The sequence below is a fragment of the Comamonas sp. 17RB genome, from assembly GCF_030056555.1.
GTDB classification, from domain to species: domain Bacteria; phylum Pseudomonadota; class Gammaproteobacteria; order Burkholderiales; family Burkholderiaceae_C; genus Comamonas; species Comamonas terrigena.
This window is the reverse complement of the sequence record NZ_JASHHY010000014.1, coordinates 1-56,786: the sequence shown is the minus strand read 5'-3', so window position 1 is coordinate 56,786 and position 56,786 is coordinate 1. Positions and strand designations below refer to the sequence as shown.

Annotated in this window: 48 protein-coding genes and 1 pseudogene (1 of these 49 running past the window's edge); 28 read left to right on the top strand and 21 right to left on the bottom strand. The window is 65.7% G+C overall.

Annotated elements, in window-relative coordinates:
- From ubiM to QM470_RS20880, 9 genes are all read left to right on the top strand, one after another.
- Positions 1–1,019 carry the 3' portion of a 5-demethoxyubiquinol-8 5-hydroxylase UbiM gene (ubiM, locus tag QM470_RS20920; RefSeq protein WP_218333305.1) on the top strand. The gene continues 262 nt to the left of window position 1, outside the view, so the window shows 1,019 of its 1,281 coding nt (coding positions 263–1,281); its start codon lies off the left edge, out of view; it ends in the stop codon at positions 1,017–1,019.
- Positions 1,020–1,330: 311 nt separating this feature from the next.
- Positions 1,331–2,623 (top strand): solute carrier family 23 protein, encoded by a 1,293-nt coding sequence (locus tag QM470_RS20915; RefSeq protein ID WP_280013937.1) that lies wholly within the window; start codon positions 1,331–1,333, stop codon positions 2,621–2,623.
- A gap of 324 nt (positions 2,624–2,947) precedes the next feature.
- A complete protein-coding gene (gene scpC, locus QM470_RS20910) occupies positions 2,948–4,462 on the top strand; it encodes a succinyl-CoA:acetate CoA-transferase ScpC (protein WP_280024270.1) in 1,515 nt (504 codons plus the stop codon).
- A gap of 228 nt (positions 4,463–4,690) precedes the next feature.
- Positions 4,691–5,812 (top strand): efflux RND transporter periplasmic adaptor subunit, encoded by a 1,122-nt coding sequence (locus QM470_RS20905; RefSeq protein WP_280013033.1) that lies wholly within the window; start codon positions 4,691–4,693, stop codon positions 5,810–5,812.
- A gap of 18 nt (positions 5,813–5,830) precedes the next feature.
- Positions 5,831–8,935 (top strand): efflux RND transporter permease subunit, encoded by a 3,105-nt coding sequence (locus QM470_RS20900; RefSeq protein ID WP_283340604.1) that lies wholly within the window; start codon positions 5,831–5,833, stop codon positions 8,933–8,935.
- Entirely contained in the window at positions 8,922–10,223 is a 1,302-nt protein-coding gene (locus QM470_RS20895; RefSeq protein WP_283340603.1) for a TolC family protein, read from the top strand. The genes QM470_RS20900 and QM470_RS20895 overlap by 14 nt, the downstream gene beginning before the upstream one ends.
- A gap of 86 nt (positions 10,224–10,309) precedes the next feature.
- Positions 10,310–11,002 (top strand): response regulator transcription factor, encoded by a 693-nt coding sequence (locus QM470_RS20890; protein WP_280013028.1) that lies wholly within the window; start codon positions 10,310–10,312, stop codon positions 11,000–11,002.
- Entirely contained in the window at positions 10,999–12,378 is a 1,380-nt protein-coding gene (locus tag QM470_RS20885; RefSeq protein WP_283340602.1) for a sensor histidine kinase, read from the top strand. Before QM470_RS20890 ends, QM470_RS20885 begins: the two co-directional genes overlap by 4 nt.
- Positions 12,379–12,475: 97 nt before the next feature.
- The gene (locus QM470_RS20880; RefSeq protein WP_283340601.1) at positions 12,476–12,901 is read left to right on the top strand and encodes a hotdog fold thioesterase; all 426 of its coding nucleotides are present in this window, start codon (positions 12,476–12,478) and stop codon (positions 12,899–12,901) included.
- Between the two features lie 80 nt (positions 12,902–12,981).
- Here the strand turns inward: QM470_RS20880 and QM470_RS20875 are convergent, their stop codons facing one another.
- Together QM470_RS20875 and QM470_RS20870 are read right to left on the bottom strand one after the other, a co-directional pair.
- Positions 12,982–13,722 carry an aspartate/glutamate racemase family protein gene (locus QM470_RS20875; RefSeq protein WP_279998825.1) on the bottom strand — a complete coding sequence of 247 codons (741 nt, stop codon included), beginning with the start codon at positions 13,720–13,722 and terminating at the stop codon, positions 12,982–12,984.
- Between the two features lie 17 nt (positions 13,723–13,739).
- Entirely contained in the window at positions 13,740–14,621 is an 882-nt protein-coding gene (locus tag QM470_RS20870) for an amino acid ABC transporter substrate-binding protein (protein WP_218333297.1), read from the bottom strand.
- A gap of 289 nt (positions 14,622–14,910) precedes the next feature.
- Between QM470_RS20870 and QM470_RS20865 the strand changes: the two genes are divergently transcribed.
- A complete protein-coding gene (locus QM470_RS20865; RefSeq protein WP_283340647.1) occupies positions 14,911–16,131 on the top strand; it encodes a D-amino acid dehydrogenase in 1,221 nt (406 codons plus the stop codon).
- A 38-nt stretch (positions 16,132–16,169) separates the two neighbouring features.
- Here the strand turns inward: QM470_RS20865 and QM470_RS20860 are convergent, their stop codons facing one another.
- Positions 16,170–17,075, bottom strand: coding sequence for a LysR substrate-binding domain-containing protein (locus QM470_RS20860; RefSeq protein WP_283340600.1), 906 nt, complete (start codon positions 17,073–17,075; stop codon positions 16,170–16,172).
- Positions 17,076–17,214: 139 nt separating this feature from the next.
- On the bottom strand, positions 17,215–17,784 hold the full coding sequence (locus tag QM470_RS20855; RefSeq protein ID WP_280013017.1) for a cob(I)yrinic acid a,c-diamide adenosyltransferase: 570 nt from the start codon (positions 17,782–17,784) through the stop codon (positions 17,215–17,217).
- A 165-nt stretch (positions 17,785–17,949) separates the two neighbouring features.
- On the opposite strand from QM470_RS20855, the gene QM470_RS20850 reads away from it, so the two are divergent.
- Both QM470_RS20850 and QM470_RS20845 read left to right on the top strand, forming a co-directional pair.
- Entirely contained in the window at positions 17,950–18,321 is a 372-nt protein-coding gene (locus QM470_RS20850; RefSeq protein ID WP_280013014.1) for an EF-hand domain-containing protein, read from the top strand.
- A 160-nt stretch (positions 18,322–18,481) separates the two neighbouring features.
- Positions 18,482–19,894: an FAD-binding oxidoreductase gene (locus QM470_RS20845; RefSeq protein ID WP_283340599.1), complete on the top strand. Its 1,413-nt coding sequence runs from the start codon at positions 18,482–18,484 to the stop codon at positions 19,892–19,894.
- A 119-nt stretch (positions 19,895–20,013) separates the two neighbouring features.
- Here the strand turns inward: QM470_RS20845 and QM470_RS20840 are convergent, their stop codons facing one another.
- Together QM470_RS20840 and QM470_RS20835 are read right to left on the bottom strand one after the other, a co-directional pair.
- Positions 20,014–20,796 (bottom strand): class II aldolase/adducin family protein, encoded by a 783-nt coding sequence (locus QM470_RS20840; RefSeq protein WP_280024263.1) that lies wholly within the window; start codon positions 20,794–20,796, stop codon positions 20,014–20,016.
- A 120-nt stretch (positions 20,797–20,916) separates the two neighbouring features.
- The gene (locus tag QM470_RS20835) at positions 20,917–21,816 is read right to left on the bottom strand and encodes a LysR family transcriptional regulator (protein ID WP_283340598.1); all 900 of its coding nucleotides are present in this window, start codon (positions 21,814–21,816) and stop codon (positions 20,917–20,919) included.
- A gap of 122 nt (positions 21,817–21,938) precedes the next feature.
- On the opposite strand from QM470_RS20835, the gene QM470_RS20830 reads away from it, so the two are divergent.
- On the top strand, positions 21,939–23,147 hold the full coding sequence (locus QM470_RS20830) for a CaiB/BaiF CoA transferase family protein (protein ID WP_283340597.1): 1,209 nt from the start codon (positions 21,939–21,941) through the stop codon (positions 23,145–23,147).
- Positions 23,148–23,213: 66 nt separating this feature from the next.
- Complete coding sequence (locus QM470_RS20825; RefSeq protein ID WP_283340596.1) at positions 23,214–24,230, top strand: Bug family tripartite tricarboxylate transporter substrate binding protein; 1,017 nt, start codon at positions 23,214–23,216, stop codon at positions 24,228–24,230.
- A 97-nt stretch (positions 24,231–24,327) separates the two neighbouring features.
- Here the strand turns inward: QM470_RS20825 and QM470_RS20820 are convergent, their stop codons facing one another.
- Positions 24,328–25,617, bottom strand: coding sequence for an MFS transporter (locus tag QM470_RS20820; RefSeq protein ID WP_283340595.1), 1,290 nt, complete (start codon positions 25,615–25,617; stop codon positions 24,328–24,330).
- Between the two features lie 65 nt (positions 25,618–25,682).
- Between QM470_RS20820 and QM470_RS20815 the strand changes: the two genes are divergently transcribed.
- Positions 25,683–26,576, top strand: coding sequence for an AraC family transcriptional regulator (locus QM470_RS20815; RefSeq protein WP_218333291.1), 894 nt, complete (start codon positions 25,683–25,685; stop codon positions 26,574–26,576).
- A gap of 187 nt (positions 26,577–26,763) precedes the next feature.
- Here QM470_RS20815 and QM470_RS20810 read toward each other — a convergent pair.
- Positions 26,764–27,513 (bottom strand): annotated as a pseudogene (locus tag QM470_RS20810) (class I SAM-dependent methyltransferase); the annotation flags it as partial.
- Positions 27,514–27,799: 286 nt separating this feature from the next.
- Between QM470_RS20810 and QM470_RS20805 the strand changes: the two are divergent.
- Positions 27,800–28,399: a tetratricopeptide repeat protein gene (locus QM470_RS20805; protein WP_283340594.1), complete on the top strand. Its 600-nt coding sequence runs from the start codon at positions 27,800–27,802 to the stop codon at positions 28,397–28,399.
- Between the two features lie 63 nt (positions 28,400–28,462).
- Positions 28,463–29,293, top strand: coding sequence for a hypothetical protein (locus QM470_RS20800; RefSeq protein ID WP_283340593.1), 831 nt, complete (start codon positions 28,463–28,465; stop codon positions 29,291–29,293).
- 81 nt (positions 29,294–29,374) lie between these two features.
- On the opposite strand, the gene QM470_RS20795 is transcribed toward QM470_RS20800, so the two are convergent.
- The 6 genes from QM470_RS20795 to mnmG all read right to left on the bottom strand — a co-directional run bounded on the left by QM470_RS20795 (position 29,375) and on the right by mnmG (position 35,043).
- Positions 29,375–30,298: a ParB/RepB/Spo0J family partition protein gene (locus tag QM470_RS20795; protein WP_280012999.1), complete on the bottom strand. Its 924-nt coding sequence runs from the start codon at positions 30,296–30,298 to the stop codon at positions 29,375–29,377.
- A 3-nt stretch (positions 30,299–30,301) separates the two neighbouring features.
- On the bottom strand, positions 30,302–30,856 hold the full coding sequence (locus tag QM470_RS20790; protein ID WP_502846872.1) for an RBBP9/YdeN family alpha/beta hydrolase: 555 nt from the start codon (positions 30,854–30,856) through the stop codon (positions 30,302–30,304).
- A gap of 64 nt (positions 30,857–30,920) precedes the next feature.
- Complete coding sequence (locus QM470_RS20785) at positions 30,921–31,697, bottom strand: ParA family protein (protein WP_066538506.1); 777 nt, start codon at positions 31,695–31,697, stop codon at positions 30,921–30,923.
- 11 nt (positions 31,698–31,708) lie between these two features.
- Positions 31,709–32,323 (bottom strand): LysE family transporter, encoded by a 615-nt coding sequence (locus QM470_RS20780; protein ID WP_283340591.1) that lies wholly within the window; start codon positions 32,321–32,323, stop codon positions 31,709–31,711.
- An 87-nt stretch (positions 32,324–32,410) separates the two neighbouring features.
- On the bottom strand, positions 32,411–33,073 hold the full coding sequence (gene rsmG, locus QM470_RS20775) for a 16S rRNA (guanine(527)-N(7))-methyltransferase RsmG (RefSeq protein ID WP_283340590.1): 663 nt from the start codon (positions 33,071–33,073) through the stop codon (positions 32,411–32,413).
- On the bottom strand, positions 33,070–35,043 hold the full coding sequence (gene mnmG, locus QM470_RS20770; RefSeq protein WP_283340589.1) for a tRNA uridine-5-carboxymethylaminomethyl(34) synthesis enzyme MnmG: 1,974 nt from the start codon (positions 35,041–35,043) through the stop codon (positions 33,070–33,072). Before mnmG ends, rsmG begins: the two co-directional genes overlap by 4 nt.
- Before the next feature lie 387 nt (positions 35,044–35,430).
- On the opposite strand from mnmG, the gene gstA reads away from it, so the two are divergent.
- The gene (gene gstA, locus QM470_RS20765; RefSeq protein WP_066538889.1) at positions 35,431–36,039 is read left to right on the top strand and encodes a glutathione transferase GstA; all 609 of its coding nucleotides are present in this window, start codon (positions 35,431–35,433) and stop codon (positions 36,037–36,039) included.
- Positions 36,040–36,141: 102 nt separating this feature from the next.
- Here gstA and QM470_RS20760 read toward each other — a convergent pair whose 3' ends face one another.
- Positions 36,142–37,848 carry a methyl-accepting chemotaxis protein gene (locus tag QM470_RS20760; RefSeq protein WP_272970389.1) on the bottom strand — a complete coding sequence of 569 codons (1,707 nt, stop codon included), beginning with the start codon at positions 37,846–37,848 and terminating at the stop codon, positions 36,142–36,144.
- A gap of 386 nt (positions 37,849–38,234) precedes the next feature.
- Here QM470_RS20760 and QM470_RS20755 point away from each other — a divergent pair, with 386 nt between their 5' ends.
- The 5 genes from QM470_RS20755 (at position 38,235) to QM470_RS20735 (ending at position 42,775) form a co-directional block, all read left to right on the top strand.
- Positions 38,235–38,432, top strand: a complete 198-nt coding sequence (locus QM470_RS20755; RefSeq protein WP_066538495.1) for a heavy-metal-associated domain-containing protein — start codon at positions 38,235–38,237, stop codon at positions 38,430–38,432.
- Positions 38,395–38,865 (top strand): Cu(I)-responsive transcriptional regulator, encoded by a 471-nt coding sequence (cueR, locus tag QM470_RS20750; protein ID WP_280012987.1) that lies wholly within the window; start codon positions 38,395–38,397, stop codon positions 38,863–38,865. Before QM470_RS20755 ends, cueR begins: the two co-directional genes overlap by 38 nt.
- Positions 38,866–39,022: 157 nt before the next feature.
- Positions 39,023–40,213 (top strand): acetyl-CoA C-acyltransferase family protein, encoded by a 1,191-nt coding sequence (locus QM470_RS20745; RefSeq protein ID WP_283340588.1) that lies wholly within the window; start codon positions 39,023–39,025, stop codon positions 40,211–40,213.
- Between the two features lie 196 nt (positions 40,214–40,409).
- The gene (locus tag QM470_RS20740; RefSeq protein ID WP_349307072.1) at positions 40,410–41,444 is read left to right on the top strand and encodes a sensor domain-containing diguanylate cyclase; all 1,035 of its coding nucleotides are present in this window, start codon (positions 40,410–40,412) and stop codon (positions 41,442–41,444) included.
- A gap of 98 nt (positions 41,445–41,542) precedes the next feature.
- Positions 41,543–42,775 (top strand): GGDEF domain-containing protein, encoded by a 1,233-nt coding sequence (locus QM470_RS20735; RefSeq protein WP_283340587.1) that lies wholly within the window; start codon positions 41,543–41,545, stop codon positions 42,773–42,775.
- A gap of 28 nt (positions 42,776–42,803) precedes the next feature.
- On the opposite strand, the gene QM470_RS20730 is transcribed toward QM470_RS20735, so the two are convergent.
- A complete protein-coding gene (locus QM470_RS20730) occupies positions 42,804–43,850 on the bottom strand; it encodes a recombination-associated protein RdgC (RefSeq protein WP_283340646.1) in 1,047 nt (348 codons plus the stop codon).
- Positions 43,851–44,139: 289 nt separating this feature from the next.
- On the opposite strand from QM470_RS20730, the gene QM470_RS20725 reads away from it, so the two are divergent.
- Positions 44,140–44,730: a Spy/CpxP family protein refolding chaperone gene (locus QM470_RS20725; RefSeq protein WP_283340586.1), complete on the top strand. Its 591-nt coding sequence runs from the start codon at positions 44,140–44,142 to the stop codon at positions 44,728–44,730.
- Positions 44,731–46,490: 1,760 nt separating this feature from the next.
- Here the strand turns inward: QM470_RS20725 and dinG are convergent.
- From dinG to QM470_RS20710, 3 genes are all read right to left on the bottom strand, one after another.
- A complete protein-coding gene (gene dinG / locus QM470_RS20720; RefSeq protein ID WP_283340585.1) occupies positions 46,491–48,668 on the bottom strand; it encodes an ATP-dependent DNA helicase DinG in 2,178 nt (725 codons plus the stop codon).
- Between the two features lie 424 nt (positions 48,669–49,092).
- Positions 49,093–49,377: a hypothetical protein gene (locus QM470_RS20715; RefSeq protein WP_283340584.1), complete on the bottom strand. Its 285-nt coding sequence runs from the start codon at positions 49,375–49,377 to the stop codon at positions 49,093–49,095.
- A gap of 187 nt (positions 49,378–49,564) precedes the next feature.
- Positions 49,565–50,146, bottom strand: a complete 582-nt coding sequence (locus QM470_RS20710; RefSeq protein WP_283340583.1) for a carboxymuconolactone decarboxylase family protein — start codon at positions 50,144–50,146, stop codon at positions 49,565–49,567.
- Between the two features lie 338 nt (positions 50,147–50,484).
- Between QM470_RS20710 and QM470_RS20705 the strand changes: the two genes are divergently transcribed.
- The 3 genes from QM470_RS20705 to QM470_RS20695 all read left to right on the top strand — a co-directional run bounded on the left by QM470_RS20705 (position 50,485) and on the right by QM470_RS20695 (position 54,075).
- Positions 50,485–51,753: a GGDEF domain-containing protein gene (locus QM470_RS20705; protein ID WP_283340582.1), complete on the top strand. Its 1,269-nt coding sequence runs from the start codon at positions 50,485–50,487 to the stop codon at positions 51,751–51,753.
- Between the two features lie 99 nt (positions 51,754–51,852).
- Complete coding sequence (locus tag QM470_RS20700) at positions 51,853–52,701, top strand: undecaprenyl-diphosphate phosphatase (RefSeq protein WP_283340581.1); 849 nt, start codon at positions 51,853–51,855, stop codon at positions 52,699–52,701.
- Between the two features lie 57 nt (positions 52,702–52,758).
- Complete coding sequence (locus QM470_RS20695; RefSeq protein WP_280012976.1) at positions 52,759–54,075, top strand: hemolysin family protein; 1,317 nt, start codon at positions 52,759–52,761, stop codon at positions 54,073–54,075.
- Positions 54,076–54,170: 95 nt separating this feature from the next.
- Here QM470_RS20695 and QM470_RS20690 read toward each other — a convergent pair whose 3' ends face one another.
- Complete coding sequence (locus tag QM470_RS20690; RefSeq protein ID WP_283340580.1) at positions 54,171–54,584, bottom strand: NUDIX hydrolase; 414 nt, start codon at positions 54,582–54,584, stop codon at positions 54,171–54,173.
- A gap of 49 nt (positions 54,585–54,633) precedes the next feature.
- Positions 54,634–55,038, bottom strand: a complete 405-nt coding sequence (locus tag QM470_RS20685) for a YkgJ family cysteine cluster protein (protein WP_066538451.1) — start codon at positions 55,036–55,038, stop codon at positions 54,634–54,636.
- A gap of 596 nt (positions 55,039–55,634) precedes the next feature.
- On the opposite strand from QM470_RS20685, the gene QM470_RS20680 reads away from it, so the two are divergent.
- The coding region (locus QM470_RS20680) for a retention module-containing protein (protein WP_283340579.1) at positions 55,635–56,786 on the top strand (1,152 nt) is incomplete at its 3' end.

Below are 56,786 nucleotides of genomic sequence, written 5' to 3'. Positions count from 1 at the left end.
TCGGCCAGCGCCCGATGCTGGCCATCAGCGCCGATGGCAGCGGGGTGGACCAGCTGGGCCGCATCGTGCCCAACCACGCCCTGCGCCGCACGGCCTGGGAAGTGGCCAGCACCACACCGGGCGTGGAAATCATCACCGAGGCGCAGGTGACCGCCGTGTCCGTGCACCCCGACCATGCCGAAGTGCGCTACACCCGCACCGACCAGGGCGTGCGCTGCGAGGCCCCGGCCCTGACCGCCCCGCTGGTGGTGGCCGCCGACAGCCGCTTCTCCGGCATGCGCCGCCTGCTGGGCGTGGGCGCGCAGATGACGGACTTCGGCCGCAGCGTCATCGTCTGCCGCATGCGCCATACGCTGCCGCACGAGGACATCGCCCACGAATGCTTTGGCTACGAGCGCACGCTGGCCATCCTGCCGCTGCAGCCCGATCCCGACACCGGCGAGCTGCTGTGCTCCGCCGTGATCACCACCGATTCGGCCGATGCCCAGCGCCTGCTGCAGCTCTCGCCCGAAGACTTCGCCGCCCATGTGCAGCACGACTTCCAGGACCGCCTGGGCCCGATGGAGCTGGTGGGCGAACGCCACAGCTACCCGCTGGTGGCCACCTATGCCCACCGCTTCAGCGGCGCACGCTGGGCGCTGCTGGGCGATGCCGCCGTGGGCATGCACCCGGTGACGGCCCATGGCTTCAACCTGGGGCTGGCTGGCGTGGAACGCCTGACCGCCGCCGTGGCGGCTGCACGCCAGGCTGGCCAGGACTGGGGTGATGCCGCCGTGCTGGACGCCTATGCCCAGGGCCAGCACCGCCATGCCTTCCCGATCTTTGCGGGCACCAACAGCATCGTGAAGCTCTATACCGACGCCCGTCCCCTGCCACGCGTGCTGCGCCAGGTGGTGCTGACCGGCGCCCGCCATCTGCCGCCGCTCAAGGCCGCCATCGCGGCCCAGCTCACCGGCCGCAGCCCCTGGCAGCTGATCCGCGCCACCCTGCCGCAGCCGCCCTGGGCAGGCCGCCACTAGAGTCGCCACCAGCAATACCGCACCCGGCGGCCGCGGCGCCACCGTGGCCGGCATGCGACAGCGCCCCCTGAAAATGGCGGGGCTGCGTCCAGCCCTCCCCCCAAGGCTTCACCGATTTCCGGATCTGTGAAGCCTTTTTGCTGGAGCCTGTGCAGCTATCACTATTGCAGCAGTGCGGTCCAGCACGGATGGCGCTGCCCTGTGCAGCGGCCGGCCATGCCCATGAGGCCCGGTCATGCGCCAGCAATCCGTCATCCGTGGCACGGCGATTGCCTCTAACATCGCGCCAGTTTTTTACGGAGTACACCACCATGGGAATGTTTTCCTGGACTGAAAAGTCCCCCGCCGTCCTGCAGGGCGGCGGCGTTATCGGGCCTGATGAGCGCCTGCCCTGGGCCCAGACCGGCCTGATGGGCATCCAGCACGTGATCGCCATGTTCGGCTCCACCGTGCTGGCCCCCATCCTGATGGGCTTTGACCCCAACCTCGCCGTGCTGATGAGCGGTATCGGCACCCTGATCTTCTTCCTGATCACCGGCGGCAAAGTGCCCAGCTACCTGGGTTCGTCCTTTGCGTTCATCGGCGTGGTGATCGCCGCCACGGCCTACGCCGGCAAAGGTGCCAACGCCAACATCGGCGTCGCCCTGGGCGGCATCATTGCCTGCGGCGCGGTCTACACCCTGGTGGGCCTGCTGGTGCAGGCCATCGGCACCCGCTGGATCGAGCGCTTCATGCCCCCGGTGGTGACCGGCGCGGTGGTGGCCATCATCGGCCTGAACCTGGCGGCCATCCCCGTCAAGAACATGGCCGCCAACAACTTCGAGGCCTGGATGCAGGCCCTGACCTTTGTGTCCGTGGCCCTGGTGGCCGTGTTCACCAAGGGCATGCTGCAGCGCCTGCTGATCCTGATCGGCCTGATCGTGGCCAGCATCCTGTACGGCGTGTTCACCAATGTGCTGGGCTGGGGCAAGCCCATCGACCTGAGCGGCGTGGTCAACGCCGCCTGGTTCGGCCTGCCCACCTTCCATGCCCCGGTGTTCAATGCCAATGCCATGCTGCTGATCGTGCCCGTGGTCATCATCCTGGTGGCCGAGAACCTGGGCCACATCAAGGCCGTCACGGCCATGACCGGCAAGAACCTGGACCAGTACATGGGCCGGGCCTTCATCGGCGACGGCGTGGCCACCATGGTCTCCGGCGCCGCCGGCGGCACGGGCGTGACCACCTACGCGGAAAACATCGGCGTGATGGCGGCCACCCGCATCTACTCCACGGCGGTGTTCTTCGTCGCGGCCCTGCTGGCCGTGCTGCTGGGCTTCAGCCCCAAGTTCGGCGCGCTGATCCAGGCCATTCCACTGCCGGTGATGGGCGGCGTGTCCATCGTCGTGTTCGGCCTGATTGCCGTGGCCGGCGCCAAGATCTGGGTGGACAACAAGGTGGACTTCTCGGACACCAAGAACCTGATCGTGGCCGCCATCACCCTGATCCTGGGCACCGGTGAATTCACGCTGAAGTTCGGCGAATTCGCCCTGGGCGGCATCGGTACCGCCACCTTCGGCGCCATCATCCTGTACGCGCTGCTGAACACCAAACGCAGCAGCTGACCGCGCGGCGCAGTCTGCACTGCACTGCCCCTCAAGCGTCCCCAAGCCCCGCAGGCCCCGCCTGCGGGGCTTTTTTCATGCCCTTGGCGGACTGCACCCGGGCCGACCGACGTGGCACCGATTTATTGCAGTGCAGCATCAAATCTCACTACGATGCAAGCAATCACTCCCCAAATATCCTTTTGCAGTCAAGGACCTACCTTGGTCGGCAGGTTATTCAGCGTAAACCCTTAAACAAGGGATAACGCTGATACCATTTCTCACGGAGATCTATAAGAGCCGCCCATGAAGGCGGCTTGTTTTTGCAAAGTTGGAGAAACCCCGATGACCCTGGCAGACCGCGTCCGCTACCCAGAATTCCAAACGCGCTTCATGTCGGCAGAGGCCGCAGCGGCCCTGATCCCCCACGGCGTGAACGTCGGCATGAGCGGCTTCACCGGTGCAGGCTACCCCAAGGCCCTGCCGCAGGCGATTGCCGCCCGTGCCAAGGCCGAACATGCCGCCGGCAAGCCTTACAAGATCAATGTGTGGACCGGTGCCTCCACCGCCGCGGAATGCGACGGCGTGATGGCGGAAGCCGAAGCCCTGGGCCAACGCCTGCCCTTCAACACCGATCCGACGGCCCGCAAGGCCATCAATGCCGGTGACATCGACTTCATCGACATGCACCTGTCCCATGTGGCGCAGCACGCATGGTTCGGCTTTCTGGGCCCCATGCACGTCGCCGTGGTGGAAGTGCTGGGCGTCACCCCCGACGGCCTGCTGATCCCCTCCACCGCCGTGGGCAACAACAAGACCTGGCTGGAGATCGCCGACAAGGTGATCCTGGAGGTCAACACCAAGCCGCCCGCCAAGATGGAAGGCATGCACGACATCTACTACGGCACGGCCATTCCACCGCGCCGCGTGCCGATCAACATGACGCATGCGGACGACCGCATCGGCCAGCCCTATCTGCGGGTGGATCCGAGCAAGGTGATTGCCGTGGTGGAGACCCACAAGGGCGACCGCGACAACGTGTTTGCCGTGCCGGACGAAAACTCCAACAAGATCGCCAGCTACATCATCGACTTCCTCTCGCACGAGATGAAGATGGGCCGCCTTCCCAAGGAAATGCTGCCCATCCAGTCCGGCGTGGGCAATGTGGCGAACGCGGTGCTGGCCGGCCTGCTGCACGGCCCGTTCGAGAACCTGCTGGGCTTCACCGAAGTGCTGCAGGACGGCATGCTGGACCTGCTGCGCGCCGGCAAGATGAGCAAGGCCTCGGCCACCTCCATCTCGCTGGGCGCCGCCGCCTGCAAGGACTTCGAGGACAACATCGACTTCTACCGCGAGCGCATCATCCTGCGCCCGCAGGAGATCTCGAACCACCCCGAACTGGTGCGCCGCCTGGGCATCATTGCCATGAACTCGATGATCGAGGCCGACATCTACGGCAACATCAACTCCACCCACGTGATGGGCACGGGCATGATGAATGGCATCGGCGGCTCCGGTGACTTTGCGCGCAACGGCTATCTGTCGTTCTTTGTCACGCCCTCGATCGCCAAGGACGGCAAGATCAGCTGCATCGTGCCCATGTGCTCGCACGTCGACCACACCGAGCACGACACCCAGATCATCGTCACCGAACAGGGTCTGGCCGACCTGCGCGGCCTGTCGCCCAAGCAGCGCGCCAAGGTCATCATCGACCAGTGCGCCCACCCCGACTACCGCCCCATGCTGCACGACTACTTCGACCGCGCCCGCCAGCAAGGTGCACAGCACACGCCCCACCTGCTGACCGAGGCGCTGAGCTGGCACCAGCGCTTTGTCGACACCGGCGACATGCGCGCCTGAGCCCCTCGGCTCCCCCTGCGCCACCGCCTGCAGCCGCACTGCAGGCGGCAGGCGCCCCCCGCCCGGCATGCCGGGCTTTTTTGTGCCCGCCCCGCACGGCCCCGCACATTACCAAACCGTCATGTGAAGTTCATGCCGCACGCGCCGGCCCGCTCCTAGCATCCACGACCTGTGCCTACCTGGGTGCGGGACGCCCCTCGACCTGCACCGTTTTGCGAAAGACTGTGCATGCGCGATCTGATTCCGTCCCTTCCCCTTTCCACGCTGACAGCCCGGCTGCAGCGCCACCGCACAGCGGCCTTGCTGGCCGGCGCGCTGTGTGCCTTCCCGGCCTGGAGCGAAACCCCGCCCGCCGTGCAGGTGGCCCCGGCCGCCTTGCGCGCCGTCCAGGTCGCCACGGTGCAGGCGCCGCAGGCAGGCCAGCTGTTCTGGGCCCCCGCCCACCTGGAATACCTGCCCGGCCAGCTCGACAGCGTCGTGGCCCCGGTGCAGGCACGGGTCACCGCCATCCATGTGCAGCCCGGCCAGACCGTCAAGGCCGGCGCCCCGCTGGCGACCCTGGTGAGCGCCGATGCGCTGCGGATGCGCCACGAAGTCCGGGCCGCACAGCTGGCCTCCGAGACCGCCAAGACCGAGCTCCAGCGCCAGCAGAACCTGGTGGAGCGCGGCGTGGGCACTGACATGGAACTGCGCTCCGCCCAGGCCCGCAGCAAGGAAGCCGCCCAGGAGCTGGAACGTGCCAGAGGTACCGCCGCCCTGCTGGGCCAGGATGGTGGTGACCGCATCGTGTTGCGCGCGCCGCATGCCGGCGTCGTGGCACAGCACCAGGCGACCATGGGCGCATTGGCCGAAGCCGGCGCCGTGCTGTTCGCCATCGGCAATCCCCAGTCGCTGGGCATCGTGGCGGACGTGTTCGAGGCCGAACTGGCCGGTCTGAAGGCCGGCAGTGCCGCCCAGGTCGAGCTACAGACCCAGGCCGCCGCCGTGCCCGCCAAGGTGCTGCAGGTCGGCGCCGTGGTGAACGCCGAATCCCGTCGCGCACCGGTCCAGCTGGCCTTTGCGGACAAGAGCGTGCCGGCCGGCCTGCGTGCCGGCATGCAGGCCCGCGTCGGCATTGCCATGGAACGCGGCGACCAGATGATGGTCCCGCTGGCCGCGGTGCTGATCAAGGGCGAGAACCGCACCGTGGTGTTTGTGCAGACCGGTGAACACGCGTTCGCGGCGCGGGACATCCAGCTGGGCCAGCCCGTGCGCGGCTGGGTGCCCGTGATCTCCGGCCTCAAGCCCGGCGAGCGCATCGTGGTGCGTGGCGCCCTGCTGCTGGATGGCGCTGCCAGCCAGATGCTGTAAAGGATTCAGGACTACAGCATGCTGCGTGCGTTTATTGACTTCGTCGTCCACCGACGGCTGGTGGCCCTGTGCGCCACCCTCGCGATTGCCATCTACGGCATCTACGCCTACCTGCAGACCGCCATCGAGGCCTACCCCGATGTGACCAATGTGCAGGTGGGCATCATTGCGCAGGCCCCCGGCCTGGCTCCGGAAGAGGTGGAGCGCCAGATCACCCAGCCGCTGGAGCGTGAGCTCAACGGCACCCCCGGGCTGATCTCCCTGCGCTCGGAAAGCTACTTCGGCCTGTCCATGGTGAACCTGGTGTTCAACGATGACGCCAACAGCTTCAAGGCCCGCGCCGAAGTGGCGCAGCGCCTGCCCCAGGCCGACCTGCCCCCGGGCGTCACGCCCGAGATGGCGCCCGACTACACCCCGCTGGGCAAGATCTACTACTACCGCCTGCGCAGCGACCGCCATACGCTGGACCAGCTGCGCTCGGAGCAGGAATGGAACATCGTGCGCGTGCTCAAGCAGGTGCAGGGTGTGGCCGACGTGGTGAGCGTGGGCGGCTTCGTCAAGGAATACCACGTCGAGGTGAACCCCGACAAGCTGTACCGCCTGGGTCTGTCGCTGGGCGATGTGACCGAGGCCCTGGAGAAGTCCAACCGCAACGTGGGCGGCGGCCTGCTGCGCCGGGGCGAACAGTCGTTCATCATCCGCGGCATCGGCCTGCTGAAGTCTCCGCAGGAGATCAAGGACGTGGTGGTGCAGCTGCGCGGCGGAGCGCCCGTCACCATCGGCGATGTGGCCCAGGTCATCCAGTCGCACACCCCCCGCCAGGGCTCGGTGGGCATGGACGACGAGGACGATGTGGTGCAAGGCATCGTGCTGCTCAAGCGCGGTGAAAACCCCTCGGTGGTGCTGGAAGGCATCCATGAAAAGGTGGAGCAGCTCAATGGCGGCCTGCTGCCCGAAGGCATGCACATGGAGGTCACCTACGACCGCTCCGACCTCGTGGGCCACACCCTGGCCACGGTGCAGCACAACCTGTTGTTCGGCGCCTGCCTGATCATTGCCATCCTGTGGCTGGTGCTGCGCAGCATCCGCGGCTCGCTGATCGTGGCGGCAGTGATTCCGCTGTCGCTGCTGGTGGCCTTCATCGGCCTGCACTGGCTGGGCATGCCGGCCAACCTGATCTCCATGGGCGCCATCGACTTCGGCATCATGGTGGACGGTGCCGTGGTGCTGGCGGAGAACATCATCCGCAACGCCCGCCTGCGCAAGCCCAGCACCCAGCGCGAGATGCGCGCCATCATCATCGACTCCGCCATCGCCGTGGCCAAGCCCACGCTGTTTGCCATGGCCATCGTGATTGCCGCGCTGATTCCGGTGTTCTCGCTGGAGAGCATCGAAGGCCGCATCTTCCGTCCGCTGGCCATGACCTACAGCTTCGCGCTGCTGGGCGCCCTGCTGTTCGCCATGGGACTGGTGCCCGCCCTGTGCGCGCTGTTCCTCAAGCCCAAGCATGTGATGGCGCCCGAGCCGGCGGTGTTCGAGCGCATGGACCATGGCTTCCACCGCTGGATTGCCGCGACGCTGCACAACCCGCGTCGTCGTACCACGGTCGCGGCGGTGGCCCTGGCCATCCTGGCGATTGCAGGTCTGTCCGCCACCAAGCTGGGCACCGAATTCCTGCCGGCCCTGGACGAAGGCGATGCCTATGTGCTGGTGCAGATGCCCGCTTCCATTTCGCTGGAAAAAGGCCAGGAAGTGCTGGCCGATGTGCGCCAGATCATCCGCCAGTTCCCCGAGGTGATTTCGGTCAGCACGGAACAGGGCCGGCCGGAGTCGGGCACCGACAACGAGACCCTGAACATGGCCAAGGTGCTGGTCCGCCTCAAGCCGCTGAAGGAATGGCGTGCCGGGCTGGACAAGTCCGCACTGATCGAGGAAATGCGCGCACAGCTGGGCACCATCCCCGGGGTGGCGTTCAACTTCTCGCAGCCCATCCGTGACAGCGTGGAGGAATCCACCTCCGGCGCCCGCGGACAGGTCGTGCTGAAGGTCTTCGGCCCCGAGATTCCGCAGCTGCGCGCCATCCTGCAAAAGACCATGGAAGAGGTGCGCCACATCGAGGGCGTGGTCGACCTGGACCTGTACCGCGATGCCCCCGCACCGCAGCTGCATGTGGAGTTCAACCGCGAAGCCCTGGCACGCCAAGGCATCCCCATGGACACCGCGCAGAAGACGCTGGAGCTGGCCCTGGCCGGCGACATTGCCACCACGCTGTGGGAAGGCGAGCGCGGCATCCCGGTGCGCGTGCGCCTGCCCTATGCGAACCGCATGGATGAATCCAGCATCCGCGACATCGCCATCCCCACGGCCTCCGGAGGCTCCGTGCCGCTGCATGCGGTGGGCACGGTGTCGGTGAAGATCGGCAATGCATCCATCTTCCGCGAGAACAACCTGCGCTACATGGCGCTGAAGTTCAACGTCGAAGGCCGCGACATCGGCTCGGTCGTCAAGGAAACGCTGGCCACCTTCAAGGACAAGGTGCAGGTGCCCGATGGCTACCAGGCCGTCTGGGGCGGCGAGTGGGAAAACCAGCAGCGTGCTGCCAAACGCCTGCAGGTGGTGGTGCCGCTGTCGCTGCTGATCGTGTTCGCCCTGCTGTTCGGCGCGCTGGGACAGGCGCGCAGCTCCTTTGTGATCCTGCTGTGCACCCCCTTCACCATGGTGGGCGGCATTGCCGCACTGCATTTCACCGGCATCGAGCTGTCCATCAGCGCGGCCATCGGCTTCATCGCCCTGCTGGGCCAGGTCGCGCTGGCGGGTCTGCTGGTGATTTCCTCGGTGGAATCGCTGCGCCGCCAGGGCACTCCGCTGCTGGAGGCGGTCGTGGAAGGCACGGTCGAGCGCCTGCGCTCGGTGCTGCTGGTCGCCATGCTGGCCTTGCTGGGTCTGTTGCCCATGGCCTTGTCCACCGGCGTGGGCAGCGAAACCCAGCGCCCCTTTGCCTCGGTGATCGTGGGCGGCATGTTGGTGCTGCCGATGGTTGCACTGGTGCTGCTGCCCGTGCTGTACGTATGGCTGGGCCCCAAGACCCTGAAGAAACCGGATGAGTTGGATGAAGACCATTAAAACCATTGCCGTGGCCGCTGCCCTGGTGGCAGCAGGTGCCTGCCTGGCCGCAGAAACGGTGCCCGGCACGGCCTCCCGCGCTGCGGGAGCGCCCACAAACGCCACCATCGCCTCTGCCGAACCGCTGCCCCAGTCCCTGGGTCTGGTGGAGTTCCTGTCCCTGGTGCGCAGCCGCCATCCGGTGCTGCGCGCCATGCCGCTGCGCCAGGGCATGGACCGTGCCGATGTACGCACCGCCGGGACCTGGGCCAACCCCAGCATCCACTACGCCCGCAAGCCCGATGAAAAGGAATGGGGCATCGAGCAGCCGGTGCCGGTCTTCGGCCAGGTGTCCATGCGCACCGAGGCCGCCCAACTGGCCGCGGCCACGGCCCAGGCCGAGCGCTCCGTCGAAGCGCAGGACATCCTCAACCAGGCGGCCCAGCGCTTTGCGGAGCTGCTGGTAGCCCAGGAAAAGCTGAGCGCCAAGCAGCAGGCCATGGAACACCTGAACCAGGCGGTCAAGGTGGTCCAGGGTCAGGTGGAACTGGGGGCCCGCAGCAAGTACGACGGAGCCCGCGTCGAACTGCAGCGCGCCCAGCTCGAGGCCCAGCTGGAACAGCAACAGGCCGAGACACAGGCCGCCCAGGCGGCCCTGGCGGAACTGCTGGTTCAGCCCCATTGGCAACCCCGCGCCATCGGCAGCCTGCTGCCGGCCAAGCCGGTCCCGGCTGCGGCCGATGCGTCGTTCGACCGTCTGTGGGAACAGGCTGCGCCCCAGCTTCCCCAACTGCAGGCGGTCCATGCCAAGGTGCTGCAGGCCGAACAGCTGATCAGTCAGCAGGCCCGCGAAGCCCTGCCCACGCCCAGTATCGGCGTGGCGCGGGTGCGCAACCGCCCCGACGGCAGCAGCTACAACCAGGTCGGCATCTCGATGGAGCTGCCGCTGTTCGATCGCAAGCAAGGTGCGGTGGACCGTGCCCGGCTGGAGTACGAGCAGGCCCTGCTGGAAGAGCAGTCCGCACAGCAACTGGCGCGACAGCGTCTGCAACAGGCCCTGGCGCAACGCAATCTGCTGCGCAAGACGCTGCAATCGTTTGAGAGCCGCGGCCTGACCCAGCTGGACCCGCTGCGGCGCATGGCCCTGGATGCCTACCGCCTGGGACAAAGCAGCATCCTGGAATGGCTGGACGCCATGGAATCGGTGGCGGAGCACCAGCAGCAGTACCTGGATCTGACGCTGCGCGTCTGGCAGGCCGAGTGGGAACTGCAGACGGCCCAAGGCCGCCAGCCCCTGCCGCCGCAGTGAAACGGCCACCGGCGCCAACATGCCCCTATAGACAGGGGTGAACCACCCCTGTCTATAGTAGGCGGTCTGCCGACTTCACCACTGCCATGCCCCGTTTCCTGATCATTGAAGACGACACCCAGAACGCCCGCTTTCTGGCCGAAGGCATGCGCGAGCTGCAGGCCGAGGTGTGTGTGTGCCACGATGGCATGGAAGGGCTGACCCAGGCGGTCACCGGCCACTGGGATGCCATCGTGCTGGACCGCATGCTGCCCGACGGCTTCGACGGCCTGAAAATCCTGCAGGCGCTGCGCGGCATGGGCAACACCACGCCGGTGCTGGTGCTCAGCGCCCTGTCCACCACGGACGAACGCGTGCGCTGCCTGAAGGCCGGCTGTGACGACTACCTGACCAAGCCCTTTGCCTTTTCCGAACTGCACGCCCGCCTGGAAGCCCTGCTGCGCCGCGTGCACACCCCCGCCCCCATCCCCATGCTGGAGGTGGCAGACCTGCGGCTCAATCTGCTCAGCCGCTATGCCGAACGCGGCGGCACCACCTTGCAGCTGCAGCCTCGGGAATTCAGGCTGCTGGCCTTTCTGGCCCGCCATGTGGACCAGACCGTCACCCGCACCATGCTGCTGGAGTCGGTGTGGGACTACCGCTTCGACCCGCAGACCAATGTGATCGACGTGCACATCAGCCGCCTGCGCAACAAGGTGGACAAGGGCTTCCACCCGCCCCTGATCCACACCGTGCGCGGCGTCGGCTACTGCCTGTCCACCACCGCACCCACCGCATGACCGCGCCGTCTTCCATCGGCCGCCCCTGGAGCTCCATCGCCTTTCGCCTGGCGCTGTACTACGGCGGTCTGCTGCTGCTGACCATGGTGGTCGTGCTGGCCATCTTCTACGTGCAGATGGTGGGGGTGCTCAGCAACCGCATGGACCAGCAGGCCAAGCAGGATCTCAAGCGCCTGGAAACCCTGTCCCGCCACTACGGCGAAGCGTCGCTGGAGCTGGAGATCCGCAACCTGCTCAACGACGGGGTCGACAGCCAGACCGAGATCGTGATCCTGACCGATGCCCACGGCGCCGTGCTGCTGGGCAATGCCAGCATCCAGCCCGAACGCAGCCTGACGACCGCAGGCCTGCGCGAGCTGCGGCTGCAGCGCCACGGCCGCACCATCACAGGCCGCGTGGCGGTGGCGCTGCTGCCCAGCGGCAACATGCTGGTCGTGGGTTCCGACATGGAGGCGCTGCGCGATATCGAACAGCGTTTCATGCGCGCCAGCCTGTCTGCGGTGGTGATCGTGGTGATCCTGGCCCTGTCCGGCAGCGTGGGCTTCCGGCGCCTGGTGGATGCACGCGCCACCAGCATACGGCGCACCCTGCAGCAGGTGGCCAACGGCGAGCTGGGGGCCCGCATTCCCCTGTCCGAGCGGGACGATGAATTCACGCGCCTGGCACACGACATCAACCGGATGCTGGACCAGGTCGAGCAGCTGATGGATGGCGTGCGCCATGTCTCCAACACCATCGCCCACAATCTGCGCACGCCGCTGACCCGCGTGCTGCTGCAGCTGCGCAGCGCCCGCTACCTGGAAGGCCCGGAACAGCGGCGCCAGCTCGAACGTGTCGAGCAGGAGCTGCAGGACCTGGGCACGGTGTTCGAGAAACTGCTGCAGATTGCCGAGCTGGAATCCGGCATGCGCCGCCAGGAATTCACCGCCGTGGATCTGTACACCCTGCTGGCCGAAGTGGACGATCTGTATGCCCCGGTGGCCGAGGATGCGCAATGCACCATGACGGTACAGCTGCACGGCCAGCCCCAGGCACTGGGCGATGGCGACCTGCTGGCCAGCGCCTTGGCCAATCTGGTGGAAAACGCGCTGAAATACGCGTGCCAGCAACCCGGCGGCCAGATCACCATCACCGCACAGCAGCACGACGCCATGGTGGAGCTGCGCATCCAGGACAACGGCCCTGGCGTCCCGCCGGAGCGGCTGCACCAGCTGACCCAGCGCTTCTTCCGCGCCCACGAACGCCAGCCCGGCCATGGCCTGGGCCTGTCCAGCGTGCAGGCCATCGTGGCCCTGCACGATGGGCAGCTGGGCTTTGCCAACCTCCACCCGGGCTTTGAGGTGCGCCTGACGCTGCCGGCCGCGCCAGCGGCATGAGGCCCTGCGCGGCAGCGCATGGTTGTCACGCAGTAGGCAGCGCCACCCCGCCGCGCCACGGCATGATGCCGGTCTAGCTACAAGGAGACAGCGCACCATGGCGATCTGGAAGAAGCAAGCCAGCCTGGAAGAGATGAACGCCCGCAACGAAAGTTGCGCGGTGGGCCATCTGGGCATCGAAATCACCGAAAAGGGCGACGACTACCTGGTGGGCCGGGTGCCCGTGGATGCGCGCACCAAGCAGCCCTTCGGCCTGTTGCACGGCGGGGTCAGCGTGGTGCTGGCCGAAACCCTGGGCTCGGTCGGTGCCTTCAACGCCTGCCCGGAGGGCCATATGGCCGTAGGGCTGGACATCAACGCCAACCACCTGCGCCCGGCCACCAGCGGCTGGGTCACGGGTACGGCCAGGCCGGTGCACATCGGCCGCACCACCCAGGTCTGGCAGATCGATATGGTCAACGAGGCCGGCGAGCTGACCTGCGTCTCGCGCATCACCATGGCCATCCTGCCGCCGAAGGGCTGAAGCCGACCCGATGGCCCCCAACCAAAATGGCTCCGCACGCGGAGCCATTTTTTCGGTTTTCCAGCGCTGCTGCCTGTTTTTCAGGCAGCCTCGTAGGCTTGCCTGGCCAGTGCCTGGGCCAGGATCCACGCGGGATCGACCAGGCTGGCGCCCTGGGCTTCGGGTGCCTGCGGCAGGGCCAGCGGAATCTCCGTGCAGCCCATGATCACCGGCACATCGCCATGCTGCTGGCGCATGCCTTCCAGCACGTGGCCGAAGCGCTGCGCGGCCAGCGCCAGATCGCCCTGTTTCACCCCGTCGTAGATGCCTTGCATGAGCTGCTCGATGCCTGCAGCATCCGGCACCAGCGGCTCGATGCCGCAGGACCGCAAGGCCTCGTCATACAGGCCGGTGCGGTAGGTGCCCGCCGTGGCCAGCACCACGGCCCGGGTCGCCCCCTGGCGCTGCAGATGGGCCGCGGTTTCCTGTGCAATGTGCAGGATGGCCAGCTGCGGAAACAGCCCCTGCAACTGGCTGTGCCAGACATGGGCCGTATTGCAGGCCACGGCCACGCTGCGCACGCCCAGGGCGGCCAGGCGCCCTATGCCTTGCAGCATGTGCGGTGCCGGGTCCTGCGGGCCTGGCGGCGTGCCGTTCAGGGCCTGGGTGCGGTCCGGAATCGGCATCTGCACCAGCCAGTGCTCAGGAAATGCCTGGTCACGCACCGGCTGGCCATGGTCGTGCAGATAGGCCGTGCACGCCTGCACGAACAGGCGCACAAAATCGGCCCCGGCGGCTGGCCCCATGCCGCCCAGAATACCCACCGCACGCGGCGGAGCCATCACACCGGGCACCATGGTCAGAATGCGGGCTTGTCGCTCTGTTCGACCAGGTTCTTCTTCAGCGCATCGCCCATGGCCAGGCCCAGGGCCGTGCCGGTGGGGGGAATGGGCTGCAGGAACCACTTGTCATACAGCTTGGTGAACTCGCCGGACTTCATCATGCCGCCGATCACGCCATCGACCAGCTTCTTGAAGGCGGGGTCGTCCTTGCGCACCATGCAGGCATAGGGCTCGACCTGCAGCGAATCGCCCACCACTTCAAAGTCCTTGGCGTTCTTGGCGTTGGCGATCAGGCCGTACAGCAGGATGTCGTCCATCGCGAACGCGGCAGCGCGACCGCTTTCCACCAGCAGGAAGGCGTCGGCATGGTCCTTGGGCATCACGATGTTGGCGCCCCAGTTGTTCTCGGCATTGGCCTTGCGCACCACCTGCAGATTGGTCGTGCCCGAGGTGATGGCCACGGTCTTGCCCTTCAGGTCCGCATAGTTCTTGATGCCGGAATCCTTCTTCACCACCAGACGCGTGCCGGTGTAGAAGTGGTTGATGGCGAAGTCCACGTCCTTGCCACGCGTGGTGTTGTTGGTGGTCGAGCCGCACTCCACATCGATCGTGCCGTTCATCAGCAGGGGGATGCGGTTCTGCGAGGTCACGGCCTGCCAGTTCACCTTCAGGTCGGGCTTGCCCACGGCCTTCTTCACGGCGTCGGCAATCGCGTTGGAGATGTCCACCGTGATGCCCACGGGCTTGCCGCCATTGAGGTAGCTGAAGGGCACCGAAGACTCGCGGTAGGCCAGCGTGATCTGACCGTTTTCCTTGGCCTTGGACAGGGTGTCGGCGTGGGCGGTTGCCAGGCTGGCCAGACCCAGAGCGGCGCAAAGCAAAGTGGTACGAAATTGCATGTGATTCCCTCGTTGGCTGCAAATGTGCAGGTCAGTGTAGGAACTGTCCTGCCGTTTGAGGGATGCCAATTGCAGGTCCATCCATGCCTTGTGTTTATGGGATCAAAGGGTTTTCACCAAGACCGTGCAGCCATGCATCGAGTGTGTGCACGAGGCACTTTTTTGGCGCAGCACTGGGGCCTCAAAAGCGCAAAACTCCATAACACTAGGGCATACCCTGTGTGCAAAACGCCATGCGACGCAGCCCCCCGGCAGACCTACAGTTCTCCCCACCATGGAGAAGCCCCAAATGCATGTGTGTGTCATCGGTGCCGGCGTCGTCGGTCTCGCAACAGCCTATGCCCTGCAACAGGCAGGGCACCGTGTCACCGTGGTCGATCGCGCCGAGCGCCCGGCCATGGGGGCCAGCGGCGGCAATGGCGCGCAGCTGAGCTATGCCTATGTGCAGCCGCTGGCCGATCCCGGCATCTGGAAACAGCTGCCCAAGCTGCTGCTGGAGCCGGACTCTCCGCTCAAATTCCGCCTGCAGGCCGATCCGCGGCAATGGTCCTGGGGCCTGCAGTTCCTGGGCGCCTGCAACGCCCGGACCTCGGCCGACAGCACCCGGGCGCTGCTGACCTTGGCCGCCGAAAGCCGCCTGGCCTTCGAAGCCATGCTGGCGCGCGAGGCCCTGGACTGCGACCACCACCAACCGGGCAAGCTGGTGCTCTACCCCACGCAGCAGGCGCTGGACGGCGCGGCGCAGCAGGTGGCTCTGCAGGCCACGCTGGCGGGCCCGATGCAGCAGGTGGTGGATGCTGCCGAAGTGGCGCGCCTGGAGCCTGCACTGGCCAGCTATGCCCCGCGCATGGCCGGCGCCATCTACACCCCCAGCGAAAGCGCGGCCGACTGCCGCAAGCTCTGCGAACAGCTGGCCCACTTGCTGGCACAGCGCGGCGCGGACCTGCATTTCAGCACCCAGGTCCACCGCCATGCGGTGCAAGGCGGCCGCATCACCGCACTGGACACGTCGAACGGCCGCATCACGGCCGACCAGTTTGTGCTGGCCAGCGGCTGGGAAAGTGCCGTGCAGGCACGCCAGCTGGGCGTGCACGTTCCGGTGTACCCGCTCAAGGGCTACAGCATCACCATCGACGCCGCGGCGGCACCGCACACCGGTCCCACGGTCAGCGTGACCGACACCACGCGCAAGGTGGTGTTCGCCCGCATTGGCGATCGCGTGCGCGTGGCAGGCATGGTGGAGATCGTGGGCCGCGATACCACGCTGGATGCCGGCAAGATTGCCAGCCTGCAGCAGTCCACCCGCGAGGTGTTTCCACAGCTGGCGCAGACCGGCGATGTGCAGCCCTGGACCGGCATGCGCCCGGCCACCCCCACGGGCCTGCCGGTCACCGGCCGCGCCCGGGGCGGCCCGGCCAATCTGTGGCTGCAGACCGGCCATGGGGCGCTGGGGCTGACGTTGGCCTTTGGCTCGGCCCAGCGCCTGGTGCAGCAGCTGGCCCAGGCCTGAGGCCCTGGCTGCGCCGCTTTCGCTGCGTCGCCCGACGCCTAATCGCCCAGCAGCTCGCGCAGCGCCTTGCGCATTTCCTGGGTCATGGCGCGCGCCAGCACCGAGCCCGGGCGCTGCGCCAGATGCAGTGCGTTGATGCCCACGGTGATGCGCGGCAGCAGCGGCACCACATGCACCTTGTGGCGGTCGGCGGCCGAGGCGGTGCAGCCATCCACAATCGCGGCGCCCAGGCCGTATTCGGCCATGGACAGGGCCGCGTGGTAGGTCTGCACGGTCACCACCGGGGACAGGCCCACGCCATGTTCGCGGCAGGCCTGGTTGATGCGCATGCCCAGCGGATCCTTGCCGTCCAGCGCCACCACCGGCAGATCCGCCAGATCGGCCAGCTCCATGCCTTCGGGGCGCACCTTGCGCGGGGGCAACAGGCCTTTGGGCAGGATGCAGTGCATGTCCACCTCGGCCAGGGTCTCGTGTTCCAGCGCCGGCTGGCCCACCGAGCTGATGACAAAGCCCACATCGGCCTCCTGCAGCAGCAGGGCCGACACCACCTGGGGCGTGTGCAAGGCCTGCACATTCACCTGCACCTGCGGGTATTTCTGGCGGAAGCCGGCCACGGCGCGCGGCAGCACTTCGCGGCTGAGCGCAAACACCGTCAGCACCTGCAGCCGGTCGGCTGCCTGGCCGTGGCGCAGGTTGGCCGCCAGGCGCTGCACCTCGTCCAGTTGCTCAAACAGTTTCTCGATGTGCGGGAACAGCGCCAGGGCCTCGTTCGTGGGCGTGAGCCGCCCCCGTGCCCGCTGGAACAGTGCAAAGCCCAGCTGCAGCTCGGCATGCTGCAGCGTGCGGCTGACCGCCGGCTGCGTCACATTGATCAGCCGTGCAGCGGCGCTGACGCTGCCGGTCTGCATGACCGCGTTGAATACCTCGATATGCCGCAAACGCATGCTGCTGGACCTCCTGGGTCGGCCTTGTCACCGGTCAAAAGCCATGGTGGCCTGGCTGCGGGGGCTCCGGCATCCCGCGGCAAGGCCGTCGTTGCTGGGGAGCGGCTGCCGGTGGGGACCGGCAGCGCTCCGCAGGCCTTCATTCGCCAGCGGCCAGACGCGCCAGGCGTTCGCTCTTCCAGTACACATCGTCGCCGCCATCCATCCGGTTGAGCACACGCGCCAGCACGAACAGCAGGTCCGACAAGCGATTGAGGTACTGGCGCGGGGCGGGGCGCATGGCCTCCACTTCCTGCAGCGCCACCACCTGGCGCTCGGCCCTGCGCGCCACGGTGCGGCACACATGGGCCTGCGCGGCAGCGCGCGTGCCGGCAGGCAGGATGAACTCCACCAGGCGCGGCAGCTGGGCGTTGTACTGCGCCAGCGCATTGTCGAGCTGCAGCAGCCCATCGTCCTTGAGCAGCTCGTAGCCGGGCATGGACAGCTCGCCACCCAGGTTGAACAGCTGGTGCTGCACATCGCCCAGCAGTTCGCGCACGTCCTGCGGCAGCGGCTCGCACAGCAGCAGGCCGATGTGGGAGTTGAGCTCGTCCACATCGCCCATGGCATGCGGGCGCAGGCTGTTCTTGGACACGCGGGTGTTGTCGCCCAGGCCGGTGCTGCCGTCGTCCCCGGTTCGGGTGGCGATCTGTGTCAAACGGTTGCCCATGGCCTGCTCCTTGGTGAATGGCGGGAAAAACAAAGTCAGCACGCATTGTGCGTTACACATTTGCACCCCCATGTGTACGCGGGAAACAAGGGGAAAAAAAGCTGGCTTCCGGCCTGCCAGTGCTGTGCAATGTGCTCCTTGTTTTGATAATAGGAGTTGGCACGCATGCAACCCACCCGTTCCCTGTCCCGTATCCGTGTGCTGCACGGTTTCGATGCCCGCAGCCTGGTGCTGTTTGCCGGTCTGACCATGGGCGGCACCCAGGCCATCATGGCGCAAAGCGTCACCACCCCGCCCGCGCAGCAGGCGGCCCCGTCCCAAGCCGTGCAACAGGCCCAGGCCGCGCCGGCGACCCCGCGGGCTGCTCCCACCGCCGACCAGGCTTTCGACCGCGCCGATGCCAATGGCGACGGCAAGCTCACCCTGCGCGAAGCCGAGCGCTTTCCCGCCGTGGCCGAACGCTTTCAGCAATTCGATGTGGACCACAACGGCTCGCTGTCCCGCGAAGAATTCTCCAACGGCCTGAAGCAACACTGAGCCCCGGTCCGCGCGGGCCGCGCCAGCGCCCTGTCGCGGGCGCTCCGGCCTTCCGCCAGCGGGCATGGCAGCCCCCGCCCAACACGCGGTCTGGCGATGCCGCAGTGGCAGACAGGGCCGCACCCGGGTGGTATTCTTTTGGCCCCTCTTGGAGTCCCTTATGAACGCCCCCACCGCCGCCCTCCACCTGCAACCCCGTGCCATCCCGCAAGCCTTTCTGGATGCACTGGCCGCACGTTTCGGCAGCCGCTGCTCCACCGCCCAGGCGGTGCGCGAACAGCATGGCCGTGATGAGGGCTCCATCCAGGCACCGCCCCCCGCCGCCGTGGTCTATGCCGAGAGCACGCAGGACGTGGCCGATGCCGTGCAGCTGGCCGACCAGTACGAGGTGCCGGTGATCGCCTATGGCGCCGGCTCCTCGCTGGAAGGCCATCTGCTGGCGGTGCAGGGCGGCATCAGCATCGACGTGAGCCGCATGAACCAGGTGCTGCGCGTCAACGCCGAAGACATGACCGTCACGGTGCAGCCCGGCATCCTGCGCAAGCAGCTGAACGACGCCATCAAGGACCAGGGCCTGTTCTTCCCCATCGACCCCGGTGCCGATGCCTCCATTGGCGGCATGACGTCGACCCGCGCCAGCGGCACCAATGCCGTGCGCTACGGCACCATGCGCGAAAACGTGCTGGCCCTGGAAGTGGTGACCGCACAGGGCCGGATCATCCGTACCGGCAACCGCGCCAAGAAAAGCGCCGCCGGCTACGACCTGACCCGTCTGATGGTGGGCAGCGAAGGCACGCTGGGCATCTTCACCGAGATCACGCTGCGCCTGTTCCCGCTGCCCGAAGCGGTGAGCGCCGCCGTGTGCTCCTTCCCCACGATTGCCGACGCCGTGCACACCGTGATCCAGACCATCCAGATGGGCGTGCCGATTGCCCGCGTAGAGCTGGTGGACGCCGCCACCGTGGCCATGGTCAACAAGCACAGCAACCTCACGCTGCGCGAGGAACCGATGCTGCTGATGGAGTTCCACGGCTCCCCCAACGGCGTGAAGGAACAAGCCGAGTTGGTGCAGGACATTGCAGCCGAATTCGACGCCAAGGGCTTTGAATGGGCTGACACACCCGAGGAACGCACGCGCCTGTTCACTGCCCGCCACAACGCCTACTTTGCCGGCATCCAGAGCCGCCCGGGCTGCCGCTCCATCACCACCGACACCTGTGTGCCCATCAGCCGCCTGGCCGACTGTCTGCTGGAGTCCATCGACGAAGTCAACGCCAGCGGCATCCCCTACTTCCTGGTGGGCCACGTGGGTGACGGCAACTTCCACTTCGGCTACCTGATCGACCCCGACAACGCCGACGAGCGCCACCGCGCCGAAGCGCTGAACCATGCCCTGGTGCGCCGTGCGATTGCCATGGAAGGCACCTGCACCGGCGAGCACGGCATCGGCATCCACAAGCAGGACTTTCTGCGCGAGGAATGCGGCGACGGCGCCATTGCCATGATGGCGGCCATCAAGCAGGCGCTGGACCCCAAGAACATCCTGAACCCGGGCAAGATCTTCACGCTGTAAGCCCGGCGCTGCGCCCGTCCCACCGGGGCCACCAGGGCCTGCCCTGCACTGGCGTGCATGGCAGGCCTTTTTTGCGTCCGGTCTTCACCCTGCTGGAGAAGACCGTGCGGCCACCGGCCTCAGCTGCGGTAGCCCGGCGATTCGCGGTCCAGCTTGCGCAGCAGCGACGGCCAGACAAACGCCCCGCCCATGCCCCCGGTCTGCACCCGGGAGGCCTGGGACACGCCCTGCACGATGGCCGGATTCACCTGCGTCAGCTCGGTGCCGCCGGCCAGTGCATCGACCTGGATCTTGCACGCCGCCTCGAAGGTGTACATCGACAGAAAGGCATCGGCAATGCTGCGCCCGCAGGTCAGCAGGCCGTGGTTGCGCAGCATCAGAAAATTGGCGCGGCCCATGTCGGCCTGCAGGCGCGGCTTCTCGTCGTCGCGGAAGGCCACGCCTTCGTAGTCGTGGTAGGCCAGCGAGGCCAGTACGAACGTGCTTTGCTGGCTGATGGGCAGCACGCCGTGCTTCTGCGCACTCACCGCCACGCCGGCACGCGTGTGGGTGTGCAGCACGCACTGCACGTCGTCGCGCGCGGCATGCACGGCGCTGTGGATCACAAAGCCGGCCGGGTTCACCGGGTAGGGGGAATCCATCAGCTTGTTGCACTGCATGTCCACCTTCACCAGCGAGGAGGCGGTGATCTCGTCGAACATCAGCCCATAGGGGTTGATCAGAAAGTGGTGCTCCGGCCCCGGCAGACGTGCGCTGATGTGGGTGAAGACCAGATCGCTCCAGCCATACAGCGCCACCAGCCGGTAGCAGGCGGCCAGATCGACGCGCAGTTGCCACTCTGCGGGGCTGACCAGATGCTGCACGCTGGGGATGTCCGGGGATGCGGGAAGGGGTTGGCTCATGGGGGTGTCTCCTGGTGGTTGTGCGCACCACTCTAGGCAGCGCGCCAGGCGCTGTCTGTGCCGCAGCGGACACATGCGGGCATGTCCCGACCCGCCGGCACCGTCCACACCGCCCACCCCTCACACCGCTTCGGCCAGCGCGCGTTCGTGCAGGTACTCGGTCAAGGTCTGAATGGCACGCGTCTGGAAGCGCGTGGGCATGTACAGCAGGTATTTGTGCGTGGCCAGGAAGTCCAGGCTGCCGGCGGGCAGCGCCAGCGCCTGCAGCGCCCCCTGCGCAATGGATTCGCGCACCATGTAGTCCGGCACCAGGCCCACGCCCAGGCCTTGCAGCAGGGCTTCGCGCAGAAAGTAGAAGTTGGGCGAGACCAGGCGCATGGCCAGGGCGGCATCGCCCTGGCCCAGGGTCTGCAGGCCGGCCATGCGCAGCTTCTGCTCTGTCAGGCCCGAGGCGATCAGGGGCAGGCGCAGCAGCGCCTGCAGGGTCTGTGGCTGGCCCCACTGCGCCATGCAGGCCGGCGTGGCGCAGGCCACGTACTGCACCGGCCCCAGGTGGCGTGCCACCAGGTGCTCGGGCGGATCGTTCATCACCCGCACGGCACAGTCCACGCGGTCGTCCATCAGGTCTTCGATGGCGTTGTCGAAGATCACCTCCAGCGCAATGCCGGGGTAGCTGCGCATGAAATCGGTCAGCCAGCCGGCCATGGTCAGCTGGCCATAGCCGCTGGGCACGCTCAGCCGCACCCGGCCCTGCAGCGCCTGGCCCAGTGCGGCCACCGATTCATCGGCCGACAGCAGCTCGTGGCGGATGCTGCGGCCATGTTCATACAGGCGCCGGCCCAGCTCCGTGGGCTCGATCTGGCGGGTGGTGCGGCGCAGCAGCTGCTGCCCCAGATCGCGCTCGAACTGGCTCAGCCGGTGGCTCACATTGGCACGGCTCATGCCCAGGCGGGCGGCTGCGCGGCTCAGGTTGCCGGCATCGATGATTTCCACCAGCAGGCCCAGGGCGTTCACGTCCATTGTCAACTTTCAATCAACATACATTTCAATTATCAGCACAATTGTCAAAATAATTAAACATATTGAAAATCAGCGGCTTGAACCATCTGCCGCCCGCACCCCGGGCGATGAGACAAGCAGGCATGAACAACTCCTCCCCCCTCCAACCGCTGGCCGGCATCCGCGTGCTGGACCTGTCGCGCGTGCTGGCCGGTCCCATGTGTGCCATGGCCCTGGCCGACTTCGGCGCCGATGTGATCAAGGTCGAACACCCGGCCCGCGGCGACGACACCCGCGACTGGGGTGTGCGCGTGGGCACGCGCAACACCTCGTACTTCAACAGCGCCAACCGCAACAAGCGCTCCATCACGCTGGACCTGCAGTCCGAAGCCGGTCTGCAGGTGGCCCGTGAGCTGGCCGCACAGTGCGACGTGGTGGTGCAGAACTTCAAGGTCGGCGGCGCCGAGAAACTGGGCCTGGGCTACGAACAGCTGTCTGCCCTGAATCCGCGCCTGGTGTACTGCTCGATTTCCGGCTACAGCCGCAGCGGCGGCGAGGCCCAGCGCCCCGGCTACGACCTGGTGGTGCAGGGCGAGAGCGGCATCATGGCCATGAACGGCGAGGCCGGCCAGGGTCCGCTGAAATTTGGCGTGGCCGCCGTGGACATGTTCACCGGCATGTACTCGGCCCAGGCCATTCTGGCCGCACTGCTGGAGCGCGAACGCACCGGCACGGGCCGCCATGTGCAGATGGCGCTGTACGACTGCGGGCTGATGATCACCAGCTACTACGGCATGGAAGCGCTGCTCAAGGCCGGCGATCCCCCCAAGTTCGGCAATGCCCACCCCTCCATCGTGCCCTATGGCGTGTTCGAGGCAGCCGACGGCCCGCTGGTCATCACCGTGGGCAACAACGGCCAGTTCGTGCGCTTCTGCCACGAAGTGATCAACCGACCCGAATGGGCCACCGACGAGCGCTTTGCCACCAATGTGGCCCGCTCCGCCCACCGCACCACCTTGATGCCCTTGATCGAAGCCGCGCTGCTGCGCTTCAGCCGCGCCGAGCTGCTGGACAGGCTGCGCGCCGCGCAGATCCCCTGCGGCGAAGTGTTCGGCCTGCTGGACGCCCTGCAGTCCGATCGCACCCAGGAAGCCGGCCTGCTGCACCATTTCGACGACAGCGAAGCCGGCCCCCAGGCCGTGCTGGCGCCCCCCTATGCCATGGACGGCCAGCGCCTGCCGGTGCGCCGCCCGCCGCCCCACCTGGGTCAGCACACCGACGAGGTGCTGCACGAGCTGCTGGGCATGTCCCCGGAGGCCGTGGCCGCAATGCGTGCACAGCAGGTGCTCTGACACCGGTTCCGCTTTCTTTTCCCTATAAGACCAACATCCCCCCTGCTTGCCTTCTGGAGACAAACCATGCAACGCAATCCTTCGCGCACCCCTGCTTCCTCCTTCACCCGCCGCAGCGCCCTGCTGGCCTGCGGCGCAGCCCTGGCCGGCGGCCTGATGGCCCCGGCACAGGCCGCCGGCGCCTGGCCTGACAAGCTGATCAAGCTGGTCGTGGCCTTCCCGCCCGGCGGCCCCACTGACACGGCCGCCCGCCTGGTGGCCCAGAGCCTGTCCGAGCGCCTGGGCCAGAACGTGATCATCGAAAACCGCGCCGGCGCCTCGGGCTCCATCGGCACGGCCAGCTTCATCAAGTCGCCCGCCGACGGCTACACCCTGTCCATGTTCGGCATGCCCGCGCTGCTGGCGCCGGTGCTGTTCAAGAACAATCTGTACGACGTGCGCAAGGACTTCCTGCCCGTGGCCACGGTGTACGACCTGCCCATGGCCATCATCGTCAACCCGCGCGTGCTGCCCGATGTGAAGGACCTGCCCAGCCTGATCGCCTACGCCAAGAAGGCCCAGCCTTCGCTGAACTACACCAGCTCGGGCACCGGGAGCTTCGGCCACCTGTCGATGGAGCAGCTCAAGGACCTGGGCGGCTTCGACATGCAGCACGTGGCCTACCGCGGCAGTGCCCCGGCAGTGACCGACCTGATCGGCGGCCAGATCCCGGTGATGTTTGCCGATGTGGTCGCCGCCCTGCCCCACATCCAGGCCGGCAAGCTGCGTGCGATCGCCGTCAGCTCCAACCAGGCCAAGCTGCTGCTGCCCGGCGTGAAGTCGGTGGCCGAGCAAGGCTTCCCCGGTTTCGATGCCGACACCTGGGGCGGCCTGGTGGCCCCGCTGGGCACGCCCCAGGCCGTGGTGGACCGCCTGAACAAGGAACTGAAGGTGGTGCTCGCCGACCCGGCGCTGCAGCACAAGATGCAGGCCGCCGGCGCCATCGCCCGCTACCAGGACGGTGCCACCATGAAGACCCGCCTGGCTACCGACTTTGCCCGCTGGAGCAAGATCGCCAACGACAAGGGCATCAGCGCGCAATAAGCCGCTGGACAGGCCGCATGGGCCGCCGCCCATGACACAAAAAAAGGGAGCGCTGCAAGCGCTCCCTTTTTCATGGTGCCGTACGCTCCCCGCGCATTCAGGCGGCGCGCGCGGCCACCGCGCCCTGCTTGCGCTTGTGCACGCCATCGCCCACTACCAGGGCCGAGACCACGCTCAGTGCCAGGGCCGTGGCCGATCCGAAGAAGATGCCCAGGTACATGTGGTGGTCCAGCATCCAGCCAAACACCGGTGCGGCCACGCAAAAGCCCAGGTCCAGGCCCGAATACACGGTGCCGTAGACCCGGCCGGTGGCGCCTTCAGGGGCCGCACGCTTGATCAGCATGTCGCGCGAGGGGCCAGCCAGCCCCGTGCCCAGACCGGCAATCGAGGCCACCACCACCGCGCCCATGCCCGGCAGCCAGCCCGTGCCCACCAGCGCCAGCAGCAGGGCCGAGCCCAGCATGCAGATCGAAATCACCTTCTCCAGCCGCTGCACGCGGCCCACCAGAAAGCCGCCAATCAGCATGCCCAGGGCGCCGCACAGCATGTAGCCGGTGACGATCAATGCGGTCACGCTCAGCGGCAGGCCGTAGACGGCGCGCAGCGAGGGGCTGGCGAAGTTCTGGATGGCGCTCATGGCGCAGGTGCTCCAGAAGAAGAACGAGAAGCACAGCCACACCGATGGCAGCTTCAGGAAGGCCATGGCGTGTTCCGGCTTGGCGGCCGCAGCGGCCTGGGTGGCGGCGGGCTTGGACTGGTTGCCGATGGCCGCAGGATCGCGGTCGTCCAGCCAGCGGCGGTTGACCAGCATGATGACCAGCACCACGGCCGCCAGCGCGGCGCCGCACAGGCAGGCCACACGCCACGATCCGGTGGCGGTGGTGATGCCGGCCATGAACACCGGTGCGGTGGCCCAGCCGATGTTGCCCGACAGGCCGTGCATGGAGAACGCGTGGCCGATGCGCTGGGGTGAGACCCGCTTGTTCAGGATGGTGAAGTCCACCGGGTGGAAGGGCGCATTGCCCAGGCCCGCAAACAGCGAGGCCAGCAGCAGCATGGCGTAGTTCTGCGCCGTGCTGGCAACCACCCCGGCCACGACAAAGCTGCCCAGCGCGGCAAACAGCACCGGGCGGGCGCCCACCCGGTCCACCAGAAAGCCGGACAGCATCTGCCCGGTGCCGGAGACGATGAAGAACAGCGACACCATCACCCCCAGCTCCGAATAGCTGTAGCCGAAGTCGGCAATCAGCCAGGGAAACAGCGGCGGCAGCAGCAGGTGGAAAAAGTGCGAGGACCCATGGGCCAGGCCAATCAGGCCTATGGTGCGGGCATCCTGGCGCAGGTCGGCGGCCGGCGGCGTGGCGGAAGAGGTGGCAGTGGCAGTCATAGGGGTGATCTTAGGCAAAGGGGCCGCGTCCGCATTACGATAGCCAGCCAACTTCTGTCGCCAACATGCCAAGCATTGCCCCCACGGCGCCGCTGCGCGCCGGCAAAGCGTCTGCCTATGTGGAAACGCTCACGCCCCATCTCTATGTGCCCACGGTACAGCGGCCGGTGCGCGCCAAGTGCCGCTGGCTGGCGGGGGACACCCAGGTCAAGCCCCACCGCCACCCCTGGGCGCAGCTGGCCATTTCCACCACCGGCACCATCCGCCTGACGGTGGCGCAAGGCACGTACATCGTGCCGCCCTCCCGCGCGCTGTGGGTGCCGCCCGACATGGAGCATGCCGTCACCATGGTGGGCGATGCGGACCTGCGCACGCTGTACTTCTACCAGCCCGACGGTCGCTGCGGGCCCGGCGTCAGCCGCCAGGAGGAAGCGGCCTGGCGCCAGTGCCGCGTGCTCAATGCCTCGGACCTGCTGCGCGCCGTGGTGCGCGAGCTGCCCACCCTGCCCGACGACCGCCTGCAGCTCAGCCCGCAGGACCGTGCGCGCGAGCACCATCTGAGCGCCCTGCTGCTGGACGAGCTGCGCCGCGCCAGCGCCGTGCAGCTGGGGGTGAACCTGCCGCAGGACAAGCGCCTGCGCGGCCTGTGCGAGGCCGTGCTGGCCGACCCCACGCGCTACGCCACGCTGGAAGACTGGGCGCGCGACACCGGCGCCAGCCCGCGCACCGTGGCGCGGCTGTTCCGCCAGGAGCTGGAGTGCACCTTCACCCAATGGCGCCAGCAGGTGGTGCTGACCAAGGCCGTGGCCATGGCGGCACGCCAGCATTCCATCCAGCACATTGCCACCTCGCTGGGCTATGGCCCCAGTGCCTTCAGCGCCATGGTCAAGCGCACCATGGGCATGGCCCCGGCACGCTTTTTCGGCCTGCACAGCGGCCAGGAAGACGGCGGACTTTGACCCAAGGGCCGCCGGCCCGCTTAGCCGGTCGGACCGCTTATTTGCGCAGCCCCCAGCGGTTGCGCTGCGGGGGCGGTGGGGGCGGACGGTGCTTGATCCGCGGGGGCTGGCGGTGCGGGTAGATGGCGCTCCAGGCCTGCTCCTCCGGTGAGGGCGGGTGCGCATCCAGCGCCTGCTGCACGGTCTCTGCGGCATCCGGCCACAGCGGCAGCTGGTAAATGTGCAGCGTATGGCCTGCGGCGGGCAGCGATACACGTGCCTCCACATCCGGCACGGCGAAATCCAGGCTCACCAGCCAGCTGCCCGAGTACATCTCGCCCTCGGCCTTGAGCGCGGCACGGGACATGCTTTCGGGCCGCTGGAACAGGTAGACCATGTCGTAGGCGCCCCAGTCCTCGGCCCAGATGTCGCCACGGCGCACCTTGGCCCAGGGGCAGCGCAGCGCGCTCACGCAGCGCAGCGGCCAGCTCCACTCCAGCCCCTCCAGCTGCGCCCGGGGATAGGCGGCACGCAGTGCCTGCAGGCCGTCGCCCATGCCGCAGCCGGCATCCAGCACCAGGGCGCCATCGGGCAGCGGCACATGCTGCGGCAAGGCATCCAGCGCGCCCGCCGGCGTGGGGAACACCGGCGCATCCCGCCAGGCATTGAGCGGATAGACCAGCAGCAGCAACACCAGCGGCACCAGCCAGGCCCAGGCGGGCAAGCCCACCACGCCGACCACCGCCAGCGACAGCGGAAAGCCCAGCGCAATCATGCAGCGGCGCCACCAGCTGTGGCCCCACAGGCTGGCCACCGTGCCCACGGCACAGCCCACGCACAGCGCCAGCCAGACCGGCAACACCCGCCCCAGTGCCACAAAGGCCGCCCAACTTGCGGCCCAGGCCAGCAGGGCCGGCAAGGGCCAGCTCCGCGCGAGAAATGGAAGAAAAGCAGGCATGGATGCAACAGCAAAAGGTAGAAATTGGTAACAGCACAGGATAGCAACAGACAGCCGCCTTGCATCGGCTCCCGCCTCCTCTGCAAGGCGCTCCAGCGCCCTCCGGGCGTGGCGACCGTTGCATTCTCTACGCTCCGGCTGCTGCACCGCCGCTTGCGGTGGATTGGCAAGCGACGGTGTTCTCCGGCATATTCATGTTTTACAGCGTGAATAGCAATTGATTGCGTTTGTTACTATCAGCGGTTTCGATCTTTCACCCGACAGATTTTTCCTTTCAGGAGACACCATGCACCCAATGTTGTGGACCGGCTCGTTGCTCGCGCTTTCACTGGTGGGCTGCGCCGCACAATCTCCTGCGGAGCAGACGGCGCGTCCGGAAACCGTGCGCATTTGCCAGGGCAATGTCTGCGCGGACCAGCACCGCAGCGCCACCACCTTCCAGGGCACCCCGGTGGATGCCGAAGCAGAGCGCCGCATGCAGGCCCTGACCCAGCTGGCCGAGCGCGACCCCCGCGCCGCCTACGACCTGGGCATGCGCCTGCTGCGCGGAGATGGTGTGGAGCGCAACAGCTACCAGGCCATCGAATGGCTGCGCAAGGCCGGCGATGGCGGCCACCTGCCGGCCCAGGTGGCGCTGGGGCGCATGTACCTGACCGGTGTGGAAGAGATGGGCGCAGATCCGGCAGAAGCCGAATCCTGGCTCAGTCGCGCCGCCGCCCGAGGCGACCGGGAATCCCAGAAGCTGCTCAAGGAGGCCCAGGCGGCCAAGCAGGACGAGCAACGCCTCTACCAGATCCGCGACGCCTACCGCAAATCCTGGGGCAGCTGGTACTACAGCGCGCCGTATTACTGGGTCTGGAACTCCTCCGGCTGGAATCTGCGCTGACGCGCAGCGGCCTGCCGGACCTCCATTTTTCATCCACTCTTTTTCTTAGCGAGTCCTCTGTTTATGTCCAAGACCACTTCCGCCCTCCGCTGGGTTGCCATCGCCACATCGCTGACCCTCGCAGGTTGCGTCACCCCTGGCGGCGGCACCATCTCCACGGGCACGGCCCCCACGGCCGCCACGGGTGCGGCAGGTGGCGCCAGCAGCGTGAACGCCAACCCGACGCTGGAGCGTTGCGATGCCCCTCTGGGCACCCTGGCCGTGGACGATGGCCGCAACAAGGAGTGGTATGCCAGCTTTGGCGCTGCCACCAAGATCACCACCATCGAGCCACTGATCCGCCTGGCCGTGCAGCAGTCCAACTGCTTCGTGATCACCTCGGTGGGCAACAACCGCACGGAAAGCAAGCTGTCGGCGATCACCGACAAGCAACGCAATTCCGGTGAATTCCGCGCCGGCTCCAAGCAGCAAAAGGGCCAGCGCGTGGCGGCCGACTACTACATGGAACCGTCGATCATCATTGACAACGACGCCACCGGCCAGCTCGCCGCGGGCGTGGGCGGCCTGTTCGGCGGCGTGGGTGCCCTGGTGGGCGGCGCCATGCAGAGCAAGGCCTCCGTGGTCACGCTGAGCATGTTCGACATCCGTTCGGGCGTGCAGATCTCCATCTCCGAAGGCAATGCCACCGCCACCAATTTCGGTGCCGCACTGGGCGGCCTGGGTGGCGGTGCTGCAGCCGGTCTGGGCGGCTTCTCGCGCTCGCCGGAAGGCAAGGCCACCGTGGCAGCCTTCATGGATGCCTACAACAACATGGTGGTGTCGCTGCGCAACTACAAGGCGCAGGAAGTCAAGGGCGGCCTGGGCCGCGGCGGCCAGCTGAAGGTCGGCAAGTAAGCGCCCGGCGCTGCACGAAAAAAAGCCTCCATCCGGAGGCTTTTTTCATGGGCGGTTGCCCGGTATCCGGCGGGACCGGGCTCAGCCGCGCAGGCGTTCGATCAGCCCGTTGAGCTCGTCCAGCGATCCGAACTGGATGGCCACCTCGCCCATGTCCTGCACCTTGCCGTGGCGCTTCACGCGCTTTTTGACGCGCACTTCCACCTGGGCCATCAGCAGGTCGGAAAGCTCTTCTTCCACGCGCTGCACATCGCGCGATTTGGACACTTTCTTGGCCTTGGCTGCGGCCGTGCCGTCGTTCTCTTCGGTGATCTTCTTGACCAGGCCTTCGGCCTCGCGCACCGACAGCTTGCGTGCCGCAATCTGGTTGCCGGCCGTGATCTGGCCGGCCTTGTCCAGCGCCAGCAGCGCACGGGCATGGCCCATGTCGATGTCGCCGGCCATCAGCATGGTCTGCACCGGATCTGCCAGGTTCAGCAGACGCAGCAGATTGGAGGCGGCCGAGCGGCTGCGGCCCACGGCCTGGGCGGCCTGTTCGTGCGTCAGGCCGAATTCCTGCACCAGGCGCGCCAGGCCCTGGGCTTCTTCCAGCGGATTCAGGTCTTCGCGCTGGATGTTCTCGATCAGCGCCATCGCGGCGGCGGCTTCGTCCGGCACATCCCGCACCAGCACCGGCACGCTGTCCAGGCCCGCCAGCCGGGAGGCGCGGAAACGGCGTTCGCCCGCGATGATCTCGTACTTGCCGGCGTTCGCACCCTGGCCCAGCAGGCGCACCAGGATGGGCTGCATGATGCCCTGGGCCTTGATGCTTTCCGCCAGCTCGTACAGTGCGCCTTCGTCCATGCGCGTGCGCGGCTGGTACTGGCCGGCCACCATCTGGTCCAGGTTCAGCGTGCTAGGCTGGCCGGTCTGCACGGCTTCGGCCTGGGCCGCCTTGTCATCCACCTTGGGGCCGAGCAGTGCTTCCAGGCCACGTCCCAGGCCCTTGGGTTTCTTGGTTGCCATGGTTCAGTTGTCTTTCATCAGTTGTTCCAGCAGGGCGTGGCCGGCATCCCAGTCGCCCAGCCCGCTGGCCGTGTTGATATGGCCCGCAGGGCCTGCATCCACCCACTGGCTGCCCCAGGCCTGGGCAAACTGCCGCGCACGCGCCTGGGCGCAATACGGGTCGTTGCTGCCGCTCACCAGCACCGAGGGGAAAGGCAGGGCCTGCAGGACCACCGGCGACCAGCCTGGCAGCTGCGCGCGCAGGTCCGGCTGTTCCACGTCACCCGGAGCCACCAGCAAGGCTGCCCGCACCTGGGTGCGCGCCAGCGGGGAATGGGCCGCCCACCAGGCCGCCAGAATGCAGCCCAGGCTGTGTGCCACCAGCACCACCGGCGCCGGAGCATCGACCAGATGCTCCTGCAGCCGCGCCGACCAGTCTCCGCGCAGCGGGCGCTGCCAGTCGTGCTGCTCCAGGCGCTGGTAACCGTAGCGCTGTTCCCAGCGGCTTTGCCAGTGGTCGGCGTCGGAGTTCTGCCAGCCGGGCAGCAGCAGCACATCCGAAGGGGTGAAAGAGGCCATTGCTTTGCTTTTCATAGCTGCCGGTGCGCCCGGTAAGGGCCGCGGCAGCTGGTTGTCTTCATGTTCAGACGCGCATCTTCTTGATGCGGCCCACCATCTCTTTGGCAAAGGTGATGAAGGCCTTGCTGCCCTTGGCGGACGGGTCGAACACCACGCCCGGCAGGCCGTAGCTGGGGGCTTCGGCCAGACGCACATTGCGGGGGATGACGGTGTCGAATACCTTGTCGCCAAAGTGGTCCTTGAGCTGGTCGCTGACCTGCTGCTGCAAGGTGGTACGGGGGTCGAACATCACGCGCAGCAGGCCGATGATCTGCAGGTCCGGGTTCATGTTGGCGTGCACCTGCTTGATGGTGTTCACCAGATCGGTCAGGCCTTCCAGCGCGAAGTACTCGCACTGCATGGGCACGATCACGCCGTGGGCCGAGCACAGGCCGTTCAGCGTCAGCATGGACAGCGAAGGCGGGCAGTCGATCAGCACGAAGTCGTAGTCGCCGTCGACGGTGCTCAGCGCGCCCTTGAGGCGTTCGTTGCGGCGTTCCAGCGACACCAGCTCGATCTCGGCGCCGGACAGCTCGCGGTTGGCGCCGAGCACGTGGTAGCCCACCTGCTCGGAATGCACGGCGGCTTCCTTGACGGAGGCGTTTTCCAGCAGCACGTCATACACCGTCAGCTCCAGGGCGCGCTTGTCCACGCCCGAGCCCATGGTGGCATTGCCCTGGGGATCCAGATCGACCAGCAGCACGCGCTGGCCGATGCTGGCCAGACCGGCTGCCAGATTCACTGCCGAAGTGGTTTTGCCGACGCCACCTTTTTGGTTGGCGACACAGAAGATTTTGGCCATAGTTTTTTAGCTTACTTGGAGATGGCCAACTTGAGGCCAAAACCGATCAGAAACACACCTGCTGTCTTATTCAGCACACGCACCACCACGGGATTGGCCCGCAGACGCTGGGCCATGCGGGCCGTCAGCAGCACCACCACCACGCTGTACAGCGCCGTCAGCAGCGCCACCGTGGCGGCCATGACTGCAAAGGTCAGCACGCCCCGGTGCTGGACAGGATCGACAAACAGCGGAAAGAACGCCATGTAGAACACGATGGCCTTGGGGTTGAGCAAGGTGATCAGGGCGCCCTGGCGGAAATACTGGCGTGGTGCCATCTTCAGCACCGGCGCATCGCCGGGCTGGGCCCGCAGCATGCGCCAGCCCAGCCAGCCCAGATAGGCCACCCCCAGGTACTGCACTGCATGGAACAGGGCCGGGTGCGCAGCCAGCAAGGCCGACACACCGGCCACCGCCAGCCACATCAGCACCTGGTCCGCGGCGATCACGCCCAGTCCGGTGACCATGCCGGCACGCACGCCGTCCTGGCCAGTGGAGGTGATCAAGGCCAGATTGCCTGGCCCGGGAATGAGGAGAAAAAGAAGAATGGCGACAACGAAAGCGCCGTAATCAGCCACGCCCAGCATGCATGTACCCTGCTCTATCAAAGCGCCGAGTTTATGCGACCGCTGCCTGCAGTGCAGCTTCCAACTGCAACCACTGAACCAGTGCGCTCAGCCAATGGGGCGCAACCAGACGATGCAGCGCTCCGCATCCAGGCCGGGAACCTGCAATGGTTCCACGTGAAACACTTGCACATCGCCGCCCAGCGCCGCCATCTCGTCGTCGGGCTTCTTGCCCTTCATGGCGAACCAGATGCCTTGCGGCGCGATGGCGGCACGCGACCAGGTAGTGAAATCAATCAGCGAGGCGAAGGCCCGGCAGCTGACGATGTCGTACGGTCCCTTCAGGCTTTCCACCCGGGCGTGGATGCCCTTGAGGTTGGGCAGCTTCAGCGACACCGCCGCCTGCTGCAGGAACGCCGCTTTCTTGGCCACGGTGTCCACGCAGTGCACATCCACCTCCGGGCAGCACACGGCAAACACCACGCCCGGCAGACCCCCGCCCGAGCCCACATCCAGCTGCGCCACCCGCTCGCCGGGCTGGCGCCCCAGGCTGGCCACATGGCGGCGCAGCGCGGGCACGGCGGCCAGGCTGTCCAGCAGGTGATGGGTCATCATCTCCTGCGGATCGCGCACGGCCGTCAGGTTGTAAACCTTGTTCCACTTCTGCAGCAGGTCGAGGAAGGCCATCAGGGTGTCGATCTGCGCCGCCCCCAGGCCCAGGTTCAGTTGCTGGGCGCCCTGCTCCAGCTGGGACCGCAGTGCCGCGCTCATGCCTGTTGCTCCGTGCCGGTGGCGGCTGCAGGCGCAAAGCCCTTGAAGCCGCCCTTCTTCAGGTGGATCATCAGCAGCGAGATCGCCGCCGGCGTGACGCCGGAAATGCGCGAGGCCTGGCCCAGGGTCTCGGGCCGGTGCTTTTGCAGTTTCTGGCGCACCTCGATCGACAGGGCCGCCACCTGCATATAGTCCAGCTCGGCCGGCAGCTTCAGCGATTCGTAGTGGGCAGCGCGCAGCACCTCTTCCTTCTGGCGGTCAATGTAGCCAGAATACTTGGCGGCAATCTCCACCTGTTCCAGCACATCGTCGTGCAGGTCGCCCAGCGTTTCACGCGACACCTCGGCCGCTTCATACTTGCCGCCGTCCATGCCCACCAGAGCGGCATAGGCCACCCCCGGGCGGCGCAGCAGGTCGAACAGGTTGTATTCGTGCTCGATGCTCTTGCCCAGTACGCGTTCGGATTCGGCTGCAGGCAGATTGCGCGGATTCACCCAGGTGGCCTTCAGGCGTTCTGTTTCACGTGAAACAGCATCGCGCTTGCGGTTGAAGAGCTCCCACTGCGCATCGCCCACCACACCGAGCTGGCGACCGATTTCGGTCAGGCGCATATCGGCATTGTCTTCACGCAGCTGCAGACGGAACTCGGCGCGGCTGGTGAACATGCGGTAGGGCTCGGTCACGCCCTTGGTGATCAGGTCGTCGACCAGCACGCCCAGATAGGCTTCGTCGCGGCGCGGCATCCATGGGCCTTGGCCGCGCGCCTGCAGACCGGCATTGATGCCGGCGAACAGGCCCTGGGCCGCAGCTTCCTCGTAGCCCGTGGTGCCGTTGATCTGCCCTGCAAAGAACAGGCCCTGGATCTGGCGGGTCTCGAAACTGCTCTTCAGGCCACGCGGGTCGAAGTAGTCGTACTCGATGGCGTAGCCGGGGCGCAGGATGTGCGCGTTCTCCAGCCCCTTCATGCTGCGCACCAGCGCGTACTGGATGTCGAAGGGCAGCGAGGTGGAGATGCCGTTGGGGTAGTACTCGTGCGTGGTCAGGCCTTCCGGCTCCAGAAAGATCTGGTGGCTGTCCTTGTCCGCAAAGCGGTTGATCTTGTCTTCCACACTGGGGCAGTAACGCGGGCCCACCCCTTCGATCTTGCCGGTGAACATCGGGCTGCGGTCAAACCCGCTGCGGATGATGTCGTGCGTGCGTTCGTTGGTGTGCGTGATCCAGCACGGCATCTGCTGCGGGTGCATGGCGGCATTGCCGCGGAAGCTGAACACCGGCACATGGCCTTCGTTCATGCCGCCGGGCATGCCGTCGCCGGGCTGCTCGGTGCACTGGCTGAAGTCGATGCTGCGGCCATCGATGCGCGGCGGCGTGCCGGTCTTCAGGCGGCCCTGGGGCAGCTTCAGCTCCTTCAGGCGCGCCGACAGCGTGACCGCGGGCGGATCGCCGGCGCGGCCGGCTGCATAGTTGTCCAGGCCCACGTGGATCTTGCCGTCCAGGAAGGTACCGGCCGTCAGCACCACGGTCTTGGACTTGAACTGGATGCCCACCTGGGTGACCGCACCCACCACGCGGTCGCCCTCCACCATCAGGTCGTCCACCGCCTGCTGGAACAGCCACAGATTGGGCTGGTTCTCCAGCATCTCCCGGATCGCCGCCTTGTACAGGATGCGGTCCGCCTGGGCCCGCGTGGCGCGCACGGCCGGGCCCTTGGAACTGTTCAGGATGCGGAACTGGATGCCGCCCTGGTCGGTGGCCAGCGCCATGGCACCGCCCATGGCGTCCACTTCCTTGACCAGGTGGCCCTTGCCGATGCCACCGATGGACGGATTGCAGCTCATCTGGCCGAGGGTCTCGATATTGTGGGACAGCAGCAGCGTCTTGCAGCCCATGCGGGCGGCAGCCAGTGCGGCCTCGGTGCCGGCGTGACCGCCGCCGACGACGATCACATCAAATTCTTGGGGGTACAGCATGTTGTTCAACTCCGTCGCGGGCGGCATCGCCATGCCACCCGAGGTCTTGGCAGTGCAGGCAACAGGCTGCCACTGCCGCCGGCGTCTGTGCAGGCCTTACGCGCTGTCACCCCGGCATTCCGCGCTGCGTTCAAATGTGCAGGCGCGTGCAAACCGTTGATTTTCCCACCCTTTGCCCGCCTTGTCTTTCGCCCAGGCTGGAACCGCGGTTTTCACCGCGCCTGGACACCGCAGGCCCTGCCGCCTCCCGGCGTGTTCCACGTGAAACAGCGCAGCGCCCCGTGCACCCGGCCTTGTGTCCAGCAGGGATTTGGCAGCCGGGCGTGCGGCGATTTAGCATGTGCAACTGTGTTCAACCCCCTGCCCTGCGTGGGCATGCCACACACCATGAAGCTTTACTACAGCCCCGGCGCCTGCTCCCTGTCCCCCCATATCGTGCTGGAAGAAGCCGGCCTGCCCTACGAAGCCATTCTGGCCAGCACCAAGACCCACACGCTGCAGGACGGCACGGACTTCTACACCATCAACCCGCTGGGCTATGTGCCCTTCCTGGTGCTGGACAACGGACAGACCCTGCGCGAAGGCCCGGTGATCGTGCAGTACATCGCCGACCAGGTGCCTGCCAAGCAGCTGATTCCGGCCAGCGGCACCCTGGAGCGCTACCGCGTGCAGGAATGGCTGAATTTCATCGGCACCGAACTGCACAAGGGCTTTGGCCCGCTGTTCAACCCCAGCACCCCCGCCGATTACAAGCCCACCATCCTGGCCCAGCTGCGCAAGCGCTTCGCGTGGGTGGAAAAGGAGCTGACCGGCAAGGACTATCTGACCGGCGCCCAGTTCTGTGTGGCCGATGCCTATCTGTTCACCGTCTCCAACTGGGCCCAGCATGTGGGCCTGGAACTGGGCGACCTGCCGCAGCTGCAGGCCTACCGCCAGCGCGTGGGCAGCCGCCCTGCCGTGCAAGCCGCGTTGCGTGCCGAAGGCCTGGCCAAATAAGCCGCCGCTGAAAGGCCGATGCACAGACCGTGCAACGCTGCCGCCAACGAAAAAGGCCTCCAACTGGAGGCCTTTTCATATCTGGAGCAGATCTGGAGCAGGTCAGCTCAGCAGAGCACGCTCTTCCTTGCGCGGGGCTGCAGCCACCTTGGGCTGAGCGCGCGGCGCCGCCACCGGCCGGCCGGCGCCTGGCAGGCTGCCAACCGCAGCGGCCGGAGCACGGCTGCCGTGCTGCACCTGCAGGCTCTGGTCCAGGTGGAACTGGTTGACCACCTGGGCCAGGCGGCCCGCCTGGTCACGCAGCGAATCGGCGGCGGCCGAGGCCTCTTCCACCAGCGCGGCGTTCTGCTGCGTCATGCGGTCGATATCGCCCACGGCCTGGTTCACCTGGCCAATACCCGACGACTGCTCGTTCGAGGCCGCAGTGATCTCGCCAATGATGTCGCCCACCCGGCGCACGCTGTCGACGATTTCCTGCATGTTCAGGCCCGCCTCTTCCACGTGGCGCACGCCGCCGTCCACGGCACTGACGCTGGTCTGGATCAGGCGCTTGATCTCGTTGGCGGCTTCGGCACTGCGGCCTGCCAGCAGGCGCACTTCCCCGGCCACCACGGCAAAGCCACGGCCCTGCTCGCCGGCACGGGCCGCTTCCACCGCCGCATTCAGCGCCAGGATGTTGGTCTGGAAGGCAATCGAGTCGATCAGGCCGATGATGTCGCTGATCTTGCGGCTGGAGGTGGAGATGTCCTGCATGCTCTGCACGGCCTGCTGGACGATGGCGCCGCCGCGCAGTGCGGTGTCGCTGGCCGAGCTTGCCAGCTGGTTGGCCAGCTGGGCCGAACTCGCGGTCTGCTGCACCGTGGAGGTCAGCTGCATCAGCGACGCCACGGTCTGCTGCAGGTTGCTGGCGGTCTGCTCGGTGCGGCTGGACAGATCGGTGTTGCCCATGGCAATTTCCTGGCTGGCCGTGGCAATGTTGCCGCTGGCGTCGTGCACCTGGCCCACCATCTGGTTCAGGCTGCGGCGCATTTCCTGCAGCGCGGTTTGCAGGTCCGCCACTTCATCCTTGCCTTCCACCTGCATCTGCTGGGACAGATCGCCCTTGGAAATGGCCAGCGCCATGCGGCGGGCAATTTCCAGCGGGCGGCAGATGGACACCATGTTCAGCAGCGTCAGCGGCGCCACCACCAGCACCGTGATCACCACGGACAGCAGGAACAGCCACTGGGTCTGCGTGGCGGCTTCGCTTTCGTTGCGCTGGGCGGCATCCGCCTCGTCCTGCAGCACCTGGGCCAGCTTCTGCACCAGGGTATCCACTTCCACCAGCTCGGCCATGGCCTTGTTGCCCATGCGGTAGGCGATGGTGGCCGTGTCATAGCCATTGGCTTCCAGCTGGCGCACCACCGGCTCGAACTGCTTCTGGTAGTTGTCCATGCGCTGCATCAGCTCCTGCACGAGCGCATCGTCGGCATCGCTGACCTCCCCCACGAACTTCTGAGACACGGCCTTGACCTGCTCCAGCCCCTTGAGCCACGACTCCTTGGCCTTGGTCACGCGCTCCGGGTTTTCGTACTGGATGATCATGTCCTTCTCGTGCTGGCGCACCAGACCCAGGCTGGCGCGCAGCTGGGACAGGTGCTGGGCCTTGGTGTACGAGGTTTGACGGAAATCCTGGCTCATGTCCTGGATGCGGAACATGCCCCACATCCCGGCCCCTCCCAGCAGGCCCAGCAGCACCAATACCACCGCGATGGCGCCCAACATGCGCAACCTGATCGTGAAACCCCGCATGAGTGCAAACACATTCATGACCGCAAACCTCCAAAGCACTGAGCAACAGACAGATCCAGCTGAACACACAGGATTTCCACGTCCGTCGGCGTCATATTGCAAATAAATGCAAATTCTGGATAGAAGTGTCAAAGTTTGCCAGACATCGCCCCTTCGTGGCCTGGGGAAACTGACGGGAATTCCCCGGGAATACGGGGTTTCAGTCACTCTGGCAACTTCCTTCGTCTCTTTGTGCAGTGCAGCATCTCCATCCCCTGCCTTCCTGGTTTCACGTGAAACCATCCGCGCCATGGCGGGGGACTGCAAAACCGGCTTGACTTTGCCATCATGTGAAGGTTCATCATGGACCCATCCCAGGCAGCACACCCATCCGGGTCCGCCTCTTTTTTCTCAGGAGAACCACCATGGAACATGAATTTCACGTTGAAGGCATGACCTGCGGCCATTGCGAGCGCGCCGTCACCAATGCGGTGCACGAAGTCGATGCATCGGCCCAGGTGCAGATCGACCGGGCCCAGAAGAAAGTGGTGGTGCAGAGTGCCGCCGAACGCGAGGCCCTGCGCCATGCCATCGCCGAAGAAGGCTACCAGGTCGCCGCCTGAGGCGGCGGCGCCGGCCCACTGGCCGGTGCCCATTGGTGACGCCGCACGCCTGGCCGGCGTGTCGGCCCGCATGGTGCGGCATTACGAATCGCTGGGTCTGCTGCCCGAAGTGGCCCGCACCGACAGCGGCTACCGCCAGTATGGTCCGGCCGACGTGCACACGCTGCGCTTCATCCGCCGCTCCCGCGATCTGGGCTTTTCCATGGAAGAGATCAGCCTGCTGCTGGGCCTGTGGCGCGACCAGGCACGCAGCAGCGCCCAGGTCAAGCAGATTGCCCAGCAGCACATTGCCGAACTGGGCGAGCGCATTGCCGCCATGCAGGCCATGCAGCGCAGCCTGCAGTCGCTGGTGTCCTGCTGCCGGGGCGATGACCGCCCGGACTGCCCCATCCTGGACGATCTGGCCGCGCCGGAACTCGCCCCCCCGCACTGAAGCGACATCCCCACCACCAGGGCCCCTCCGCATCCGGTCACGCAGATGACCAGGGCGGCGGGGCTTTGCATTTCCAATGTGCAAACGCACAATTTGCGGCTGGACCCGGCACAGCGAGGCCGCGCCAGCACCCCGACCACTTTCTCAGGAGACAAGCATGAGCCAGACCCGCGAGGTTTTCCTCGTCAGCGCAGCCCGCACCGCCATCGGCACTTTCGGCGGCAGCCTCAAGGATGTGCCCAACACACAGCTGGCCACCACCGCCGTGAAAGCGGCCATCGCGCGCGCCGGCATCGCCCCCGATGCCGTGGGCCATGTGGTCATGGGCAATGTGATCCCCACCGACACCAAGGACGCCTACCTGTCGCGCGTGGCCGCCATCGATGCCGGCTGCCCCATCGAAACCCCGGCCTTCAATGTGAACCGCCTGTGCGGCTCCGGCCTCCAGGCCATCGTGTCCGCCGCCCAGGCCATTGCCCTGGGCGACTGCGATGTGGCGATTGGCGGCGGCGCCGAATCCATGAGCCGCGGCCCCTATTTCGACCTGGCCTCCCGCTGGGGCCAGCGCATGGGGGACGCCAAGAGCATCGACTACATGCTGGGCATCCTGCACGACCCCTGGCAGAAGATGCACATGGGCATCACGGCCGAGAACGTGGCCGAGCGCTACCGGATCTCCCGCAGCATGCAGGACGAACTGGCCGTGCTGAGCCAGCAGCGCGCCGCGGCCGCCATCGAGGCCGGCCGTTTCAAGGAGCAGATCGTTCCGGTGGAAATCGCCAGCCGCAAGGGCTCGGTGCTGTTCGACACCGACGAACATGTGCGTGCGGCCACCACACTGGAAACCCTGGCGGGCATGAAACCCGCCTTCAAGAAGGAAGGCGGCTCGGTCACGGCCGGCAATGCCTCGGGCATCAACGATGGTGCTGCCGCTGTCACCCTGGTGGCCGGCGAGCGCATGCAGGCCCTGGGCGTCAAGCCGCTGGCCCGCCTGGTGGGCTATGCCCATGCCGGTGTGGAGCCGGCCTATATGGGCATCGGCCCGGTGCCCGCCACCCAGAAGGTGCTGGTCCGCACAGGCCTGAAGATCCAGGACATGGACGTGATCGAGGCCAACGAAGCCTTTGCCGCCCAGGCCTGCGCCGTGATCCAGGAACTGGGGCTGGACCCCGCCAAGGTCAACCCCAATGGATCGGGCATCTCGCTGGGCCACCCCGTGGGCGCCACCGGCGCCATCATCACCACCAAGGCGGTCTACGAGCTGCACCGCACCGGTGGCCGCTATGCGCTGGTGACCATGTGCATCGGCGGCGGCCAGGGCATTGCCGCCATCTTCGAGCGCGTCTGACGCCCGCCCGGCGCGGGGGCTTTCCGCCCCGTGTTGATGCCGGGTTCCAGCCTCCATCCGAGCAGCTGAAACCCGGCATCCGCAACGACAGCTGCGCTAAGACAAGCTCTGTCACACATCCCGGGCCGCGCCACCGTCTGTTGCGCTGCGCGCGCCCTATCATCCGAGCCTTGACCACCCTGCTCCCGTGCCTCCCATGGAATCCCTGCTGCCCCGTCTGAGCCACACCCTCGTTCATGCCAAGTCCCTGGAGGAGCTGACCCGCCCCCTGCTGGACATGCTGCAGCAGGTGACCAAACTGGATTCCACCTACCTCACCCGCATCGACCTGCCCCACAGCCAGCAGCATGTGCTGTACACCTGCAACCGCGGCCGGCTGGAGATGCCCGAAGGCCTGGTCGTCCCCTGGCAGGACACCTTGTGCCGCCGCGCGCTGGAGGACCGCCAGCCCTATACGGCGGATGTGGTCTCCAGCTGGGGCGATTCCGAGGCCGCCCGCGCCCTGGGCCTGCACACCTATGTCAGCGCCCCGGTGCGCCTGCCCCAGGGCCAGCTCTACGGCACGCTGTGCGCTGCCAGCGGCGTCGAGCAGGCCATGCCCGACGGTGCCATGGCCACGCTGGAGCTGTTCGCCGGCCTGATCGGCCAGCAGGTGGAGCGGGAGCTGCTGCTGCAAGAGCTGCAGCAACGCAATCTGGAGCTGGCCAACTATGCGCTGACCGACGCCCTCACCGGCCTGCCCAACCGCCATGCCCTGATGGAGGAACTGCCCCGCATGTGGTCCCGGGCCGAGCGCGATGGACGCAGCGTGCTGCTGGCCTTCATCGACCTGGACGGCTTCAAGCAGATCAACGACCAGCACGGCCACGAAGCAGGCGACCAGCTGCTGCAGACCGTGGCGCGCCAGCTGCTGAATGCGCTGCGCGACAGCGACTTTGCCGCACGCATCGGCGGCGATGAGTTCGTCATGGTGGGCACCGGCCCGGAGATTTCGCAATCGGCGACCCAGGTGCTGTACGCGCCTGGCGCTGGCCACCCAGTGCGATGTGGCCGTAGCGGAGGATCTGCTGCACTACCCCGGCGCCAGCGTCGGCGTAGTGGCCGTGCACCCGGCACAGACCAGCACCGAGCAGGCCCTGGCCCTGGCCGACGCCGCCATGTACGAGAACAAAACGCGCCGTCGCACGCGTTCCGGCATCCACTGAGGTCCTGCCCTACCACCACCCTCTAAAAGGGCTTACAGGGCCGTTTTGCTCCAAACCGGGGCATGGCGAACCACAGGCAAAAGCTTGGGCTAGGATGGCTTCATAGCGTATCCCTAGCCAAGCCATGCCTTCGTTAGCGCCAGACTTCCTCACAGCCCTGGGCATGATCGGCCTGGCTGCCTGGGTGCTGGCCTGGGTGATCTGGGTGCTGGGGCGGCCGTTCTGGTACCAGGGCCTGTCCCAGGGGCTGTGGTGCAACACCCTGATCGGCATGGCCTATCTGCTGCTGGCCCTGGTCAGTCGCAACGCCAGCCTGGCGCTGCTGATGGCCGCCTTGCTGCTGGTCTGTCTGGCCACCTCCTGTTTCACCATTGCGCTGCAGCGCTTTCGCCAGAGCGACCGCCTGGTGCGCGACAGCCTGATCCTGTTTCTGCCCCAGGCCATCACCATGGCGTTGGCAGCGCTGCTGCTGCCGCAGGACTGGGGGCTGTTCCACCGCCTTCATGCCGCCCTGCTGCTGGGCCAGCTGCTCTACCTGCTGTGGCTGCTGCAACGCATGCGCCGCAGCACGCCGGGCAGCGGCTGGGTGCTGGTGGTGGTGGCGGTGCTGGCGCAGAGTCTGGCCCTGCTGCCGCTGATCGTGCAGGAGACCTCTCCCCTGCCGTTTTCGCGCCAGCGCCTGTCGGTGTACGAGCAGTTGGCGCTGTGGAGCGTCTGCCTGACGCTGTTCGTGAACCTGGTGCTCTCCAGCATCGGTCTGCTGCTGATGCTGCACGACCGCCAGGCCGCGCTGGACCAAGACAAGGCCCGGCTCGATCCGCTGACCCAGCTGCCCAACCGCACGGCCCTGGTGCAAGGCCTGCTCGACGCCATGGCCCAGGCCGTGCACACCGGCACGCCCTTGTCGGTGGTGGTGCTGGACATCGATTTCTTCAAGCGCATCAACGACAGCCACGGCCACCTGGTGGGCGACCGGGTGATCCAGAGCGTGGCACACACGCTGCAGAGCCAGCTGCGCAAAGGCGATCTGGCGGCGCGCTACGGCGGGGAGGAATTCGTGCTGCTGCTGCCCCACACCCATTCCGCCGAGGCCTTGCCCCTGGCCCAGCGCCTGTGCGATGCCGTGCGCCTGAGCCCATTGCAGCTGAGCACCGGCCCCCGCCTGGAGTTCACCATCAGTGTGGGGGTCTATACCGCCCAGCTCCAGCAGCCCAGCCCGTGGGAAGCCCTGGTGGCGGCCGCCGATGCCGCCATGTACGAAGCCAAGCGCAACGGCCGCAACCGGGTGGTGCTGGCACAGCCCACGGCAGAGTCGCTGCGTTTCTTTGAGCGCAGCCACCGCGACGCGCCGTTTTGAAGGCGCGGCTGCGGCCCCGCCACCACCTTCAGAACGGCACGCTCTGCGGATCGGTGTCCACCGGGGCTTCGGCCGGCCCGGTCACCTTGCCGCCCTGCCCGGCCGGCCTGCCACCGGCCACGCGCACTGCCAGGGTTTCGGTCCCCGAGCCCGACGGCTGCAATGCCGCAGGCAGGTCCTGGCCCAGCTCGGTACGGCCTTCACCGCCCAGGGCGTCGATCAGGTCCGGAATCAGGCGGCTCAGCTCACCGGTGGCAATCGCCACATCGGTGTCAAAACCGCCTTCATCGCCGGCCTCATCCAGCACGCTGTCCAAGAAGGCAATCTTCTTGACCTGCAGGGTGTCGCTCAGCACAAAGCTCACGCGGTCATCCCAGGTCATGGCCAGCTTGGTCGGCAGCTTGCCCTGCTCCACATGCTGCTTGACCTCGTCGATATCCAGCGGGTGGCGTGCGTAGCGCACCACCGCCTTGGATTCGTCTGCGGCCTTGAGCTCGCATTCGCGGTCCACCGAAAAACCCACCGGCGGCTCCTGGCTGATCAGCCAGTGCGCCATGGCTGCCTGGGGACTGGTCTGCGTATCGAGCAGCGCCACGCCAAAGCCCTGCAGGCTTTCGACCAGCAGCGTCACCACCTCGTCGGCACGGCCCTGGGCACCGGTGTCCAGCACCAGCAGCTTGGCCTGCGGATCCAGCCAGACCCACATGGCCCCCTGCTTGGTGAAGGCCATGGGCAGCAGGTCCAGCTTGGCTTCGTCCTTGAGCTCCTGCTTTTCCTTTTTGCCCGGTTTGCGGCCGAACTCTTTTTCAATCGCTTCGGCCTTCTCCGCCACCTTGCGGTTGAGCACGCTGGCGGGCAGCATCTTGCTCTCGCTCATATAGCGCATCACCCATTGGCCGCCAACGCTTTCGGCCAGCAGCCCATGCTCTTCGCCACGCGGCGGCACCCAGCCGGAAGACTTTTCCTGCGTCGCTCCACAGGGGGTGAAAGGCGTCTTTTGCAGCGCTTCTTCCATCTGTTCCAGTGCACCCTGCCATTGCGCCGCAATGCGGTACACGATCATGTTCTTGAACACGCAGCAACCTCTTTTCTGTGTCATGCAGCGCAGCGGCTCCGTCGGCGCTGCGCCTTATCCAAACCATGGCTACCCACGCCGACCTTGTGGCGTGGAAATTCCTCACTTTGCCCATTGTGGACCACCCTGCCCTGCCAGGTACGGGGTGCAGAGGGTCTCCAGGCTTCGCATTACTTTACACAGCATCACGGTTTCCACATGGAACGCTTACAGACAGTCCCCACACTTGCATTCAAGCGCTGCAACCAAGCTGCAGCGTCCCCCTCAACCTGAAGGAAAGGACATCACCATGGCCCTCTTGCAACGCTCTCTGATCGCCACCGCCACCGCTGCTGCACTGGCCGGCGCCTTCACCCTGCCCGTGTGGGCACAGAACACCGCCGCACCCGCAGCCCCCACGGCCCAGACCGCCCCTGCCCACCCCCACCAGGCGGGCCGCCCTGCCCTGGACCCCGCCGCCATGCATGCCCAGCACATGGAACGCGTCAAGCCCTTGCTGCAGCTGACCGCCGCCCAGGAAGGTGCCTGGAAAAAGTACGTGGAAGCCACCCGCCCTGCAGAGCGCAAAGCGCCTCGCATGGACCGTGAGGCCTTCAGCAAGCTGACCACGCCCCAGCGCATTGACCAGGCCCAGAGCCTGCGCAAGGAACGCAACGCCGCCATCGAGCAGCGTGAAAACGCCACCAAGGCCTTCTACGCCAGCCTGAATCCGGCGCAGCAAAAAGCATTCGATGTGGCCATGCCCATGCACGGCCACGGCCATGGCAAAGGTCCTGGCATGCACCGCGGCGGTCCCCGTGGCGAAGGCCATCCCGGCATGGGCCACCCCGGCATGGGTCAGCCTGGTCAGACAGCCCCCGCTGCGGCGCCCGGCGCCTGAATCGGTTTCGGTTGTGCGCCATCCCGGTTGCCCAGCCGGGACTCCACCCTCTTCAGCAGGCCTTGTGCCTGCTTTTTTTATGCCTGCAGTTTTGACCCGGAAGCCGCAGGCCCGCCATACATGTGCCCCATGGCCGCATGTGCCGCCTATGCGGCACATTCCGGTTTTTTCCCGCGCAGCACACCCCACACAGCGCGAAAAATTCTTTTCACCTTCCCGCCCCTGGCACGGACCCTCTACGGACCCGCTTGCCGCCACCACGGGCCCGCCCCCTTGGTGACAGCGATGCACCGCCAGGACGCTCGGGCCAGCTCTGCCACGGCGCATGCAGCTGCCGGCTCCGTGTCCGGCATCCGCCTGGGGCAGAGGTTCTATATAAAACAACAACTTATCCAAAGAAAGTAACTCAGTTACCTGGTTTGGCGACATTTCAAACTTTCGTAACCGAGTTACATCCGGTGGGGAGCCCTCTCCCACCGCACCGGGAGGCCTGTTTCGGCGGGTTGGAGCCTGTTCGAGCGCTTTCCAGGCCTGTGGACAAGCATGGGCAGAAAAAAAGAGCAACTTGGCACTTATCCACTGGCTGGAAAGTTTTTTTCAGCTTGTACCCAATCGGGTGACAGCGGCAGCCCGGTGCCAACCACATGCTTGAACAATCTCCAAGCCATTGAAATACAAAGAAAAAGAAGACTTTTCCACAGAATCTGGCGGTGCTTACTATGACTACTAATTTTAAAAATTAAATATAGGAACAACATCTGCGCGCAAAGTTTGCGCGGTTTTTCATGCCTTCCAGTCCGTTTGCGTTTTTTTCAATCCACTTTTCCATCGTTTCTGGAGCCCAGCAGATTGCCAACACCGAAGTGGCAGATTGTTGGTAAACCTTGGTTTTTCAGTTATTCACATCAAAATTGATAGCTGTATCCCTTTTGTTTTCAAAAAAAATCTCTTAAAACTACGTGACATCAGAGGGAAGGTCACTCTGTGGACAAGTTGACTGGAAAAAAAAGGTTTTCCACAAAAATCCAGGGATGTGTGCAGTTGTCCCCGTTGCAAGGACAGCAGAACTTGTGCATGACCCACATGTTTTTCCACCATGCAAGCCCTTGAAAAAGCATGGACTCAGTGGGTTATCCACAAAAAAACCGGTGCTTTACTACTACGACTAATTTATTTCATTGAAATAAAGAAGAAGTCATAGAGAGGACTCCCAGCTCGGGGCTCCACAAAGGGCATGACCGCACGGAAAGCCCCGGTTTTCGAGGAACGGCAGACGGCCGTGCGCTGAAAAGCGGCATACTTCGCCGCGTGCGCTGCATGGGGTTGAAAAGCGTTTTTCATCCGAATCGGCGTGACCATGCCGCCGTTTCTTTGGACATTCAGCGGTTTTTATCCACAGAAAGTTATGCAAGGCATGGGATAACTGGACAACTTGCCTCTGAAAACCGGAATGTTCAAAAAAATTCAATGACCCTGGCGCAGCACTGTCGGCCGATCCGTGGCCGCAGGGACACGGCTGGGATGCGGAGGCAGGACGCGTTGAAAAAGCAGTTGTGCACAGCCCATGGCGGGCATGTGCATGGTGAGGATGGTGGGAGGCGCGTGCGTTTTCCTGATGAAAAAACAGGCAGGGGTTGATCCAGGTGCACGCACCGGGCACAGCCGTTCTTCGCGCCGCTGAACCGGCCTGCACATGGTGTGGCCAGGCCACGCATGCGGTGGCCCCTTCTGCGAGGGGCGCAGGAGGCTGCCAGACCGCGCTAGGCTGCGCGCTTGGCCAGGGTGAACGGTGGCAGGCCCTTGAGCAGCTGGGCGCCATAGTTGGTGGCAACCAGGCGCTTGTCGTAGCAGTAGACATGGGCCTGGTCTTCCTCGGTGCGGATGGCACGGCCCACCCATTGCGCCAGGCGGATGGCGGTGGCTGGCACCACCAGCTCGTTGAAGGGGTTGCGGCCACTGGTACGCAGCCACTCGGCACGGGATTCGCCCACCGGGTCATCCGGCGGGGCAAACGGCAGCTTGGTGATGAACAGTGATTCGCACAGTGCGCCGGGCAGATCCAGTCCCTCGCCAAACGACTGCATGCCGAAGATGATGGAGGGCAGGCCCGACTCCACCCGGCTGCGGTGGTCGGACAGCAGCATGGTGCGTGGCATGGCGTTCTGCACCAGCACGTAGCTGCGCATGTGGGAGGGCAGGGCGTCCACGGCCTGGCGCATCTGCTCGCGGGAAGTGAACAGCACCAGGGCGCCGGCCTGCACCAGCGCCAGGTCGTTCAGCAGGGCGTCCACCATTTCGGCGGTGAAGGCCTGGGCTTCCCGCGGGTCGGCATGGGTCTGGTGGGCCACCAGCGTGCCCTGGGCGGCATAGTCGAAAGGGCTGGCCACCTCCAGCGTCTGCACGCTGGCGTCGCCGTGCAGGCCGGCTTCGCGCAGAAAGAAATCGAAGCCGCCGCAGCTGGTCAGGGTGGCCGAGGTCAGCACCGCACCGCGGACCTGGCTCCACAGGTGGTGGCGCAGCGTGGCGCCCGGCAGGATGGGGCTGGCATGGGCCTTGACGACGATGTAGTCGCCATCGATCTCCAGGGTGAACCACTTGGCATTGGGTACGGCATTGGGTACCTGGGCGCTGCCGTCGGCCTGCATCTCGGGTTGCTGGCTCAACAGCTGGGCCGTGTCGTGCACCGATTCCAGGCGTGGCGCCAGGGTGCCCACCTGGGCATACAGGGCGGACAGGCGCTGGGCTTCCTCGGGCTTGTCCTTGATCTCGGCGCGCAATGCCTTGGAAATGGCCCGCAAGGCGTCCAGAAAGCCGGTGGCGTGGTGCATGACCTGCGCCAGGGGGTTGATCAGGGGTTCCGGCAAAACGCCGCGTGGAGCCCGTACACGGGCCGGGCCCCAGCTGTCTTTCTGGCCCTTCAGTGCGTCGCCGTAGATCTCCATCACCAGGCAGGCCAGATCCGTCAGGTGCTGGCGCAGGCCGGCACTGTGGCCGGGCAGCTCGGCGATTTCCTCCACTTCCATCAGCTGGCCCACGCGCAGGGCCCGGCTGGTGAGCTTGTCGATCCACTGCAGGCGGCTCAGATCCATCTCGCAGGCGAACTGGGAGAGGGCGGTCTGCGGCAGGTGGTGGGCCTCGTCCAGCACCAGCAGGCAGTTGTCCAGCTCGGGCAGCAGACGGGCGCCCAGTGAGGACAGCAACAGATCGTGGTTGGCCACGATGACCTGGGCCGCCACCATGTCCTTGCGGCGTTCGTAGTAGGTGCAGCTGCTGAACACGGGGCAGTGCTTGCCGGTGCAGCTGCTGCCTTCGGCGGCCACGGGGCTCCAGGCTTCGGGCTCGGGCGGGGTTTTCAGGCTGTCGCGGTCGCCATCCCATTCGCCGGTGGCCAGGGCGTCGGCCATGCTGGCATAGAACTGCATGCGCGCCTCTTTTTCGGCCGGCGGCCGGGCCTTGCGCTGGGCCGCTTCTTCTTCGGCAAAGAGGTCATCGGCTTCATCGCTGTGCTCACCGGTGCTGGACAGCCGCTCGAGCTTGAGTTTGCAGACAAAACGCCCACGCCCCTTGGCCAGCGCAAATTTGAAAGGGACCGGCATTTTCTGCGCCAGGGCCGGCAAATCCTTGTTCACCAGCTGTTCCTGCAGCGCCACCGTGGCGGTGGAAATCAGCACCCGCGTGCCACGTGCCAGGGCGGTGCTGATGGCGGGCACCGAATACGCCAGTGACTTGCCCACCCCGGTTCCGGCCTGGACCACGGCGATCGATTTTTTTGGCTCCGGAGCGCCTTCCTCGATTTTGCCCAGCTGGGCCTGGGCGAACGTGCGCGCCACCTGATCGGCCATGCGCCGTTGGCCGTCACGGCTGCGGAACCCGGGGATGGATGCGACAACGGAATCGAACGATTCAAGGGCCAGCGCGGCCCATTTTTCCTGGCTCATGGAGGGTGTGGAGAGCGGTCTTGCGGGGGGAAACCGGTGTTTTATATGAATAAATACATGGATATGTAGTGGATAAGATGTGAAATCTTATGAATAAACACTACAAATACCGTATTGCAGGCTGTATGCGGGTGAGCCCTGCATGCCATACAACGCAGCCGGTATCCGGCCGCATTCACCGATTGTCGCAGCCTCGCGGCACATGTGGACAAACGCTCTCTAAATCCCTGCCGCACCGCTGCCTGTCAGCCTGTGGGGAGGGATGTTGCAGAGCCTAGCGGCTTGGGACAAGTTTGTGAATAGCCGCTTGATACCTGGGAACAACATTCTCAGGCTGTTGAAAATATCTTTTCATATCAAACAGATGTTGTGCACAGGTTGGGGGCGCATGGTTATCCACACGCCGGGGACATGCCCGGTTCATTCAGGGCAAAAAATTATCCACAAAATGGTGCAAGCGGGTGTTCACATCTTGTGTGGAAAAGCTGGCGTGCTGGTGTGGCTCAGCAGGGTGAAAATCCGCGGGGAAGGGGCGCTGAAAAGCGGTTTTCAATGCGTTTTCAGTTTCCGGCAACGGCAGACCATGGCCGCTGTGCAACTTGCCTGCCAAAAAGGCAGTCGGGAGTGCATGTAACAGCACGCTTATCAAAAAAGATAGCGTCTGATAGATATTCAGTAAGGATTTGATGCGGAAGTGGCTGAAAAACATGTTTCAGCTGTGGCAGGATCAAAATTTTCAGTTTGTATGATTTCATATGAAACCATACAAAACGGTCTGCATCGGGGCGGGATATGGCAGGGCCAGAGCGGTCCTGCCCCCGCGAAGTGGCCTGCGGCCGCACCGGCCATGCGGTTGGCGGTCTGCGCGTGTCGAGGATCCGTGACCCAGGGAGGGGTCAGCCACCCTTTCCCAAGGGCGGCAAGGGGCTGGCGCTGGAGGCCGGCACCGTGGTGCGGGCGCTGTTCATCACCATCGACAGCAAGGTGTAGTAGCCGTTGACGCCGATCAGGTCGACCACCCCTTGCTCGCCCCACAGGGCAACGGCCTGGGCCCAGGTGGCGTCGCTGATGCCCTGGTGGCGGTGCAGCTCGGTACAGAAGGCGTAGAGCACGGCTTCGTCCGGCTGCAAGGCGCCGGGAGTGCGGCCCAGGGCGATATCGGCCAGGGCCGCAGGTGCAATCCCTTCACGTTCTGCAATGGGCGCGTGAATGGCCCACTCCACCTGCTGCGACCAGTGGCGGGCCGTGATGCAGATGGCCAGCTCCGACAGCCGCAGACCGATGCTGCTGCGAAAGCGCAGGTACTCGCCCATGCGCTGGGCATGGTCCATCAGCTCCGGGCTGCGCAGCAGCGGCACAAAGGGCGAAATCAGTGCGCCGCGCGGTCCATCGATGATGGGTTGGGCCAGGCGCCGCTGTTCGGGCGTCCAGTCACTTTCGGGAATCGGGGGCAGGCGGTCGTTGGAGGGGGGGGACATGGCGGCTTTCGATCGCGCAGACCCGGGACTGCCGCGGGGCCGCGGTGCGGATCTGCTCAGGCAGGAAAAAGCCGACGATAGGCGCAAGGGCCTTGCACCATGGTCACCCAGCGGACGCCGGGAGATCCTTGCCTGCCAACCAGGCATGTCCGGCATGTGGCAGCCACGGCTGCCGAAGCCGCAAGAGCGACAAATAGATGTTGTCCTACAGTTACCAAATGTATTGGCGGAGCCCGCATGTAACAGCCCCTGTCCACAATACCGCTAGCTCTCCTCCACGTCCTGGGCGTCCTGTTGCACGCCAGGGCAGTCCGGGGCATTTCGAAAGTCCTGCATCCATGGCCATTTCCGTCAGCCCAGAAAACGAAGCCGCGACACTGCGCCAGGAAATGGGGCGGTCGCTGACCACGCTGCGTTTTGCCTCGCCGGTGCTGGAGCAGGAATTCACCCAGGAGCTGCGTGTGCAGCAGCGCCGCAGCACGCTGTTTACATTGGGTTTTCTGGGCCTGGTGTGGATCTTCTTCGCGGCCTTTGACTGGTGGCGCATGCAGGCGGTTCTGGGCACCGGCCGGGAACTGCAGTTTGTGCTGGGTGTGATGCTGCAGCGCTGGGTGGTGCTGGCCTGCTTTCTGTGCACCCTGTATGTCTTGCTGCACCCCGGGACCCGGTCCGCCACCCATGAGTTCTGGATCGTGGTGTCTGTGGTGACCTGTGGCTGCGGGGTGGTGATTTCTTCCTATACGGCCAAATCGTTGGGCCTGCCTGAGGCCAGCATCGTCATGCTGCTGACGGTGGTGGTGGCGCTGTACCCGCTGGGCATCCGGCTGCGCAAGGCCCTGCTGGCCGCGGTGGTGGTGTGCGTGATTTCCACGGCTGCGGGGCCGTGGTTGCTGCCGCAGCCCCAGCAGCTGGCTGAGCACTGGCTGGTGGTGGTCATGATGTGGGTCACGCTGGTGCTGTCCGGTGTGACGGCGTATTTCCGCGAGCGTGCACTGCGCCAGCAGTTCGTGCTGCGCAAGCTGCTGGACTGGGAGGCCTGCCACGACCCGTTGACGGGGCTGGCCAACCGCCGGATCTTTCGCGAGCAGTTCCAGCGCAACATGTTGCACGCCAAGCGGGAGAAGGAATCCCTGTTCCTGGCGGTGATCGATATCGACCACTTCAAGCTCTACAACGATCTCTACGGTCACCAGGCCGGCGACGAGGTGCTGCGGCTGGTGGGCAATCTGCTGGCGGACTATGCACGCCGCCCGCTGGATCTGGCCGTGCGGCTGGGCGGGGAGGAATTTGCCCTGGTGGCCTATGACGAAGATGTGCAGTCACTGCGCAAGCGCATGGAAAAGCTGCTGATCGACCTGCATGGGCTGAACCTGGCCCACGATGCCTCGCCCACCGCGCCCTATGTCACCGTGAGCGTGGGCCTGGCCCAGGTGCGCGACGAGGACACGGTGGACACGGTGTTCAAGCTGGCCGACAGCCTGCTGTTCCAGGCCAAGGAACAGGGGCGCAACCAGGTTTGTGGCGTGGCCTCGATTGCCATGCCGGTGATCAACCCGCGCCGTCCCAGCTGGGCACAGCAGGCAGCGGCCATAGGGCCAGCCAGTTAAGCAGCGGCGCGCTACACTGGGCACCTTTTGCTGCGTGTTCGCTCTGGGAACTTTGTGCGAGCGCCGGCCATCCCACTTCGCTGAACTGCTTTTTTCGCTATGCACGCCAACTTTGGCTGGCTGGATGCCCTGATCCTGGGCCTGGTCCAGGGCCTGACCGAATTCCTCCCCATCTCCTCCAGCGCCCATCTGCGCATCCTGGGCCCCTTGCTGCCCGGCCATGCCGACCCAGGCGCTGCCTTCACGGCCATCACCCAACTGGGAACCGAGCTGGCGGTGTTGATCTATTTCCGCAAGGACGTGTGGCGCATGCTGACGGCCTGGCTGGCTTCGCTGCCCGTGATCGGCAGCCGCCGCGCGGGCGAGCCGCTGAACGCCGACGCCAAGCTGGCCTGGCTGGTGATTCTGGGCACCATCCCCATCTGTGTGCTGGGCCTGCTGCTGCGTGATTTCATTGAAACCACCTTCCGCACGCTGGCGCTGACGGCGGTGATGCTGATTGTCTTCGGCCTGCTGCTGGGCTGGGCCGAGCGCCGCGGCAGCCAGACTCGCACGATTGCGCAGCTGGGCATCAAGGACGGTGTGTTGCTGGGCCTGGCCCAGGCCATGGCGCTGATTCCGGGCGTGTCGCGCTCGGGCGGCACCATCACCGTGGCCCTGCTGCTGGGCATGACGCGTGAGGCGGCGGCCCGCTTTTCCTTCCTGCTGGCGATTCCGGCCGTGCTGCTGTCGGGCTTTTACATGCTGCTGTTCAAGCGCGAGCCCATGACACCCGACCAGTGGGGCATGACGCTGGCTGCCACGTTTGTCGCTTTTGTCGTCGGTTATGCGGTGATCGTGTGGTTTATGCGCCTGATTTCACACAAGGGCTTTACATTCTTCGTTGTGTACCGTGTTGTGCTGGGCCTGCTGATTCTGGCGGGCCTGTACTTTGGCCTGATTCAATAACTTTTCACCCTAGGAAAGCTGTAATGCTGCGGCAGGCCACCGCAGCGACCCACCATCATGGAAATTCCGATACTTATCGCCCTCATCCTGCTCAATGGCGTGTTTGCCATGTCCGAGATCGCGCTGGTCACGGCACGCAAGGCAAGGCTGCAAAAGCTGATTGATGAGGGCGACAGCGCTGCGGCTGCAGCGCTCAAGCTGGGGGAAGACCCCACCCGCTTTCTGTCCACCATTCAGATTGGCATCACCTCCATCGGTGTGCTCAACGGTATCTTCGGTGAAGCCGCACTGGCCCAGCCGCTGTCCGTGTGGCTGGAGCAATGGGGCATGCCGGTGAAGTACGCCAGCACCGTCTCCACGGCCGTGGTGGTGGTACTGATCACCTATGTGTCCATCGTCGTGGGCGAACTGGTACCCAAGCGCCTGGGCCAGACCAACCCCGAATCCATCGCCCGCTTGGTGGCCCGTCCCATCAACCTGCTGGCCAAGCTGACCAAGCCGTTTGTGTGGATGCTGACCAGCTCCACGCTGGGCCTGCTCAAGCTGCTGGGCGTGCGCCAAAGCAATGAATCCTCGGTGACCGAGGATGAAATCCATGCGGTGCTGGCCGAAGGTACCTCGTCGGGTGCCATCGAAAAGAACGAACACGCCATGGTGCGCAATCTGTTCCGCCTGGACGACCGCCAGATTTCCTCGCTGATGGTGCCGCGCTCCGATGTGGTGTGCCTGGACATCACGGCCAGCTTTGAAGAGAACCTGGCGCTGATCGAAGAACACGACCACGCACGTTTTCCCGTCACCAGCGGCAGCTTTGAAGATCTGCTGGGTGTGCTCAATGCCCGCCAGTGGATGGCCCATGCGCTCAAGGGCGACCGCGAACTGACGCCCACCAGCGTCTTCCTGGAAAAACCGCTCTACATTCCGGAAACCATCACCGGCATGGAACTGCTGGAGAACTTCAAGAATTCCGGCGCGCCCATGGCCTTTGTGGTCGATGAGTACGGCGTAGTGCAGGGCATCGTGACCGTGCACGATCTGATGGAAGCCATCACCGGCGAGTTCGTCACCGAAGACCCCAGCGACGCCTGGGCGGTGCAGCGCGACGACGGCAGCTGGCTGCTGGACGGCCACATCCCCATCGTGGAGCTCAAGGACCGATTGAACCTGAAGAGCGTACCGGAAGAGGAAAAGGGCCGCTACCAGACGCTCAGCGGCATGGTCATGCTGCTGACCGGCAAGCTGCCCACCGAGGCCGACAAGGTGGTCTGGGAATCCTGGCAGTTCGAAGTGGTCGACATGGACGGCAAGATCATCGACAAGATCCTGGCCACCCGGCTACAGGACAATGTGATCGAGACCTTGCAGGACGAATAAGCGTCCGCATCCCCCGCAAAAAGGCTGCCCGAGGGCAGCCTTTTTTTACATGAGGGGTCCAGGAGGTGGCTGGCGCAGGGCGCCACAGGCGGCGTTCAGGCCGCCGCGTTGCGCGCCCGCAGCGCCGGAATCACCTGGCTGCGCAGCAGCGGAGCCAGGGTGTCCGGCAGCGGCTGGTCCAGTGCCAGCCACTGCACCCCGGCAATCTCGGCCGCGGCCTGTACGGTCTGCTGCAGGGGGGCGTGCGCCACCAGCACATGGGCGTGCACCTGGGTGGCCGCTTCATTGGCGGCGATGGCGCTGAACTGGCCCAGGGGCGCAAAGTCTGCGGCCGCCATGGTGAGCTGCAACTCCTCCTGCAGCTCGCGCACCAGGGCCTGCAGCGGCGTTTCCTCTCCATCGCGCTTGCCGCCGGGCAGCATCCAGGCCTGGGTACCGCGTTTGCGCACGGTCAGCAACTGACCTTGGGTGTTGAACAGGCAGGCGGCGGCGATGTGCAGGTGGTGCATGGGTGGAACGGAACGAAGGGTTGGGAAGGCGGGAAGGGTCCCACAGGCCTCAGAGGCGGGCGTTCTTGTTGCCGTAGGCGCAAAAACCCGGTTTGGGGCCTTTCTTGGGGTGCAGGCGGCAGGTCTCCGGGCGCTGCTCGTACACCGTGCAGCGGCGTGTGGTGGCATCCAGAAAGTTGCAGTCCCCGCTGGCGCGCCGCGCCATGGTGAAGATCTCGTGCTTGGGATTGAAGTGGTCGATCAGGCGCATCTTGGTCAGGCGCTTGGCGATCTGCTTGGGTTCGATGTGTTCGACCTCGAACGGGTCCACCAGGCCCAGGCGCACCAGGTCGGGCAGACGCACCTCCAGCGGCATGGTGCAGCAGTTGGCTGCGCAGGTGTCGCACATGCCGGGCTTGTACTTGCTCCAGGTTTCCAGACGGTCCACGTCCACGATGCGGATGGAGGATTTCATAGGGCTTGGCAGCCAGCGTCCGGGCGCTCACAAAAAAGTGAGCATGCGGTGCGCGCATGGCTTGCAACTCCGTATCAATTGATGGGGATATTTTTCTGGGGCAGGTGCAAGCAGCCCACAGGGAACGAGCGGTGTTTTCCGCCGTCACCGGGCCGTGCATGCCGGAGGCGGCATGGTACCGGGATTGGCCGAAGGGGCCGGGCGCAGGGTTACCGCTGCGCTGTTGCCACCACGGAACGATGCTTCGCGGCTGCTGGCAAGCGTTCACTATGCAGGGTGACTGCACTACCGTTGATCTTTGTCAAGTGCGCCGGGCCACTCCGACGGCGTTGAACGCAACCCTTGCTTACAAGGGCGCGGGGTGGGTTGTGGCGTTTTTGAATGCGATGGGCGATTTCATGCGCCCACTGAATCTTTGCTGCTATGCCTTTTACATGCATTCCACACAATGATTGACATTTGCTGCTGCATAAAAGGTGCGGCATTGGCGTCGGCGCCAATAGTGACTGCAAGGGGATTTCCCTAGGATTGCGCATATTAAGTCGCCAGCGGACCAGGTATTCGCGGCAGTTCCTCAAGCTTATTGAAAGTGATAGATGGCAAGTACTCCCGTGCTGGTGACACAGCTGACAGGCCAGGCCTGGGTTCGTGATGCGGATGGCAATCTCACGCCGTTGCGCCAAGGTATGCGTATTCCCGCCGATGCGGAGGTCGTGACCGCTTCGGGCAGCACCGTGGTGCTGCAGGCCGACGGGCAGCCACCGCTGGTCCTGGGCGAGAACCAGGATGTGGCCTTGAGCCCGGATGTGTTCGAAGACATTCCGGCCGCGGAGGCTGCCGTGCCCACTGCGGTCGATCCGCTGGTGGAGAACCTGATTGCCGCCATCAACAACGGCCAGGATCCCTTGGCCGAGCTGGATCCCACTGCCGCAACCAATGCCGGTGGTGGTGGTGGTGACCACACCTTTGTGCGTCTGGCCAGCGTGCTGGAAGCCACAACGCCGCTGGCGCTGGCTTACCCCCGTCCCGCAAGCGACGTGGTGGAAGACCGCCTGAGCGGTGCGGCCGGCACCACGCTGCCGCCGCTGTACGAAGGCACACTGACCCTGAGCGCACAGCAGCAGGTGACGGAAGGCGGCATGATCATCGTGACCGCCACCGTGGACCGCGCACCCCGCGGGAGCGATCTGGTCATCACGCTCAGGACCGGAGAGGTCATCGTCATCCGGGTCGGCGAAACCTCGGGTTCGGTGGAGATTCCCACCCGTACGGATGATGCCTATGTGCAGGGCACGGACCAGCATATTTTTGAAGTCGGTTCCACCACGGGCGGCGGCTACGATCGTCTGGATACCACCAGCACCACCAGCACCAATGTGGTGGACGACCAGGACCCCACCGAGATCGTGCTCAGCGCCGATACACAGGTGACCGAAGGCGGCAAGATCACGGTCACCGCCACGGTGGACAAGGCGCCCCAGGGCTCGGATCTGGTCATCACGCTCAAGACCGGCGAAACCATCACCATCAAGGTGGGCGAGCTCACAGGCTCGGTGCTCACCGACTCCCGCCCTGACGATGGCTACCTGCAAGGCACACAGGGCCAGCAGTTCGAAATCGCCCAGGCCGAAGGCGGCAATTACGAAGCGCTGGACATCAGCAGCACCACCTCGACCCAGGTGCAGGACGATGCCGACACGGTGACCGTGCAGCTGACGGCCACCACCTCGACCAGCGAAGACGGTGGT

Excerpts from the sequence above, each read along its gene's own strand:
- QM470_RS20820 (WP_283340595.1), bottom strand. The coding sequence starts at position 25,617 with ATGACTGCCACTGCCACCTCTTCCGCCACGCCGCCGGCCGCCGACCTG.
- QM470_RS20735 (WP_283340587.1), top strand. The coding sequence starts at position 41,543 with ATGCCTTCGTTAGCGCCAGACTTCCTCACAGCCCTGGGCATGATCGGC.
- QM470_RS20710 (WP_283340583.1), bottom strand. The coding sequence starts at position 50,146 with ATGTCCCCCCCCTCCAACGACCGCCTGCCCCCGATTCCCGAAAGTGAC.
- QM470_RS20800 (WP_283340593.1), top strand. The coding sequence starts at position 28,463 with ATGTCCAAGACCACTTCCGCCCTCCGCTGGGTTGCCATCGCCACATCG.
- QM470_RS20795 (WP_280012999.1), bottom strand. The coding sequence starts at position 30,298 with ATGGCAACCAAGAAACCCAAGGGCCTGGGACGTGGCCTGGAAGCACTG.
- QM470_RS20835 (WP_283340598.1), bottom strand. The coding sequence starts at position 21,816 with ATGGACGTGAACGCCCTGGGCCTGCTGGTGGAAATCATCGATGCCGGC.
- QM470_RS20895 (WP_283340603.1), top strand. The coding sequence starts at position 8,922 with ATGAAGACCATTAAAACCATTGCCGTGGCCGCTGCCCTGGTGGCAGCA.
- QM470_RS20855 (WP_280013017.1), bottom strand. The coding sequence starts at position 17,784 with ATGGGCAACCGTTTGACACAGATCGCCACCCGAACCGGGGACGACGGC.
- QM470_RS20785 (WP_066538506.1), bottom strand. The coding sequence starts at position 31,697 with ATGGCCAAAATCTTCTGTGTCGCCAACCAAAAAGGTGGCGTCGGCAAA.
- QM470_RS20830 (WP_283340597.1), top strand. The coding sequence starts at position 21,939 with ATGAACAACTCCTCCCCCCTCCAACCGCTGGCCGGCATCCGCGTGCTG.
- QM470_RS20900 (WP_283340604.1), top strand. The coding sequence starts at position 5,831 with ATGCTGCGTGCGTTTATTGACTTCGTCGTCCACCGACGGCTGGTGGCC.
- QM470_RS20805 (WP_283340594.1), top strand. The coding sequence starts at position 27,800 with ATGCACCCAATGTTGTGGACCGGCTCGTTGCTCGCGCTTTCACTGGTG.
- QM470_RS20905 (WP_280013033.1), top strand. The coding sequence starts at position 4,691 with ATGCGCGATCTGATTCCGTCCCTTCCCCTTTCCACGCTGACAGCCCGG.
- dinG (WP_283340585.1), bottom strand. The coding sequence starts at position 48,668 with ATGAGCCAGGAAAAATGGGCCGCGCTGGCCCTTGAATCGTTCGATTCC.
- QM470_RS20840 (WP_280024263.1), bottom strand. The coding sequence starts at position 20,796 with ATGAGCCAACCCCTTCCCGCATCCCCGGACATCCCCAGCGTGCAGCAT.
- QM470_RS20705 (WP_283340582.1), top strand. The coding sequence starts at position 50,485 with ATGGCCATTTCCGTCAGCCCAGAAAACGAAGCCGCGACACTGCGCCAG.
- QM470_RS20845 (WP_283340599.1), top strand. The coding sequence starts at position 18,482 with ATGAACGCCCCCACCGCCGCCCTCCACCTGCAACCCCGTGCCATCCCG.
- QM470_RS20780 (WP_283340591.1), bottom strand. The coding sequence starts at position 32,323 with ATGCTGGGCGTGGCTGATTACGGCGCTTTCGTTGTCGCCATTCTTCTT.
- QM470_RS20745 (WP_283340588.1), top strand. The coding sequence starts at position 39,023 with ATGAGCCAGACCCGCGAGGTTTTCCTCGTCAGCGCAGCCCGCACCGCC.
- cueR (WP_280012987.1), top strand. The coding sequence starts at position 38,395 with ATGCCATCGCCGAAGAAGGCTACCAGGTCGCCGCCTGAGGCGGCGGCG.
- QM470_RS20850 (WP_280013014.1), top strand. The coding sequence starts at position 17,950 with ATGCAACCCACCCGTTCCCTGTCCCGTATCCGTGTGCTGCACGGTTTC.
- QM470_RS20760 (WP_272970389.1), bottom strand. The coding sequence starts at position 37,848 with ATGAATGTGTTTGCACTCATGCGGGGTTTCACGATCAGGTTGCGCATG.
- QM470_RS20740 (WP_349307072.1), top strand. The coding sequence starts at position 40,410 with ATGGAATCCCTGCTGCCCCGTCTGAGCCACACCCTCGTTCATGCCAAG.
- QM470_RS20915 (WP_280013937.1), top strand. The coding sequence starts at position 1,331 with ATGGGAATGTTTTCCTGGACTGAAAAGTCCCCCGCCGTCCTGCAGGGC.
- QM470_RS20825 (WP_283340596.1), top strand. The coding sequence starts at position 23,214 with ATGCAACGCAATCCTTCGCGCACCCCTGCTTCCTCCTTCACCCGCCGC.
- QM470_RS20790 (WP_502846872.1), bottom strand. The coding sequence starts at position 30,856 with ATGGCCTCTTTCACCCCTTCGGATGTGCTGCTGCTGCCCGGCTGGCAG.
- QM470_RS20885 (WP_283340602.1), top strand. The coding sequence starts at position 10,999 with ATGACCGCGCCGTCTTCCATCGGCCGCCCCTGGAGCTCCATCGCCTTT.
- QM470_RS20870 (WP_218333297.1), bottom strand. The coding sequence starts at position 14,621 with ATGCAATTTCGTACCACTTTGCTTTGCGCCGCTCTGGGTCTGGCCAGC.
- QM470_RS20700 (WP_283340581.1), top strand. The coding sequence starts at position 51,853 with ATGCACGCCAACTTTGGCTGGCTGGATGCCCTGATCCTGGGCCTGGTC.
- gstA (WP_066538889.1), top strand. The coding sequence starts at position 35,431 with ATGAAGCTTTACTACAGCCCCGGCGCCTGCTCCCTGTCCCCCCATATC.
- QM470_RS20880 (WP_283340601.1), top strand. The coding sequence starts at position 12,476 with ATGGCGATCTGGAAGAAGCAAGCCAGCCTGGAAGAGATGAACGCCCGC.
- QM470_RS20685 (WP_066538451.1), bottom strand. The coding sequence starts at position 55,038 with ATGAAATCCTCCATCCGCATCGTGGACGTGGACCGTCTGGAAACCTGG.
- QM470_RS20875 (WP_279998825.1), bottom strand. The coding sequence starts at position 13,722 with ATGGCTCCGCCGCGTGCGGTGGGTATTCTGGGCGGCATGGGGCCAGCC.
- rsmG (WP_283340590.1), bottom strand. The coding sequence starts at position 33,073 with ATGAGCGCGGCACTGCGGTCCCAGCTGGAGCAGGGCGCCCAGCAACTG.
- QM470_RS20715 (WP_283340584.1), bottom strand. The coding sequence starts at position 49,377 with ATGTTTTTCAGCCACTTCCGCATCAAATCCTTACTGAATATCTATCAG.
- QM470_RS20815 (WP_218333291.1), top strand. The coding sequence starts at position 25,683 with ATGCCAAGCATTGCCCCCACGGCGCCGCTGCGCGCCGGCAAAGCGTCT.
- QM470_RS20890 (WP_280013028.1), top strand. The coding sequence starts at position 10,310 with ATGCCCCGTTTCCTGATCATTGAAGACGACACCCAGAACGCCCGCTTT.
- QM470_RS20695 (WP_280012976.1), top strand. The coding sequence starts at position 52,759 with ATGGAAATTCCGATACTTATCGCCCTCATCCTGCTCAATGGCGTGTTT.
- QM470_RS20755 (WP_066538495.1), top strand. The coding sequence starts at position 38,235 with ATGGAACATGAATTTCACGTTGAAGGCATGACCTGCGGCCATTGCGAG.
- mnmG (WP_283340589.1), bottom strand. The coding sequence starts at position 35,043 with ATGCTGTACCCCCAAGAATTTGATGTGATCGTCGTCGGCGGCGGTCAC.
- QM470_RS20860 (WP_283340600.1), bottom strand. The coding sequence starts at position 17,075 with ATGCGTTTGCGGCATATCGAGGTATTCAACGCGGTCATGCAGACCGGC.
- QM470_RS20865 (WP_283340647.1), top strand. The coding sequence starts at position 14,911 with ATGCATGTGTGTGTCATCGGTGCCGGCGTCGTCGGTCTCGCAACAGCC.
- QM470_RS20725 (WP_283340586.1), top strand. The coding sequence starts at position 44,140 with ATGGCCCTCTTGCAACGCTCTCTGATCGCCACCGCCACCGCTGCTGCA.
- scpC (WP_280024270.1), top strand. The coding sequence starts at position 2,948 with ATGACCCTGGCAGACCGCGTCCGCTACCCAGAATTCCAAACGCGCTTC.
- QM470_RS20690 (WP_283340580.1), bottom strand. The coding sequence starts at position 54,584 with ATGCACCACCTGCACATCGCCGCCGCCTGCCTGTTCAACACCCAAGGT.